This window comes from Streptomyces sp. NPDC088252, from assembly GCF_044740965.1.
Taxonomy (GTDB): domain Bacteria; phylum Actinomycetota; class Actinomycetes; order Streptomycetales; family Streptomycetaceae; genus Streptomyces.
Genome location: NZ_JBIURS010000022.1, coordinates 56,741 through 113,309, shown reverse-complemented (window position 1 = coordinate 113,309; position 56,569 = coordinate 56,741). Strand labels below are relative to the sequence as shown.

Below are 56,569 nucleotides of genomic sequence, written 5' to 3'. Positions count from 1 at the left end.
GAGTACGACTCCAGCGCCGATTCCAGCTGCTCGATCGCGGGCAGATCGAGGTGGTTCGTCGGTTCGTCGAGGACGAGGAGGTTGACGCCCCTGCCCTGGAGCAGGGCGAGTGCCGCCCGGGTGCGTTCGCCCGGGGAGAGCGTGGTCGCGACACGCATCACATGGTCCGCGCGCAGACCGAACTTGGCGAGCAGCGTGCGGACTTCGGCCGGTTCGGTGTCGGGGACGGCGGCACAGAAGGCCTCCAGGAGCGACTCCGAGCCGTGGAACAGCTTGCGCGCCTGGTCGACCTCTCCGACCACCACGCCCGAGCCGAGCGTCGCGTGTCCGGCATCCAGCGGGAGGCGGCCCAGGAGCGCGGCGAGGAGAGTGGACTTGCCCGCTCCGTTGGCGCCGGTGATGGCGACCCGGTCCGCCCAGTCGATCTGCAGGGACGCCGGACCGAAGCTGAAGTCGCCCCGCACCACCCGCGCTTCGCGCAACGTCGCGACGACCGAACCCGAACGGGGTGCGGCGGCGATCTCCATCCGCAGTTCCCATTCCTTGCGCGGCTCGTCGACGACATCGAGGCGTTCGATCATGCGCTGGGTCTGCCGGGCCTTCGCGGCCTGCTTCTCGCTGGCCTCGCTGCGGAGCTTGCGGCCGATCTTGTCGTTGTCGGTCGCCTTGCGGCGGGCGTTCTTGACGCCCTTGTCCATCCAGGAGCGCTGCATGTGTGCGCGCCCTTCGAGGGAGGCGCGCTTGTCGGCGTACTCCTCGTACTCCTCGCGGGCATGCCTGCGAGCCCGCTCGCGCTCCTCCAGGTAGGCCTCGTACCCGCCGCCGTAGAGGTTGATCTGCTGCTGGGCCAGGTCCAGTTCCAGGACCTTGGTCACGGTCCGCATCAGGAATTCCCGGTCGTGGCTGATGACGACCGTGCCGGCGCGCAGCCCGGAGACGTAGCGCTCCAGGCGCTCCAGACCGTCCAGGTCGAGGTCGTTGGTGGGCTCGTCGAGCAGGAAGACGTCGTAGCGGGAGAGCAGGAGGGAGGCCAGGCCGGCGCGGGCCGCCTGGCCGCCGGAGAGCGCGGCCATCGGCAGGTCGAGGCCGACGGTCAGGCCGAGGTCGGCGGCGACCTCCTCGGCACGCTCCTCCAGGTCGGCGCCGCCGAGCGCCAGCCAGCGTTCGAGCGTCTCGGAGTACGCGTCGTCCGCGCCGGGCGCCCCGTCGACGAGGGCCTGCGTCGCGGCGTCCATCGCGGTCTGGGCTTCGGCGACTCCGGTACGGCGGGCCAGGAACTCCCGTACGGTCTCCCCCGGCCGCCGCTCCGGTTCCTGCGGGAGGTGGCCGACGGTGGCGGTGGGCGGGGAGAGCCGGAGCTCGCCCTCCTCCGGCCGGTCGATTCCGGCGAGCAGCCGGAGCAGAGACGATTTACCGGCCCCGTTGACTCCGACGAGACCGATCACATCACCGGGTGCGACGACGAGGTCGAGCCCGGTGAAGAGTGTGCGGTCGCCGTGTCCGGCGGCGAGGTCCTTGGCGACGAGAGTGGCAGTCATCAGGGTGCCGATCCTAATCGGCGGACGGACCGCTCCCGGCCCGACCGGCCCGGCCCACCGGGGACGTGGGCGCAGACCGGGAGGTCCGCCGTCACCGGCGGATCCCCCGGCCATCCGTGCGCCGTCCGTCCCGCGTCGCTCATGACGCCTTTCACGGATGCCGTGATTTCGCTCTCCGTGGTCGGCACCGCACGCCGCGCTCATCCCATGGGATCAACAGGCCGTATCGGCCTGCCCCTCTGTGAGGTGATATGTCGCCCTCTCGTCCAGGAGCAGCGGGATCAGTTTCCGGGCGGACTGCCGCAGCGGTACGTACGCTCCGTCGCCGTCACGCCGGGAGGTGACGCCGTGCAGGGCGAGTTCGTCCTTGACGTCGTCGAACTGGGCCTTCGTGAGCCGGTATCCGCACGGCGGGTTCTGGAGGACCTGTCCGGGCTCGGGTGCCTGGTTGTCGGCGCCGCCGAGATGGATCGGACCGCGGTCCTTGAATCCGGCGGCGCGCGACGCGGACGTGGCGGCCTCGATCCGGCCTCGCCGTGCGTCGGTGAAGGCGAACAGGCCGTCGAGCGCGGTGAGCTGGGAGTCGACACGGCGTCGGCCGTTGAGCGCCGGATCGGCCTGCTCGGCGTCGGAGAGCGCGTCGACCCGGGATTCGATGAGCAGGCCGACGGCGTGCTTGATGCCGGAGGCGTTGCGCAGGATGCGTTCCTGTCCGTCGCCCGCGGTCTGCTTGATCGGATCACCGGTGACCGGGTCGGTCCAGATGCCGTAGAGGCCGCTGCTGTAACCGGCCTCCTCGGCGGTGGGCCGCACATAGCGTTCGGCCAGGGTCTGCGATTCGTCGTGCACCCGGTCGGACGCGTTGAGGTTGCGCGGCCACAGGACGAAGAGGTCCTTGTCGTAGTACGGCGGGGTGGCCCCGTACTCGTGCAGGTCGTAGATCACATCGGGTTCACGGTCGCGGATGACCGCCGCCATGGCACGGGCCTCGGCGGTCCGCAGCGCGATGTGGTCACGGTTGATGTCCACGCCGTCGGAGTTGCCTCGGGTGTCGGCGGCACGCCCGTCGGGGTTGGCGGTGGGCACGACGAGGACGGTGGTACGGGAGAGAAAGGCGCGGGTCGACCGGTCCTGCGCGTAGGCCAGATCGCGGATGGTCGTCAGACATGCCTCGCGGCCGGCCGGCTCGTCGCCGTGCTGACTGCAGATCAGCAGCATCGTGTTCGCGGTGGGACGGTGGTCGCCGATCCGGACGAGCTGGAGCGGGCGGCCCTGTTTCGTCGTGCCGATCCGGTCGACGGAGACCCGGTCGCTGCCCCGGTCGACGGCGGCCAGGAAGGACTGTTCCTCCGGCTGGCCGGTCCATCGGGCCCCGTGGCTGCTCTCGAAGCCGGTACGGGGCGGGGTGTGCGCGGCCTCGGCGGGCACGCTGATCAGGGGCACGGCCAGGACGGCGGCGGCCGCCGTCAGGACCAGGTTGCGGCGGACGGGCCGGCGTGCGGCCGGTGTGCGGGCTGTCATGAGTGGCTGCCTCCCGGGATGCGGCGGGCGGGACGCGGCGACGTCACGCCCTCGGAGTGGACTGCGCGGGGGGTGGCTGTCGCGGTTGCGGAACCCGCGGTGGCGCGTACGAAGGCTCCGGCGCCACCGGTGAGCGGCAGCTTCGCGGACGTACGGGCCAGGTCGAGGGTGAGCGTGGGCGTGGAGTCCGGTGGGTCGATGAGGTCCCGGTCGGTGCCGGCGACGATCAGGGCGAGCCGGTGGCCGGCCGGAACGACGTGGTCGGTGGCCGCCAGGTCGATGGTGATCGTGTAGGCCCTGCCCGGAGTGAGGGGGCGGCCGTGTCCGGCTGAGGCGTAGGTGCCGAGGTCCGCCCAGCCGCGGCTGAGGACGGTCCGGTCGACCGCGGCCGTTCGGGCCCGGGTCTCCTTGAAGCAGGAGCTGTCGCCGGTCGTGGTCGCGCCCCAGCAGGTGCGGTCGGTGAGAGTGGTGATGCCTTCGCCGGACGAGCCGTAGTCGCGGATGGTGTCGGGGCCGATGTCCACGAGGACCGCGGAGAGATGGGCGGTCGATGTGGTCGGGGTGGCGGTGACGGTCACTGTGGACGATCCGGCCAGGCGCAGGTCCCGGGTGAGCGGCGAGGTGCGGAATCCGGCCTTGGCGCCCGTGGTCCGGTCCAGGTCGGCGGCCCACTCCGTCTCGCTCTGTGCCGGATCGTCGGTGAACGTCTCGGTGGTGCCGGGGCGGGCGGGCTTCAGAGCGAGGGTGCCGACGCCGGGTTCCTGGCCGGGGCCGGGGCGCACGGTGGTGCGGTGCGTGGTGCGGGGTGGCCAGACCCTGTCGGTGGACCACTGGTCGGGGTGGCGTTCGATGTCGGCCATCGGCTCACGGTCGATGCCGTTGTCGTAACCGAGGAGGTAGTGGTCGAACCAGCGGTGCAGCGTGTCCACCCACGTGGCGCGCCGGTAGTCGAACGGGTCGACGTGCCCGGTCTGCGAGAGCCAGATCTTGCGCTCCACACCTCGGTCCGCGAGTGCGTCCCACCACTGGCCGAGGTGCTTGGTGCGGACGTTGAGGTCCTGCATGCCGTGTACGGCGAAGACGCTGGCCTTCACCTTGTCGGCGTTCTTCACGTAGTCGCGCTCGCTCCACAGCTTCGTCCAGTCACCGGTGCGCGGCGCCTGGTCGACGAGCCGGCGCTGGACCGTGGCACAGCGCCCGCGCGCCTCGGGACTCTCCACGTAGCCGGAGAGCCAGTCGGGGCCGCTGTCGTAGAGCGGCGCGCCCTGGGCGAAGTAGTAGTCGTACCAGGAGGAGATGGCGCCGATCGGCACTATGGTCCGCAGTCCGTCCACTCCGGTGGCCGCGACACCGTTGGCGACGGTGCCGTCGTAGCTCTTGCCGATCATTCCCGTGCGGCCGTCGGACCAGCCGGCTGTGGCGCGTTCGCCGCCGGTTCGGGTGGTGTAGCCGCGGGCGCGGCCGTTCAGCCAGTCGACGACCGCCTTGGCGGACTGCACGTCGGAGCGCCCTCCGACGTCGACACAGCCGTCAGAGCGATTGGTTCCGGCCAGATCGACGGCGACGAAGGCGTAGCCGCGCGGCACGAAGTAGTTGTCGTAGTAGAGGGGGAACTGGACGGGTCGGCCATGGGTGTCGTACGTCTTCAGCTGGCTTTCGTTGCCCCGGCCGCAGCAGGAGTAGTAGGGGCTGGCGTCCATGATCACAGGGATCTTGCGGCCCTGTCGGGCGGGTTCGCCCGGCCGGACGATGTCGACCGCGACCCGGTCGCTCTTCCCATCGCCGTCGCCGTCCAGTCCGGTGTCCACCCAGACGGATTCGCGGACGGCGTTCTCGTACGAGTAGACGGGCCTGCTCTCCGGGGGGCCGCTCTCGCGAGGACCGGCACCCTGCGCGCCCGCCGGCGAGAGCAGGACGGCCATCAGGGCGGCCACGGCAGCCACCACCAGCGATCTGTACGTCAAGCGGGTGTCCCGCGCGCGTGTCGGCATGGGCGGAAGGTACCCCGGTCAACTCCCGTGCAACAGAGGGCGATCACCGAGCAATATGGCGTAGCCATGCCATATTCATGGCCGGCGCTGCATGTCGGCCGAATGGCGATCATGTGACAGCTCTGGCCATGGACACGACTGTCGCGGCAGTCGCTGAATAGTGTCGACGTGACGGTTCGAAAGATCATTCGTCCTACGACTTGGAGCACTCGTGCACCGCAGATTCATCGTCCCGAGCGCACTGGCGGCCTCCCTGCTGCTGGCGATCCCGGCCTCGGCCGCCGAAGGCACCGTGGGCGCCCCGGGCATCGGCGACCCCTACTACCCGGCCAGTGGCAACGGCGGCTACGACGTGTCCCACTACGACCTGCGGCTGACGTATCAGCCCGCGACCGACCTGCTGGAGGGCACGGCGACGATCCTCGCCACGACCACCCAGCAACTCTCCCGCTTCAACCTCGACTTCGGGCTGGACGTCTCCGAGGTGCGGGTGAACGGCAAGAAGGCCGGCCATGTCAGGACCGGCGACCAGGAACTGGAGATCACCCCGGCGGCGGCGCTACCGAAGGGCAAGGCCGTCTCCGTGGTCGTGCGGTACGCCGGAAAGCCGTCCGAGGTCGAGATCAACGGCTGGACCTCCTGGGTCCGCACCCCGGACGGCGCGGTGGCCGCGCAGGAGCCGGAGTCGGCCGCCTGGTGGTTCCCCAGCAATGACCACCCGCTGGACAAGGCCACCTACGACATCTCCGTATCGGTACCGGACGGCACCCAGGCGATCAGCAACGGCGTTCTCCAGTCGCAGAGTTCGAAGCTCGGCTGGACCCGCTTCAACTGGCGTTCGAGCAAGCCCCAGGCCACGTATCTGACGACGCTGGCGATCGGGAAGTTCGACATCACGACGGACACCACGTCGGACGGGCTGCCGGTCGTCAACGCCTACAGCAAGGACCTCGGCGCCAACGGCGGCGCGGCACGCGCCAGCATCGAGCGGAGCACCGAGGTCGCCGAGTGGCTGACGGAGGTCTTCGGGCCGTATCCCTTCGACGCGCTCGGCGGATACTCCCCCAATGTGAAGAGCGGGTTCGCGCTGGAGACGCAGACCAGGCCGTTCTACAGCCCGAAGCAGTTCGCGAACGGCGCGAACGTCTCGGTCGTCGTCCATGAGCTGGCGCACCAGTGGTACGGCGACAGCGTGTCCCTCAAGGGGTGGAAGGACATCTGGATCAACGAGGGTTTCGCGCGCTACAGCCAGTGGCTGTGGTCGGAGAAGGAGGGCGAGGGAACCGCGCAGGAACTGGCGGACTACACCTACGCCCAGCATCCGGCCGACGACGCCTTCTGGACGGTGAAGCCCGGCGACCCCGGACCCGACAACCAGTTCGACGCGGCCGTCTACGACCGGGGCGCGCTGGCGATCCAGGCGCTGCGCGAGAAGCTGGGCGACGAGACGTTCTTCGAGTTGCTGAAGGGCTGGCCGACCGAGCACGCGTACGGCAACGCGAGCGTGGCGGACTTCGTGACGTACGCGGAGCGGGTCTCGGGCAAGCCGCTCGCCGGCTTCTTCGACACCTGGCTGTACCGGCCGACGCGGCCCGAGGCCCCCGCGGCGGCCGGGGCACGCGCGCTGCGCGCACCCGCCGAGCCCGCGTCGTGGAAGCAGATCGCGGCGACGAACACGATTCACGACCACCACTGACGCGTCCGCGGACCCGTTCGTGGCCCCGTCGCCCCCACTCCTCGGTGGGGCGACGGGGCCCGGCGGACGGCCGGTGGCGCCGGATAGGCTGAGGGCGTCGGTGCTGTCCGACCGGCCCGCCGATTCCGGCCGATCCCGCGCGTACGAGGAGCGTCCCTTGTCCGGTCCGACCCCCGACTCCCCACGCGATGCCCGGCCCACGCTGGAAGCGGTGGCGGCTCTCGCCGGGGTCTCACGGGCGACGGCCTCCCGGGTGGTGAACGGCGGGGCGGGTGTGCGGCAGCCGCTCGTGGAGCAGGTACGCAGAGCGATCGAGGAACTCGGCTACGTTCCGAACCACGCCGCGCGGACCCTGGTCACCCGGCGCAACGGTGCGGTCGCCGTGATCATCGACGAGCCGGAGTTCCGGATCTTCTCCGACCCGTTCTTCTCCCAGCAGATCCGCGGCATCAGCCGCGAACTGAACGCGTACGACTCCCAGTTGGTACTCCTTCTGGTGGAGGGCAGCGGAGATTTCGACCGCGTCGCCCGCTATCTCGCCGGTGGCCATGTGGACGGCGCGCTGGCGTTCTCGCTGCACACGGACGACGAACTTCCCGCGATCATCCGCCGGTTCCAGGTGCCCACGGTCTACGGCGGACGCCCCGGTCGGCCGGGCGCGGCGTCCGAACTGGCCGTCCCGTACGTCGACTGCGACAACCGGGGTGGCGCGGCCGAGGCCGTACGCCATCTCGTCTCCCTCGGCCGGCGGCGGATCGCGCACATCGCCGGACCGCGCGACCAGACCTCGGCACTCGACCGGGTCGACGGCTACCGCGATGTGCTGCCCGGCTCGGATCCGGCACTGCTCGTGGAGGGCGACTTCACGGTCGAAGGCGGCGCACGGGCGATGGCACGGCTCCTTGAACGCCGCCCCGACCTGGATGCGGTATTCGCCGCCAACGACCTGATGGCCTCGGGCGCCCTGCGGGTGCTGCACGAGCACGGCCGCAGGGTGCCTCAGGAGGTGGCGCTGGTCGGCTTCGACGACATGGTGTCGATCGCCGAGTCCACCGAACCCCCGTTGACGACGATCCGTCAGGATGTCGAGGGAATGGGCCGGTTGATGGTACGGATGCTGATGCGGCAGCTGAACGGCGAGGGCAGGGACGACGAGCCCGAGTCGCTGATCACGCCGACCGAATTGGTACGCCGGAACTCCGCCTGAGCCTCCCCCTGCCCCGGACCGCCTTGCGATGCGCGGCACGGGCCCTGCGCGCGTACGGCAGATAGCGCAGCCGCTCCGGGAGCACGGGCACGACACGCCGCACCACCCCGCAGAACCTCCGCAGCCTCCGTTCCTGTGCGTCCGTCCACTCCAGCCCGATCGCCGCCCGTGCCTCCGGCGGCATCAGCCCGATGGTGATGAACCGGCGGAACCTGGCCAGCGGTGGGAACAGCACCGGCCACAACGCCTTCAGCAGCAGCCGCAGCGGCAGCGGTCCCCGGTCCGGCGGCGGCACGGGGCGGTCCACGGCTGTCAGATCCTCGACGACGACGTTCAACCCGACCTTCTCGGCGAGCACCTTTCGGAAGTACGGCCAGAACTCCTCGATCGTCTGCGGCATGTCCCGGTCGTGGATGCCGAGCACTCTGCCGACCTGCAGCCACTCCCGGTACAGCGCCCGCTCCTGCGCCCCGGTGAGCGGCCGGACGAGATAGCGCGTGGCGTGCTGGTAGACGGGAAAGCCCGTTGCATGCACCCACGCGTAGTTCGCGGGCGACAGCGCATGGTAGCGATGCCCGCGGACATCGGTGCCCTGGATGGTGCGGTGCAGTCGGCGGAGCCGGCGCCCCTCCTCGGCGGCCCCCTCGCCCCCGTACACCCAGAGCTGGAGCGAGCGCAGGGACCTCTCGCCGCGCCCCCACGGATCCGTCCGGAAGACGGAGTGCTCGTCCACGCCCGCGCCGACGGCGGGGTGGGCGACCTGGAGAGTGAGGGCGGCGGGCAGCATCAGCAGGGCACGGATGTCGCCGGAGATGCTCCAGAGCACACCGCCGGGCGGCGGCGGGACGGGGGTGTCGCCTCTGTCTGTTTCGGTGCTCATGACGCTCCCGACGGTCGGCGGGACGTGCGGCCAGGGTCTTTCGTTCGGATCGGGCCGGATCCGAACGCCGGGGCACGCGAACCCGGCCCGATCCGAACGAGAGGCCCCAGGTGCCCGTCCCTTGTGTGATCCAGTATGCGATCGCTGCCGGGCCGGTGCGCAGGGGCTCCCGGGAAGCCCGGGAGAGCCCCTGCTGTGGATCACGCCGGGTTCGCGTGCCCGGCACGCGCCGGGCGGGCTGGCCCGGGACTACTCGCAGGTCCCGGCGAACGTCTTGCGGGTCACCACATCGGTGGCCGCGGCGCTCGTGTCGAGCCACGCGACGCGCTGGCCGTCACCGAGGGACGGGGCCAGCTGGGCTCCGGAGGAGCAGGACACCCGGCTGTAGTTGTTGAGACCGGCGAGCACGTCGGCGGTCTTGGAGACCATCGCCTTCATCGGGCCGTTCCAGGTGCCGAGCCCGCCCCAGATGTCGTACGTGGAGTAGGCGAAGTAGTCGTCGTTCACCGAGAACTGGGCGACGTAGGTGCTCGACGGGTAGCGCAGCTTCGCGGCCTTGGACAGGTCGCCGAGCGGCGCCGACATGAACGTCGTGCTCGGGATCAGGAAGCCGCCCGTCTCACGCCAGAAGACGTGGTCCGAGGTGATCTGGATGTCGGAGACCCAGTTGAAGAGGAAGCCGGTGATCCGCTTGGTCTGCGTGGTGCCCTTCGCGATGTCATAGACGTAGACGTACGTGCCGTCGCCGCCGACCCAGGCGATCGTGCCGTTCTTCATCGCGAGATGGGCGGCCTTGGTGCCTGCCTCCGGGGTCACGTTGACCGTCGTACCGTCGGCCTTGCGGAGGAGGACGTCCTGCTCGCCGTCGGCGGTGGTGCTGATGTAGGCGAGGGCGCCGTGGTCGGTGACCGGCTCGGTCTCGTCCACGCCCGGCTCGTCGACCAGCTTCTTGATCCCGCCCTGGCCCTTGTTGCCGGACTGGTAGATGCCGATGCCGTCGGCGGCGATCCGAGTGAAGACGATCCGGTCGTCGTCCAGGGACGGGTCGAGCAGGTAGGCGTCCTTCTGGGCCAGTTCGTGCGTCGGCTTCTTGTCGAAGCGGCCGACGGTGATTCCGAAGGCGGCGCCGCCCTGGTCCCAGGCGATGGCGTCGCCGTGGCTGATCGCGTAGACGTCGCCGTTGATCTGGGCGGCCTGCTCGTCGACCCCGCCGTAGACCTCGTACGCGGGCAGGATGTCGGCGCCGATGGTGGTGCCGTCGTGCGTGCCGCCCTTCTGCTCCCAGCCGGTCTCGATGCCGTGGTCGTCGAAGGCCTTGGCGATGACGGCGAGATCCGCCTTCGAGACGTTCAGGGACTTGGCCGCGAGGGTGACCGCGTCACGCATGCCGGTGAAGCCGGACAGCGGTGTGAGGTAGTTCTGCGCGGACCGGTAGATGATCCGGTCGGCGAGCTTGCTGTCGAGGTTCTTGCGCATGTCCCACAGTGCGCCGCCGACAATGGTGGAGTTGTAGTGCACCCCGCCGTTGTCGATGTCGAGCGTGATGGGCTCGTAGTCCTTCTGCGCGTTGCGTCCGTCGTTCAGGTCGCGCAGGGCGCACTCCTCCAGCGGCTTCGTGCCGTTGCAGAGGTACTCCCCGATGAGGCCGGACGTGGGGTCGCTCATCGCGATGCCCTTGTCGGCGGTCTCCATGGCGTTGCCGAAGTAATCGGATATCGCCTCGTTGAGCGCACCCGACTGATTGAGGTAGACGAGCCCGGCGGAGTGCTCGGTGACACCGTGCGTCATCTCGTGGCCGACGACGTCCAGGCCCACGGACAGCGGCACGCCGTCCATGTGGCCGTAGACCATCTTGGAACCGTCCCAGAAGGCGTTGGCGTAGTCCTTGCCGTTCGCGGAGACGTTGACGACGGAGTGGATCGTGCCGCCCTTGCCGTCGACACCGTCGCGGCCGATCTGGTTCTTGTAGTACTCGTAGACCTTCGCCGCGTTCAGGTGCGCGTCGACGGCGCCCGACGAGGTGTTCGCGCCGTCGAAGCGGTCGCTCGCCGATGTGCCCAGCGGGATGTCGTCGGTGACCGGGCCGCCCGCGACGAGCTTGTAGTCCTTGCGCTGGGCGTCGTACGTGCGGATCTGTCCGCCGGTCTGCGCGTACATGGAGCGGGTGGAGTCGACGAGCGTGTACGAGCCGTCCGCCTCCTTGTTGACGTCCAGCTTCGCCTCGCCGCCGTCGACGCGTACGCCCGTCCCCTGCGCGGGCGACGCGTCGGCCGCGTCGATGTTGTTGTACGAGAGCGCGATGCCGCCCACGCGCGCGTCGACGTACACCTCCTGGCGCACCGGGCCGCCGTCCGCCTTGCCGCCGGTGACGGTGAAGTGCCAGGCCAGCCTGCCGCCGTGGGCGTCGGGCAGCACGGACAGGCCGTGCGCCTCGGTCTTCGCGCCCTGCACGCCGCGCAGGCCGCGGTCGAGCGTGAACATCCGCTGCTTCGCGGTGGCTTCTGCGACCTTCGGTGTGGTGGAGACCGTGAGGTCCGTGTAGAGCGTGCCGGTCGCGGAGGTGACCTGCTGGCCGCCGTCGGCCGCCTCCGTCTGCACCGCGTACTCGGCGCCGAAGACCGGGACGCCGTCGTGCTTCTGCTGGAAGCGGACCGAGGACTGCTTGCCGTCCTTGGTCGTCCGCACCGTCTTCAGGTCGGAGACGGGCACCTTGTACGTGTCCTTGTGGGCCTTCAGATGGGCCCGGGCGGCCTCGGCGGGCGTGCCCGCGCGGGCGGACTTGTCCAGCCCCTGGGTCATCGCGGGAGCGACCGGCACCGGGCTCGTCGCCGTGGTGGCCGCGGCGGTGGTGTCGTCCGCCCAGGCCGGCGCGGTCAGCAGTGCCGATCCGGTGGCGGCGACGACCACACCGGTCGCCAGCATCCGCCGCATCCTCGTTCTCTTCACAGAACCCTCCCCATCGCACACCTCTCCGGAGGGACGCGCACGCCCTGTCCGGTTGACGGGGTCGATGTTTCGGTACGTGCGGTTCCGCTAACAAGAGGTGAGCATGGCGCGAACATGCCGTGGCGTAAATACGCCTCAAGGAACCTGCGAGGGAACCGAGTTGCCGGTTTCGTCGTCCAGCCAGCCCGCGCGGGCCGCGTACCAGCCGAGTTGGAAGCGGGTCGCGGCGCCGACCTCGTCCATCAGGGCGTGCAGGCGTCGCTGAACGGTGCGATGGCCCATGCCCGGTTGACTAGCGATTGCGGCATCGGTCAGCCCGACGTGGAGGAGAGCGACGATCTCCCGGTCGACCGCCGCGACCGGGGACTCGTCCTTGTCCGCGACGCCGGAAACGCTCAGCCGCCATCCCTTCTCGAAGTGCTCGTCGAAGAGCGAACCGAGAGCGGTGAGCAGGCCGGTTCGGTGCACCACGACTACCACAGGCTCGCTCTCGCGCTCCGGGTCCAGGGGCAGCAGTGCGATACGGCGGTCCACGATGACGAGCTTGATCGGCAGCCAGTCCGTGACGGAGATGTGCTGGCCCTGGGCGACACAGGAGGCCAGCAGGGTCGCGGTCTCCGGTTGTTCCAGCCATGTGCGTTCGACGACACTGCGCACGGTCACACCGCGGCGCATCAGTCGGAGTCCGCCTCCTCGTGGTTGTCCGCGAAGGTGAGCACCGCGGGCGCGTGCCTGGCCGGCACCAGGGTGCACACCTCGCTCCTGGCCTGACGCTGCATGGTCAGCAGGCGTCGCCGGATCGCCGCCGGACCGGACAGCACCTCCACGGGTGCTCCCGACGCGTGCGCCTGCGCGGAGCGGTGCCGCTCGGTGAGGTCCCCCACGAGCGACTCGACCCGGTGCAGCGCGGACCGGCGGGCTTCGAGGAGCGGCCCGAGTGCGAGGACGGGCGAGGCGGCACGGTACCGGAAGGGGCCGTCGACGTCCGGCCGGTCGGCGCTGGCGAGCCCGCGTTCGACGAGCGCATCGAGGGCGCTCGCCACCGCGTGGTCGCTCAATGGGCCCGCGAACGCGGCCGGTTCGCTGTCGGGACGGTCCACGAGCAGCCGGTAGACCGCGTCCTCGTCCGGTCCGAGACCGAGCAGGGTGAGCAGGGACGCGTCCATCGGGTCGTGCGGCCGGTCGTCGGGGCGCAGGGTTCAGGCCCTGTTCGGGCGGGGTGCGAACGCGTCGGACGACGCGGGCCGGTCGTCGCCGGAGTCCCGGGCACCGTTGACCGCCGCGGTCACCGCCGTGCAGCCGTCACCGTCCGCGCCGTAACGTTCGCACACCTCGCGCGCTGCCTGGACACCCGCCACCGGGCCCACCCCTTCCTGGTGCATCGTTGGCGGGAGTCAGATTATCCGGCCAATTCCGTCCGGAGGCGCGGCAACCGCGTTCCGGGGCGCCCTGACGGTGGCGCAGACGAGGCCGCCCGCCCGGCAGCTCCCGCGGCCGGCGGCCGATCTCACGGAGCAGTCCCATGAACGCACGCTCCGTCGGGAACAGCACGCGGTCGCGCCGCCGCACCAGGCTGATGGGGCGCGCCCCGGGCCTCGGCGTTGCGTCACCGGAAGCACGGCGAGCGATCCGGCACGCACATCGTCCACCACGGCGTGAGAGCAGACCCCATCGGCTCCGCCACGACTCCTTCCTCCGCCTCGCGATGCACGGCACCGGGCCCCGCTCCCTGATCGGGCCTGATCGCGTTCTTCCAGGCCGAGCCGGAAGGCGGCGGTGTCACCATAGCCGCCGTCGGCGATGACCTGGGGCACCTCGATGCCCCAGGACCGCGTCTCGTCGATCATGTCGAGGGCCGGCTGCCACTTCTCGACATGGCCCACCTGGGCGGGGATGGCGCACTTGCCACGGCGAGCCGCTTTGACCGGATCGGCCTTCGGCGAGGCGGGATCCCAGCTCCCGGGCAGGAACAGACGCCGGTTCACCGCCGCGGAGGCGCCGTTGGACGCCAGGTGCAGCGAGACCCCGGCCTGGCAGTTGGTGACCTTGCCCGCGGTGCCGGTGTACTGCCGGGTCACACACGCCGACGCATCCCCGTCCTTGAGGAACCCGGTGTCATCGATGACCAGCGCGGTGGGCTTGATGACCGGCTGCATGCGCCAGGCCAGACGCAAGAAGACACGCCATCGCAGACCGCACATGACCAAGCACTACTAGTCGTAGTCGTACACCGTCACCGCTATACCCCGGCTCAGCAGCCGCTTCTCTATCAGCGGCTCGATCCGCGACCATGTGCCGCCCGCCAGCCCGCAGCCGATCCGGGGCATGTGGACCGAGGCCCCCAGCTCGACGGCCCGGTCGGCCACGGCTCCCAGAGCCGTGTCGATCGCCTCGTAGCGCACGGGTACACCCTTGCTGCCCGTGCGTATCCCCCGCTGGCCCACCATGTTCGCCACCCAGAGGTACGGACCCACCTGGACGAACTGAGCCGCGCCGAGGCCGAAGTCGTTGCTCGCGCGCTCCCGGTGCCAGTGACGGTAGGCCTTCTCCGGTTCGGGCCAGCGACGCGAGACGGCCAGGACGAAGCCCTTGCCCCAGCCGCCCAGATCGTTGCAGACATGGGCGATCAGCTTGACACCCTTGCCCTGTGGGGTGGTCGCGTCGCCCCGTACGTACGTGATCTCCGACATGACACCAGCGTAGGAGCCACCACTGACAGCGGGACCGGGCCGGGTGCCATCGGGCGCTTTCACAACAACGGTGAGACAGCAATACTGTTGAACCTGGTTGATGCAGACGCAGCAGTTCACCGCTGGGTCGGAACGCGAGGAGCAGACATGGCGACCGGGACCGAGGACCCGACGCTCACCGTCGACGAGCTGGCGGCACGCGCCGGTGTCACCGTACGCACCGTGCGTTTCTACAGCACCAGGGGTCTGCTGCCGCCGCCCGTGATCGGGCCGCGACGCGTCGGGCGCTACGGCCATGAACACCTGTCCCGGCTCGCGCTCATCGAGGAGCTCCAGCACCAAGGCATGACGCTCGCCGCGATCGAACGCTATCTGGAGCAGTTGCCGCCGGACCTGAGCGCGCACGATCTGGCGATCCACCGGGCTCTGGTGGCCGCCTGGGCACCCGACTCGCCGGAGGACGCGACGCGGGCGGAGCTGGAGCGCCGCGCCGGCCGGGCGTTGACCGGACAGGACATGGCGCGGCTGGCCGCGATGGGCGTGCTGGAACACGCCGAGCCGACCGACGGCAGCTATCGGGTGGACCCGGGACTGCTCCGGCTCGGCGTCGAACTGCTCGACGTACCGATCGCGCACGAGACGATTCTGGCCGCCCGCACGGTTCTGCTGGAGCACTCCCGGTCCGCCGCGCAGGAGCTGACCCGGCTGTTCCGGGACGAGGTCTGGGGTCCCTACCGGGAGCGGGAGTCGGACCCGGAGCACCTGGCGGCGATGAAGTCGCTGTCGGCCCACATGCAGCCGATGGTGCTCCAGGCGCTGGTGACCGCGTTCCAGCGGTCGTTGAAGGAAGAACTGCGGGCCGCGTTCACAGCGGAGTGAACGCGGCCCGGGGAGTCACGGTCAGTCGTGGAAGGTCTCGCCCTTCTCGGCCTTCTCCACCAGCAGCGCGGGCGGCAGGAAGCGATCGCCGTACTTCTCGGCGAGTTCCCGGGCACGGGCCACGAAGCCGGGCAGGCCGCCCTCGTACCCGTTGATGTACTGGAGGACGCCGCCGGTCCACGGCGGGAAGCCGATGCCCATGATGGAGCCGATGTTGGCGTCGGCGACGGAGACGAGAACGTTCTCCTCCAGGCAGCGGACGCTGTCCAGCGCCTCGGAGAACAGCATCCGCTCCTTCATGTCGACGAAGGGGATGTCGGTGCCCGGCTTCGTGCCGTGCCCGCCCGGGGGACGGCCCCCGGAACCCCCGAAATGCTCGCGCAGGCCGGGCCAGAGACGGGTGCGCTTGCCGGTCTCGTCGTAGTCGTAGAAGCCGGCGCCGCCGCTGCGTCCCGGGCGGCCGAACTCGTCGACCATCCGGTCGATGACCGCGTCCGCCGGGTGTCCGGCCCAGCTGCCGCCGGCCTCCTCGACGGCCCGCCTGGTCTCGTTGCGGATCTTGCGGGGGAGGGTGAGGGTGAGCTCGTCCATCAGGGAGAGCACCTTGGCCGGGTAGCCGGACTGCGCCGCGGCCTGCTCGACCGACGCGGGCTCGACGCCCTCGCCGACCATGGCGACGCCCTCGTTGATGAACTGGCCGATGACGCGCGAGGTGAAGAAGCCGCGGGAGTCGTTGACGACGATCGGCGTCTTCTTGATCCGGCGGACCAGGTCGAAGGCGCGGGCCAGTGCCTCGTCGCCGGTCTTCTCGCCCTTGATGATCTCGACCAACGGCATCTTGTCCACGGGCGAGAAGAAGTGCAGCCCGACGAAGTCGGCGGGGCGCGGGACGCCCTCGGCGAGGACGGTGATGGGCAGGGTCGAGGTGTTGGAGCAGAGCAGGGCGTCCGGCTCGATGATGTCCTGGATCTCCTGGAACACCTTGTGCTTGAGCGCGGTGTCCTCGAAGACGGCCTCGATGACGGCGTCGCAGCCCGCCAGGTCGGCCGGGTCACCGGTCGGGGTGATGCGGGCCAGCAGCGCGTCGCGCTCGGCCTCGGTGGTACGGCCCCGGGAGAGAGCCTTGTCCAGGAGCTTCTCGCTGTACGCCTTGCCCTTGGCGGCTGCCTCCGTGGAGATGTCCTTCAGGACGACGTCGATGCCCGCACGGGCGCAGGAGTAGGCGATGCCCGCGCCCATCATCCCGGCGCCGAGGACGGCGACCTTGCCGACCTGGCGCTCCTCGATGCCCTTGGGGCGGCCGGCGCCGGAGTTGACGGCCTGGAGGTCGAAGAAGAACGCCTGGATCATGTTCTTCGCGACCTGGCCGGTGACCAGTTCGGTGAAGTAGCGGGCCTCGATGGTCAGCGCGGTCTCGAAGTCGACCTGCGAGCCCTCGACGGCGGCGGCCAGGATGTTGCGCGGCGCGGGCATCGGGGCGCCCGCGATCTGCTTCTTCAGATTGGCCGGGAAGGCGGGCAGATTGGCGGCGAACTTCGGGTGGGAGGGGGTGCCGCCGGGGATCTTGTATCCCTTGACGTCCCAGGGCTGTTGGGACTCGGGGTGCGCGTCGATGAAGGCGTGGGCTTTTTCGAGCATCTCCTCCCGGGTGGCGGCGACCTCGTGCACGAGGCCGTTCTCCTGGGCGCGCCGCGGGGTGTACTGGGTGCCCTGGAGGAGGACCTTCAGCAGGGCGTCGGCGATGCCCATGAGGCGTACCGTGCGGGTGACGCCGCCGCCCGCGGGCAGCAGGCCGAGGGTGACCTCGGGCAGACCGATCCGGGAGCCGGGGGCGTCGAGGGCGATGCGGTGGTGGGAGGCGAGCGCGATCTCGTAGCCGCCGCCGAGCGCGGCGCCGTTGATGGCGGCGACGACGGGCTTGCCGAGGGTTTCGATGCGGCGCAGCGAGTTCTTGATTGCGGTACCGGTGTCGAAGGCCTGCTGGGCGTTCTCGGGACCGACCTTGATCATGTCCTTGAGGTCGCCGCCCGCGAAGAAGGTCTTCTTGGCGGAGGTGTAGATGATGCCGCGGATGGAGTCCTTCTCGGCCTCGGCGCGGTCGGCGATGGCCGCGATGGAGTCCTTGAAGGCCTGGTTCATCGTGTTGGCGGACTGGTCGGGGTCGTCGAGTACGAGGGTGACGACGCCGGTCTCGTCCTGTTCCCAGCGGATGGTCGTGCTCTCGGTCATTGCTGTTCTTCTCCGTAAGTGAGGGGCCGGCCCCTCCCGGGTGGCCGGGGGACGGTCAGAGACGCTCGACGACGGTGGCGACGCCCATGCCGCCGCCGACGCAGAGGGTGACGAGGCCGTAGCGCCGGTCGCGCCGTTCCAGTTCGTCGATGAGGGTGCCGAGGATCATCGCGCCGGTGGCGCCGAGCGGGTGGCCGAGCGCGATGGCGCCGCCATTGACGTTGATCTTGTCGAGGGGGAGTCCCATGTCCCTGGCGAAGCGGAGCACGACTCCGGCGAACGCCTCGTTGATCTCGACGAGATCGATGTCGTCGATGGTGAGTCCGGCCTTGGCGAGGGCCTTGCGGGTGGCGGGCGCGGGGCCGGTGAGCATGATGGTGGGCTCGGAGCCGGAGACGGCGGCGGAGACGATCCGGGCGCGCGGCGTGAGTCCGTACCGCTCGCCGATCTCCTGGTTGCCGATCGCGACGAGCGCGGCGCCGTCGACGATGCCGGAGGAGTTGCCCGCGTGGTGGACGTGGTCGATCTCCTCGACCCAGTGGTACTTCTGCAGGGCCACCGCGTCGAAGCCGCCCATCTCACCGATCGCCGCGAAGGAGGGCTTGAGCGCGGCGAGCGAGTCGGCGGTCGTGCCGGGCCGCATGTGCTCGTCGTGGTCGAGGACGACGAGGCCGTTGCGGTCCTTGACGGGGACGACGGAGCGCGCGAATCGGCCGTCCTTCCATGCCTCGGCGGCGCGTTCCTGGGAGAGCGCGGCGAACTCGTCCACGTCGCGGCGGGTGAAGCCCTCGATGGTGGCGATGAGGTCGGCGCCGACACCCTGCGGCGCGAAGCCGGTGTCGAAGTTGGTCATCGGGTCCATCGCCCAGGCGCCGCCGTCGGATCCCATCGGGACACGGGACATCGACTCGACACCTCCCGCGAGGACGAGGTCCTCCCAGCCCGAACGGACCTTGGCCGCCGCCAGGTTGACGGCCTCCAGGCCCGAGGCACAGAAGCGGTTCTCCTGGACGCCCGCGACGGTGTCCGGGAGGCCCGCCGCGATGGCGGCGATCCGGGCGATGTCGGAGCCCTGGTCACCGAGCGGACTGACCACGCCGAGCACGATGTCGTCGATGGCCGCCGGGTCCAGGCCGGGGAAGCGGTCGCGGATCTCGTGGATGAGGCCGACGACGAGGTCGATCGGCTTGGTGCCGTGCAGGGCGCCATTGGCCTTGCCACGGCCGCGCGGGGTGCGGATCGCGTCGTAGACAAACGCTTCGGTACTCAAGTCAGCAGCCTTTCGAGGGTGGTTGTGCGAAAGAGGTCAGGCGAGCAGCGAGCGTCCGATGATCTCCTTCATGATCTCGGTCGTGCCGCCGTAGATGGTCTGGATACGGCCGTCGGTGAATGCCTTCGCGACCGGATACTCCGTCATGTATCCGTACCCTCCGTGGAGTTGGAGACAGCGGTCGGCGACGCGCTTTTGCAGTTCGGTGGCCCACCACTTGGCCATCGAGGCATGGACGGCGTCGAGCCCGCCGTCGGAGTGCTCGACGATGCAGCGGTCGATGAAGGTGCGGGTGACCGTGCACTCGGTGGCCATCTCGGCGATCTCGAACCGGATGTGCTGAAGCCTGGACAGCGGCCGTCCGAAGGCCTCGCGCTCCTTCACGTACCGCGTGGTGATCTCCAGCAGGTGTTCGGCGGCGGCGATGCCGGCGACGGCTATGCCCATCCGTTCCTGCGCCAGATTGGTCATCAGATGGATGAAGGCACCGTCCCGCTCTCCGAGCAGATTCTCCTTGGGGACGCGGACGTCATGGAAGAACAGTTCGGCGGTGTCCTGGGACTTCTGGCCGATCTTGTCGAGGTTGCGGCCCCGCTCGAAACCCTCCGCGCCGCGTTCGACGACGATCAGCGACAGGCCCTTCGCGCCGCCCTCGGGGGTGGTCCTGGCGACCACGACCACCAGGTCGGCGAGGATGCCGTTGGAGATGAACGTCTTGGAGCCGTTGAGCAGCCAGTGATCGCCCTTGTCCTCGGCGGTGGTGCGGATGGCCTGGAGGTCGGAGCCCGCGCCGGGCTCGGTCATGGCGACGGCGGTGATGGTCTCGCCGCTGCAGAAGCCGGGCAGCCAGCGCCGCTTCTGCTCTTCGGTGCCGAGGCCGGTGAGGTAGGGGCCGATGATGTCGTTGTGCAGCCCGAGTGCGAGTCCGGGGGCACCGGCCCGGGTGAACTCCTCCGCGAGGACGGCGCTGTAGCGGTAGTCGGGGTTGCCGCCGCCCCCGTGCTCCTCGGGGACGGCGAGGCCGAGCAGTCCCTGCCGGCCGGCCGCGAGCCACGCCTCGCGCGAGACGATGCCGTCCTTCTCCCACTGCTCGTAGTGCGGGAGGACCTCCTTGGTGAGGAAGGCGCGGACGGCCCCGCGGAACGCTTCGTGCTCTTCGGTGAAGATCTGCCGCTGCACTGCGGGCCTCCTGGAGTCAGTTCCTGACGTCGGGTCCCGCGCCGGTCCGGGCGACGAGGGCGGGGGTGCGGGAGCATGGGGCGCGGACGGCCGCACCGGTCGCGCCCCGGTCACAGGCTTCGCGCGGGCCGCCCGTGGGGTTCGGCGGCGAGGTGGTCGCCATCAGCCGGTGGTGTCCTTCCGGGGCTCGGCGAGGCCGGGTACGTCCCAGTCGGCGGCGACGGTCCCGGTGTCCGCGCCGGGCCGCGCGGGCCCGCTGCGTACGGAGACGGGGGTGGCGGAGAAACGGGGCGCGGGGGCGGGCTGGGTGAGCCCGTCGTGCTCGACGAAGGTGGCACGGGCCGCGACATGCGGATGACCGGGCGCTTCACGGAGCGAGAGGACGGGGGCGACGCAGGCATCCGTGCCCTCGAACACCTCGGTCCACTCGGCGCGCGTACGGGTCCTGAAGCGGTCGGCGACGAGCGTGCGCAGTTCGTCCCAGCGGGCGACGTCCCCCCGGTCCGGGGCCTCGCCCTCGATCCCGAGGAGCCTGCTGAACTCCTCGTAGAACCGCTGCTCCAGCGGGCCGACCGCCATGTACTGCCCGTCGGCGGTCTCGTACGTGCCGTAGAACGGGCAACCGCCGTCCAGGAGATTGGAGCCGCGCCGGTCCTGCCAGCCCCCGGCCGCCAGCATCCCGTGGATCATCGTGGCGAGATGGGCGGCGCCGTCGACGATCGCCGCGTCCACGACCTGACCCCGGCCGCCCGGCGTGCGGGCGTGCTGGAGGGCGGCCAGGACACCGACGACGAGATAGAGCGAACCGCCGGCGTAGTCGCCGACCAGATTGGCCGGGACCGTGGGCGGCTCCCCGGGCCTGCCGATCATGGAGAGGGTGCCGGTGAGGGCGATGTAGGCGATGTCGTGCCCGGCCCGTTCGGCGAGCGGTCCGTCCTGGCCCCAGCCGGTCATCCGTCCGTAGACGAGCTGTGGATTGCGGGCCAGTGCGGCGTCCGGCCCGACACCGAGGCGCTCGGCGACGCCCGGCCGGTAACCCTCGATCAGGATGTCGGCGCGCTCGACCAGATCGAGCACTTTGGCCGGGCCGTCCCCGGCCTTGAGGTCGACGAGCACGGAGCGTTTGTTGCGGTTGGTGAGGTCGTACGCGGGGTCGATGCCGAGCCCTGGGCCGCCGGGTCGGTCGACCCTGACGACATCGGCGCCGAGGTCGGCCAGGAGCATCGCGGCGAACGGGCCGGGCCCGATGCCTGCCAGCTCGACCACGCGCACGCCTGCCAGCGGGCCGTGCTCCGTCGTTGCCATCTAGCCCCCAGCGGTATGACACAACCGATGTAACAGCGATGATGCTAAGAACGCGTCACGCTCCGCACAACCCCTTTGGCCGAGCAAGCGCTTAGACCGACCGGCGGACGGGGTGGGAGAGGGAGCGGGACCGGCACTCGTGGTTGCAGGGCACAGCGGGAAGGCACCGCGGAGCCCCGCCGGCCGACGACAGGGCCCGAAGGGCCGGCGGCCCCTGGCCCTTCAGGCCTGGGGGAGAGTGTGTGATCGGCTCCACGACACCGCCTCCCTGTGCCGGTCGGTCCTGGTTCCTTCTCCGGGATCCTCCCCCACGATCGCCGCCCGGCGGCACACCGCCACGAACGCCTCCGCCAGCCTCTGCCTGCCACACCGGCGCCGAGCCCTGCGGAGGCCCTCATGAACAGGCAGAACGGGGCACGACGCCCCTATGACGTTGTCCTCTTCGGTGCCACCGGCTTCGTGGGTGCCCTCACCGCCGGATGTCTCGCCGCCCACGCGCCCGCCGGCTGCCGGCTGCCGCTGGGCCGTGGCCGGTCGCGACCGGGCCAAGCTGGAACGGCAGCGCGAACGCCTCACCGCCGTCGACCCGCGTTGCGCGGACCTCCCGCTGCTGCATGCCGACGCGGACGACGCGCGCTCACTGCGCGAACCGGCCGAATCCACGCATGTGGTGGCCACGACCGTGGGCCCCTACGTCTGGTACGGCGAGCAGCTGGTCGCGGCCCGCGCCGAGGCCGGGACGGACTACGCGGACCTCACCGGCGAGGCGGAGTTCGTGGACCGGATGTATCGGCGGCACGACGCGCGGGCCCGCGAGACCGGGGCCCGGATCGTGCACGCCTGCGGATTCGACTCGGTACCGCACGACCTCGGGATGTACTTCACCGTCCGGCAACTGCCGCGGGACGTTCCGCTGACGATCGACGGATTCGTCCGCAGCAACGCCGTCTTCTCCGGCGGCACGTTCGCCTCCGCGCTCACGGCGATGGGCCGCGGCCCCCGGATGCTGCGCGCCGCGCGGGAGCGCGGATTGCACGAACCCCGCCTGGTGGCCCGCCGCGCCCGCGCCCCGCTCGGCACCCCGCACTTCAGTCCGGAGACGGGCACATGGGCGCTGCCGCTGCCGACACTGGACCCACAGGTCGTCAGGCGTTCGGCGCGGCTGCTCGCCCATTACGGCCCCGATTTCCGCTGCCGCCACTTCGCCTCCGTGAAGCATCTGCCGGTGGCGCCGGGCGGTACGGCCGCGCTCGCCGCTCTCCTGGGGGCGGCGCAGATTCCGGCGGCACGGTCCTGGCTGATGGACCGCTATGCGCCGGGGCGGGGGCCGGACGCGGAGCGCAGGCGGCGCAGTTGGTTCACCGTGCGCTTCGTCGGCGAAGGCGGCGGGCACCGGGTGTTCACCGAGGTGTCGGGCGGCGACCCCGGTTACGACGAGACGGCGAAGATGCTTGCACAGTCCGCGCTCTGCCTCGCCCTGGACGAGCTCCCGTCGACATCTGGGCAGGTCACGACAGCCGTCGCGAGGGGTGACGCGCTGCTGGGACGGCTGCGCGCGGCCGGACTGCGTTTCCGGGTCGCGGCGGCCCGCTGAGCGGGACGGGGTGGTCCGGGCGGCCGGAGGGCGCCGGCGCCCAGGGACGGGTCAGAGCGCCCAGGCCACCAGCGTGCAGATCATCGACACGGCCCAGACCGCTCCCGCGAGCATGCCGAGAGTCATCCCGACCGCCACCCGGCGCTGGGCGAGGTAGACGGTGCCTGGTCGTGTGGATGTTCGATGTTCGGTCATGTGTACCAGTCTGCCCGTCATGATCGACGGGTGTTATCCGTACACATACTCAGATACTCAGGCGGTCGCTTCCTCAAGGGCCCGGCGGCAGAGCGCGTCGGCCCTCCGGGTGGTCTCCGGCTGGCGGAAGTCGCGGGCCAGGCGCAGGGTGTGGGCGCAGGCGTTGTCGAGGCCGGTCCGGTGTCCGACGGACACGAAGACCGGCTTGACGCCGTCCTGGGTGCGCAGGGCCCGGCCCACCACCTCCTCGCCGTCGAGCAGCGGCGACCAGTCGCCCCGGCGGCTGCCCGGCTGCTCGTAGGAGAAGGTGAACGGGTTCTTGGCGACGCCGATCACCGGGAGTCCGGTGAGCACCCCGAGATGGCTGGCGAGTCCGAGACGGCGCGGGTGCGCCTGCCCGTAGCCGTCGCAGACCACGAGTCCGGGGTCGGCGGGAAGCGATTCCAACGCGTCCAGCACGGTAGGGATCTCGCGGAAGGCGAGGAGCCCGGGGACGTACGGGAAGGTGACCCGGCCGACCACGGTGGCCTCGGCCACCACGTCGAGCGTCGCCGCGTCGAGCACGACCGCTGCCGCAACGACGACATCGCGCTCGTCGTCATAGGCGACATCGACCCCGGTGACCCTGCCGGTACCGGGCGGCGGGCCCGTCTCGTCGAGCACCACCCGCGGGCGCAGGGAGTCCTGGATCGCGCGGGCTTCGACCTCGTCGGCGGGCGTCTGGAGGGTTGCCATAGTGCTGTCGAGTCTAAGGGCTGCCCCGTAGCCCCTGACGGGCGCGGTTCCGGATGTACGCGGACGTCCCTCCGCCTCGCGATGCACCGCATCCGACGCCGCGCGCCGATCCACCAGGGACTGCGGGACAGTCCTTGGGCGGCCGACACGGTGGTCCGGCCTCGTTCCGAGCGTCGGGCGGATCACGGCCGGACCGGCGGTTCGGTGACGGGCCCGTCGGGAGCACGGCCGGGCCGGCCTCGCGCTCGTGCCGTAGCCTGACGATCATGTTCGTACTGGAGCTGACCTACACCGCACCCGTCGAGCGCGTCGACGCGCTGCTGCCGGACCATGTCGCCTGGCTGGACGCACAGTACGCGGAGGGGGTGTTCATCGCGTCGGGCCGAAAGAACCCGCGCGACGGCGGGGTGATCCTGGCGGTCGGGGGTGATCGCGCGCGGATCGAGCGGATCGTGGCGGAGGACCCGTTCACCGCGCAGGGCGTGTGCGCCTACCGGATCACGGAGTTCATCGCGACGAAGACCTCGGACGAACTCGCCCCGTACCGCGAGCAGTTGCCCGGGTAACGGATACCCGGGCCCCGCCCTCCCCGATCAACGAACAGGTCGCTGCCGAGACCCGACCGGCCCTTTCAGCCGTCGGCGCCCCGGATCCCCCCGAGCGCCACTCGTCCCTTCTCGCCTGCGGCCCAGCAGGCGCCGTCCGGTGTGCAGTCGACCGTGTCGTACGACCCCGTGTCGACCGTGCGCCAGGTGCGGCCACCGTCCGCGGTGAGGTCCGTGCCGGTCGGACCGACCGCCAGCGCACCCGACCTGCTGTGCGGCAGCCAGGCGACGCCCGAGCGATAGGCGGCCGGCGGGTCGGCGGACGGCTGCCAGCTGCGACCGCCGTCGACCGTCACCGCCGAGGCGTGCGGAGACGGCAGGTCGGCCCCGTAGTCGCCACCGACCGCGATGCCGTGGCGGCGGTCGCGGAAGGCCAGTCCGAAGACACCGCGTGCCGGGTCGGCGGCGGGGATCGTCGATTCGGTCGCGGTCCAGGTCAACCCGCGGTCGGCGGAGTGCAGCACCCGGGCGGTGGCGGCGCCCCCGGTCGCCAGCCAGACGTCCTTGGGCCCCGATGCGACCAGGCACTGACCACTGGCGGCGAACGACGCCTCACCGGCCTGGGCGTCCGGCATGCCCGCGCTGGGCAGCACCCGCCAGCTCCGGCCGCCGTCCTCGGTCGACAGGATGCGGTACTTGCCGTCCACGGGATCGCTCATCGCGAGTCCGTGCCTGCTGTCGAAGAAGGTGAGGCAGTCGTAGAAGGCGCGTGCGTCGGTGTTACGGAACGACTCCGTCCAGGTCGCTCCCCCGTCGTCCGTGCGGAACAGCCTGGAGGCCTCGCCCTCCCCGATGGCCAGCGCCACCGCGCGACGGGCGTCGAACGCCTCGATGTCGCGGAACTCCAGCGCCTCCCGGGACGCGCCGGGCGGTGACACATCGCGCCAGTGGTGGCCGCCGTCGGTGGTGCGCAGCACCGTCCCCTTCGAGCCGGCGACCCAGGCGGTACGACGGCTGACAGCGGCGAGTCCGCGGAAGCGGGCGTCGGTCCCGGTCACGGTGAGTTTCCAGGCCGTCGGCCCGCCCGGCCGGTGCCACTCCCCCGGTGTCGCCGCGGCTGCCGGCGTGGCCAGCGCGGTGGCCAGCGCCACCGCACTGAGCCCCCATGACATCAGTCGTCTCGTCTTTCCCTTGGCCCTCATGGCGCTGGAAGCTAGCCCACGAGCCGCACGCCGTCCAGCGTGCGTCGGCCGGATTCGGGCATGCGACCGGTGCGACGGCATGCGGTGATGCAACTCACGCCGCCCTCCGGTGCACGGATGAGGCGATTGCGTCGTCTTCATCAGTGCCGTGAGCCGTTCGTCCGGCCGAGAAAGGGAGCAGGTCTTGTCCACCGTCATCGAGCAGTCCGTGCAGGCCCGCATGGTCGCATCCGCACCGCGGATGGAGACCCTTCCCGCCACTCTGCAGTACGACCGGAGGGATCCGTTCGCCGTGCGCATGGCGTTCCCCGCGACGGCGACCCTGGAAGGCACCGAGGTGTCGTGGGAGTTCTCCCGCGAACTGCTCGCGGCCGGAATGGACGCGGCCGCCGGTGTCGGGGACGTGCGCATCAGGCCGTTCGGATACGACCGCACCGTCCTGGAGTTCCATGCCGACGAGGGAATCGCGATGGTCCACGTCCGCACCGCGGAGCTGCGTCGTTTCCTTGAGCGGGCGCAGGAACTGGTGCCGGCCGGCGACGAGCACCGGTTCCTGGACCTCGACCGGAGTCTGACCCATCTGCTCGGCGGGGCCTGCTGACCGGACGTCGGGCGGGGAGGCGTTGTCACGCGGCGCCGGTGACGTTCTCGCCCGGCGGGAGTTGTGGTGACACCGCGGCCGAAGGGCGGCGGGCGCGCACGGTGGAGAACGGTCGGCGACGGGGTCAGTGGTGGAGTAAGGCCCAGGTCTTGCAGCCCCCGGACGGGGTCAGCGCCGGGGCCAGTCCCCAGTCCCCGCCGTGCGCATCGACCGCGGCCGCCAGCAGCCACATGCTTTCGCTCCGGCGTTCCCGGCAGGTCTCGGACTTCTCGGTCGAGCCGTGGGACGGATGCTGGTCGTAGAGGGTGACGCGCAGCGCGTCGAACTGCCAGTGCACCCGTAGCAGCATCTCCCGGTCGGGGGTGAACCGATAGGCGGCCGCGACCAGTTCGGAAGCGGCGAGGACGGCCGTTTCGCGGAACTCCGCGAGCCCGTGCCGGGTGAGGAGCTCACCCACGGCACTTCGTGCGAGACCGGCGCAGAAGGCGCCGCCCGGCAGTGCGAACGAATAGCTGAGGTTGTCCGCCACCGGAGGATGGGGCCCGGCCGGCGTGAGGGCCGGAAGACAACGCAGTGCGCCCTTCATCAAGATGCTCACATTTCCGGTAATTGTATTAACGATCACACATAGGCATGGTCGCCCCGTGTGAGACTTGCACTACCGACCGTAGCGCACACCGGAGCACAGTGCTACTACTTGTGTCGTTCCGGTCGTTTCGCTCAACCCGCCCCCTCGGAAGGACATTTGCCGTGCCGCCCAGAAGCACCCCGACCGCCCGGCAGCAGCGCCTCGGGCACGAACTGCGCAAGCTGCGCGAGCAGTCGGGAATGTCGGTGCAGCAGGCCGCCGCCCTGCTGGGCGTCGACCGCACCCGCATCCCGAACATCGAATCCGGCCGCTTCGGCATCAGCGCCGAGCGGGTCCGCACCCTCGCCTTCAACTACGGCTGCCCGGACACCGGCCTGGTCGACCTGCTCGCCGAGATCGCCCAGGAGCGGGCCCGGGGATGGTGGGAGGAGCATCGTGGACTGCTGCTGCCCGGACTGCTCGACATCGCCGAACTCGAATATCACGCGGTGGAGTTGACGACATCGACCACCACGCACATCCCCGGCCTGCTGCAGACCGAGGAACACGCCCGAGCGGTGTTCGACACGGCCGATCCACAACTGCCCGGCCCCGACCTGATGGCCCGGCTCTCCCTGCGGCTGCGCCGCAAGGAGGTGCTGAGGCGGGACCGGCCACCGCTGTACGAGTCGATCGTCCACGAGGCGGCGCTGCGCATGCAGTTCGGCGGGCCCAAGGTGGCCAAAGCGCAGCTGGACCACATCGTCGACCAGTCCGAGCGGGACCGGATCACGGTCCGGGTGATCCCGTTCACCGCGGGCGGCTTCCCGGGCGCCGGCCAGTCGTTCACCTATGTGGGCGCGGCGATACCCCAGCTCGACACCGTACAGCTCGACTCCTCGCACGGTTCGATGTTGCTGGACTCGGACATGCAACTGCGGCGGTACCGGGGGCTGTTGGAGCGTCTGCGTACGCTGGCGCTGCCGGTCGAGGAATCGCGCGACTTCATCCGATCCATAGCCCAGGACCTCTGAGGAGAGAGAACATGACCGACATCTGCTGGGACGAGGCCTTCTGCAGCGAAGGCGCCAATTGCTTCCGCTTCGGGCTCGACGAGCAGGGCAGGGCGTACATCGGCAGCACCACGGACGCCGGAGCCTATGTCAGCGACTCCATGGAGGCGCTGCGGGCGCTGATCTCCGCGGTGAAGTCCGGCGCGGCGGACCATCTGCTCTGACCGTCACGCCCCACCGTGCCCCGTCCCCGCGCGTTCGCTCCGAGTACGCCGACAACTCTGAGCGCTCCGCCGGCGGGGCCGGTGCGTCCGGTCCTGGAGAAGATTCCACCTGCCCGGCAAATCCGGACAGAAGCTGTCGGGTATCGCCGTTAGCTTCGGGCGCATGGATCGGAAACAGGACCGGAGCATCGTCATCACCGGAGCACGCGCGAACAATCTGCGCAATGTCTCCCTCACCGTCCCCAAGGAGCGGATCACCGTCTTCACCGGAGTCTCCGGGTCGGGCAAGTCGTCGATCGTCTTCGACACGATCGCCGTGGAGTCGCAGCGCCAACTGAACGAAACCTTCACCTGGTTCATCCGCAACAGGCTGCCGAAGTACGAGCGGCCCCATGCCGATTCCATCGACGGCCTCTCCGTGGCGGTGGTCGTCGACCAGAAGCCGATCGGCGGCAACGCCCGCTCCACCGTCGGCACGACGACCGACATCTGGTCGGTCATCCGGGTGCTGTTCTCGCGGTACGGGACACCGAGTGCGGGCCCTGCGACCGCGTACTCCTTCAACGATCCCGCGGGAATGTGCCCTGAGTGCGACGGCCTGGGGCGCACGGTCCGTCTCGACATCGACCGGGCGATCGACCTCACGAAGTCGCTCAACGGGGGCGCCCTGCTGCTGCCGGGGCTCTCGGTGGGCAGCTGGGAATGGCAGTTGTACGCGGGCTCGGGGCGCTTCGACAACGACAAGCCGCTCGCCGAGTTCACCGAGGAGGAACTCCGGCTCCTGCTCCACGGAGGAGGATTCACCGTACAGCTGCAGCTGAAGTCGAAATCCGCCGACATGCGGTTCGAGGGGATCGCCGAGCGGTTCACCCGGCTCCATCTGAAACGGGACACCGAGGCGCTCTCCGAGCGGCGGCGCGAGGCCGCCCTCCGATTCACCACGGAGTCGGTGTGCGCGTCCTGCGGTGGCGCGCGGTTGAGCGCGGCGGCACTCGCCACCCGTGTCGACGGGCTCACCGTGGCCGACTACGGACGCATGGAGGTGGCCGATCTGGTGGGAGTCCTGGCCCGGATCGACGATCCGGTGGCCGGTCCGATCGCCTCGGCCGCACGCGAACGGCTGGAGCGTCTGGTGGGCATCGGCCTCGGCTATCTCAGCCTGGACCGGGAGACCACCACCCTGTCGGGCGGGGAGGGACAGCGGCTCAAGATGGTCAGGCACCTGGGCAGTTCGCTGACCGGGCTGACGTTCGTCCTCGACGAGCCGAGCGTGGGCCTGCATCCGCGCGACGTCGGCAGGCTGAACGATCTCCTGGTACGGCTGCGCGACCGGGGCAACACGGTCGTCGTCGTCGAGCACGACCCGGACGTGATGGCCGTCGCGGACCACATCGTCGACATGGGGCCGGGAGCGGGCAGCGACGGCGGACACGTCGTGTTCGAAGGCCCGGTGGACCGGTTGCGCGAGGCGGACACCCTCACCGGCCGGTGCCTGCGCCGCCGGATGCCGCTGAAGGAGACCGTCCGCTCCCCCACCGGGTGGCTGCCGGTGACGGGCGCCGCGCTGCACAACCTCAAAGGGGTGGATGTGGCGTTCCCCGAGGGTGTGCTGACAGTCGTGACGGGGGTCGCCGGATCCGGGAAGTCGACGCTGGTCTCCCGGGTGTTCACGGCGGCGTACCCGGACGCGGTGGTGATCGACCAGGGCGCGATCACCGCGTCGTCCCGCTCCACCCCGGCCTCGTACGTCGGCGCGCTGGACTCCATCCGCAAGATCTTCGCCAGGGAGAACGGCGTCGACCCGGGTCTGTTCAGCTTCAACTCCTCCGGGGCGTGCGGGCATTGCGCGGGCCGCGGCATCATCTGCACCGATCTCGCCTTCATGGACCCGGTGACCACCACCTGCCAGGTGTGCGAGGGGCGGCGCTTCCACGACGACGTGCTGAAGCACCGGGTCGGCGGCGCGTCCATCGTCGATGTACTGGAGATGACGGCCGCGCGGGCGGCCGAGCTCTTCGAAGACCCGGCGCTGCTGCGGAAGCTGCGCACGCTCGACGACGTCGGCCTGACCTATCTGACGCTGGGGCAACCGCTCAGCACGCTCTCCGGCGGTGAGCGCCAGCGGATCAAGCTCGCCACCCGGCTCCACCGCACGGGCAGTGTCTACGTCCTGGACGAGCCGACGACCGGACTGCACATGGCGGACACCGGCACGCTCGTCGAACTGCTGGACCGGCTGGTCGACAGCGGCAACAGCGTGATCTGCGTGGAGCACAACCTCGATGTGCTCAAACGCGCGGACTGGGTGATCGACCTCGGCCCGGAGGGCGGCAGGAACGGCGGCGAGCTGGTCTTCGAGGGGACCCCGACGGCGCTGCTCGCCCATCGCACCTCGTTCACGGCCGAACACCTGCGCCGGGACCTGAGGTCGGCCCACCCGGGCGACGGCGGGTGAGAGCGCCTTCGCGGGTCCACCCGCCCCGGCGCGCCCCCTCCATCCGTGCATCCGAGGGAGATCCGGCACGCCCCACAGTCGGGCGGAGTGACAGCCTCCGCCGCTCACGACCTGCGTACATAACGATACGTAATCGGGCATCGCGGGGGCCGGCTTGGCGGTGGCCTTACTGCCGCTTTAACCTACGGTCTCGTAACCTACGTTCCCGTAGGTACTTCTCCCGTCCCCAGGAGTCCCCGTGACGATCACCGCTCCCCACCTCGGCAGTCCCCGGGCGTGGACCGACGCCCAGCTGCTCCACGCCCTGGAAGAGGTGGTGGAGAAGGAGCTCAACCGCCATCTCAAGGTCGCCAAGGACTGGATGCCCCACGAGTACGTGCCGTTCTCCGACGGGCGGAACTTCCCGGGCGTCTTCGAGGACGGTGAGGCCTGGCGGGCCGACCAGTCCAAGGTCACCGACATCGGCAAGGTCGCACTGGTCGTGAATCTGCTGACCGAGGACAACCTCCCCAGTTACCACCACGAGATCGCCTCCCTCTTCGGCCGTGACGGCGCCTGGGGCACCTGGGTGCACCGCTGGACCGCGGAAGAGGGCCGGCACGGCATCGTGATGCGCGACTATCTGCTCACCTCGCGCGCCGTCGACCCGGACAAGCTGGAGCAGTTCCGCATGGCGCACATGGCGGACGGCTTCGAGTCCGACAACCGTCACTCGATGCTGCACTCCGTGGCGTACGTCGCCTTCCAGGAGCTGGCCACCCGCGTCTCGCACCGCAACACCGGCCATCAGTCGGGCGACCCGGTGTGTGACCGCATGCTGGCGCGGATCGCGACCGATGAGAACCTGCACATGGTCTTCTACCGCAACCTCCTCGGCGCGGCCTTCGAACTCGCCCCGGATCTGACCATGCAGGCGGTGCGTGACGTCGTCGTCAACTTCCGGATGCCCGGTCACGGCATGCCGGGCTTCGAGCGGGCCGCGGCACAGATGGCGATCGGCGAGATCTACAACATGCGCATCCATCACGACGACGTGATCCAGCCGGTGCTTCGCTACCTGAAGGTCCTCAGCATCGACGGTCTGGGCCCCGAGGGGCTGCGGGCGCAGGAAGAGCTGGGCCTGTACCTGGGCGGTCTGGACAGCGAGGCGGCGAAGTTCGACGAGAGGCTCGCTGCCCGCAAGGCACGGATGGCCGCGCGCGCCGGGGCCTGACGCCCCGTCCGTCGCTCCCGGGCCGTTGGACGGGCCACAAGGCCATCCAGTCCGACGGCCGGGGCCGGGCGCCCGGCTCACATCGTCGCGTGCAGATCCTGCGCGTAGTGCTCGATGGCGCGTCGGTACTGGCGCACGTGCGGGTCCTCGCTGGTGGCGGCGAGCAGTTCCAGCAGCAGCCGGCTGGATTCGTGATGCTCGCCGGTGTTGAAGAGGGCCATGGCGAGGAAGGTCCGCAACGCCCCGTCGTCGGGGAATTCCTCGACACCGCCGCGCAGCACCTCGACGGCTCTGTGATGGTGGCCGAGCACCCGATGCGTACTCCCGAGGCCGAGCAGCGCGCCCCTGCGGTCCTCCTCCGACAGCCCGGTCCCGTCCAGACAGCGCTCGTAGAACGGCACGGCCTCCGCTTCCAGACCGAGCACATCGTGGGCCCAGGCGGTCTGGTAGGCCACTTCGGCATCCGTGGGGAAGGCGGCGCAGAGGGCGAGCAGTCGCTGTCGGGCTTCTTCGGCACGCCCTTCGGTGCGCAGGCGTACGGCCGTCGCGAGCAGGGCGTTCCTGTCGTGATCGTTCATGCGGACATCCTCCCAGGCCGTCGCCGCCTGTCCGGCTGCGGGGACCGGTGGCCCGCACCCGTGGGTGCGGCCGGTGCCCCGGTCGCGGCGGCCCGTTGCGCGGTCGGGGCGGGTTCAGGCCCGGTCGCGACCCGTTCTGCGCAGCCGCTCCCGCTCCTTCTCGGAGAGGCCGCCCCATACGCCGAAGCGCTCGTCGTTGGCGAGGGCGTACTCCAGGCACGCCTCGCGCCCCTCGCAGGCGTTGCAGAGCTGCTTGGCCTCACGAGTGGAGCTGCCGGGAGCAGGAAAGAAGAACTCGGGCCCCGCCTGCGCGCACAGCGCCGTCTCCTGCCAGGCGAGCGCGGGGTCGGCCGCGGTGTTGATCAGCATGGGACCCACCGTGCCCGGTCGCGATAAACGACTGATCAACGCTGCATCAATGCGGCGCGCCGGTGGCTTCCGGTCAGTCTCCCGGCGTGGGCGCACTCTTGATCAGGGCGAATTCCGCACCGTCCGGATCGGCGACATCGGCGAAAGTGCCCACGCCTTCCATCTCCAGCGGCTCCAGTGTCGGTTTGCCGCCCAGCCGCTCCACGTCCGCGACGGCGGCGTCGCAGTCGTCGACCTCGAAGTACGGCAGCCAGTGCGGTCCGGCGACCGCGCGTGTCGCAACGGCGTCGAGCGGTACCAGGCCGCCGAAACCGGCCGCCTGCCCGCCGGCCCTGGTCCGGATCACCGTATAGGACCCGCCGCCTCCCGGGAACGGTGTCAGTCCGGTCTCCCATCCGAACACGGCGCCGTAGAACGCGGCGGCGGCCGGGACGTCCGGGGTGTACAGCTCGACCCAGCACAAGGAGCCCGCGACCCCCACGGCGCCGAGGCCGGGATTCTCCTTCGGCTGCCAGACACCGAAGAACGCCCCCGTCCGGTCCTTGAAACCGGCCGTCCTGCCGAAGTCCAGAACATCTCTCGGAGCGAACGGAACGCTGCCGCCGGCCCGCTCGACCGCCTGCGCCGTGGCATCGGCGTCCGGTGACCGGAAATACACCGACCAGGACGGCTTCGCCTGCTCCTCGGTGACCTCCCTCGCGCCGCCGACCGTCCTCCCGTCCAGGGTGAACATGCCGTAACCGCCGGTCTCCGGCCCCCCGGCCAGGAACTCCCAGCCGAACAGACCGGTGTAGAACGCGATGGCCCCGGCGAGGTCGGGCGTGCCCAGATCGATCCAGTTGGGCGCTCCGGTGACAAAACGGGTGGTGAGCATGGCGAACTCCTTCGGTGCGGCCCGTTCGCGCGGTGCAGGCGCGTCGCTCCCGATGTCCCGAGTCTCGCACCGGGCACCGACGACCGCAGCCCGCGCCCGGCGGACCTGCCGCGGCGCCTTACGCCGTACGGTGGCCCGCCGGCCACCGTACGGAGCGTCGGCCGCCGTGTCTCAGCTCTTCACCCCCAGTGCCGGAAGCACGGTCTCCGCCACCCGGTGGGCCTCCTCCAGCAGCGGGTTGCCGGAGAGGATGAAGGTGTCGACGCCCAGGTCCTCGAACTCCTTGAGGCGCTCGACCACCTGGGCAGTCGAGCCGACGACCGCGGTGCCGGGGCCGGGACGGAAGAGGCCCATGCCCGGCCACATGTTGGGGTGCGCCTCCAGTTCCCGGGCGCGGGCGGGGACCCTGCCGCCGTGCTGGCGGAACTGGCGCTGCCAGCCCACGCCGTCCTCGCCCACGCGGTCGCCGAGCATGCGCGCGTACGTCGCGTCGCTCGTGACGTCGAGGAGGCGGTCGGCCGCCGCCCAGGCCTCGTCCTCCGTGTCGCGGACGATCAGGTGCAGGCGCAGGCCGATCCTGAGCGTGCGGCCGTACGCGGCGGCGCGCGCCCTGACCTTCTCCAGTTTCTCCTTGAGCAGGTGCGGCGGTTCGCCCCAGGTCAGGAAGACGTCGACATGCTGGGCCGCCATCTCGATACCGGGGTCGGAGGAACCGCCGAACCAGAGCGGGATGTGCGATTCCTGGACCGGCTTCAGCTCTCTGAAGGACGCGCCCGCGTTCTTCAGATCGTAGAAGCGGCCCTTGTGGTCGAAGACCTCGCCGGCGGTCAGCCGCTTCACGATCGACCAGTACTCGGCGCTCAGCTCGTACCGCTCGTCGTGCTCCACGTGGAGGCCGTACTCCTGGAGCGATTTGGTCGAGCCGTTGACGACGTTGAAGCGGAGCCGGCCGCCGAAGAGGGTGTCGAAGCTGAGAGCCATCTTGGCGAGCAGGGTGGGCGAGATCAGGCCGGGGTGGACGGCCAGCAGGGGCTTGAACCTGGTGCTGGTGGAGGCGGCGAGCGCGCTGCCGAGCGGCCAGACGTCGTACAGGTCGGTGGCGAGCAGCGCCCCGCTGTAGCCGAGGCGTTCGGCCGTGCCGGCGAGCTGGGCGAGGTAGCCGAGATCCACCGGCCGCCGCCCTTCGGGCTCCCAGGGGTAGGCGCCTTCGCGCGGGATGATGTACCAGAGGACTTCGGTCGCCATGCCGTCACGCCGCCTTGTCGGCGAGGGCACCGGCGCGGGCGTGGGCGACGGTGACCGGCCGGTCGATGAAGCCGGTGCGGTGGAAGATGTCCGCCGCCTCCTGCTGCTCGGCGATGAAGGCGTCGGTGACGGGCTCGATCCTCCAGGGCAGGGTGCGCAGCGCGGTCTCCCAGTCGTCGGCGGATCCGCCGAGGTCGGCGGCGGCGATCTCGGCGGCCTGTCGGGGATGGGCCGCCGCCCATTCGTCGGCGCGCCGCAGGGCGCGGGTGAGCGCCTCGATGATCTCGGGCCGGCTTTCGGCCAGGTCCCGGCGGGCGAAGAAGACGGAACGGTCGGTGATGACGTCGCCGGTACGGATCAGGGTGCGCAGCCCTCCGGTGCGGCGGGCCGCGGCGAGCTGGGCGCCCTGCGCGACCCAGGCGGCGATGGCACCGGTGCGCAGCAGCTCCTCGCTGTCGTCGCCGCCGCGGACGGCGGTGATGTCGTCGGCGTACGACAGCCCGGCGTCGTCGAGCGCCTTGGCGATCAGATGGGTCTGCCAGGAGCCGATCGCGAGGTGGACGGTGGTGCCCTCGAGGTCGGCGACGGTCCGTACGGGGCTGTCCTCGGGGACGAGGAGCGCGCCGTGTTCGGGGCGCGGGGCGGAGACGGCGGCGTACACGATGTCGTGGCCCGCCGCCTGGGCGGTGACCGGCGGGGTGGAGCCGGTGCCGCCGAAGTCGATGACGCCCTGACTGAGGAGTTCGCCGGTGCGGACGCCGTCGGTGTACGGGTGGAAGACGACGCTCTCGCCGAGCGGGGCCAGTTCCTCCTGGGCCAGGCCCAGCCGGGAGAGGTGGTACAGGTGGTAGAGGGACGGATTGCTGCTGTGCACTCCGATGGTGATGGTCATTCAGATCACTCCGGCTTCGGTGCGTTCGGGGGTGGTCGAGGGATGTGAGGGGCGCGGGGGCGTCTCGACCCCGAGATCGTCGAGGAGTCGTCGGCGCAGGGCCGAGAACGCGGGGTCGCCGGGGTCGCGCGGCCGGTCGACGGTGACGGGCTCGTCGGTGACGAGCCGGCCGTCGCGCAGGACGGCGACCCGGTCGGCGAGCCGTACCGCTTCGTCGACGTCGTGGGTGACGAGGAGGACGGCGGGCCGGTGTCTGCGGCACAGCTCCCCCACCAGGTCCTGCATCCGCAACCGGGTCAGGGCGTCGAGTGCCGCGAACGGCTCGTCCAGCAGGAGCAGTTCGGGTTCACGGACCAGGGCGCGGGCGAGTGCGACCCGCTGGGCCTCGCCGCCGGAGAGGGTGGCGGGCCAGGCGTCGGCGTGCCGTTCCAGACCGACTTCGGCCAGGGCCCGCAGCCCGTGCCCGGAACGGCCGCGCGGCAGCGCCACCGTCACATTGGCGAGGACCTTCTTCGACGGCACGAGCCGGGGCTCCTGGAAGACGACGGTGCGTGCCCGGGGGACGAGGACCTCTCCCTCGTCGGCGCCGTCGAGTGCGCCCAGAATGCGCAGCAGCGTCGTCTTGCCGCTTCCGCTGGCGCCGAGCAGGGCGACGAACTCGCCCCGTGCGATGTCCAGTCCGAGGCCGTCGAGCACGGCACGGTCGCCGAACACGCGGCGCAGTCCGCGTACCCGTACCGCCGGTACAGGGGTCGGGTCGGTCATCGGCGGGCTCCTTGCGGGGTGCGCCAGGGCATCAGCCCACGCTCCAGCAGCCGCACGACGATGTCGGCGGTGAGGCCGAGCAGCCCGTAGACGAGGATGCAGACGGCGAGGATGTCGGTGCGGGCGTAACTCTGTGCCTGGGACATCAGGTAGCCGATGCCGGCCGTCGCGTTGATCTCCTCGGCGGCGATCAACGCGATGACACTGAGCGTCATGGAGAGCCGCAGTCCGGCGAGCAGGGAGGGCAGGGCTCCGGGAAGGACGACTTCGCGCACGAGGGCGAGCCGGCCCATGCCGAAGCTGCGCATGGCTTCGACGAGCTTGGGGTCGGTGTTGCGCACTCCGCTCGATGTCGACACGTACATCGGGAAGGTGGTGGCGACGGCGATGAGCAGGATCTTCGCCGTCTCGTTGATCCCGAACCAGACCATGAACAGGGGAACCAGGGAGAGGAAGGGAATGGTGCGCAGGGTCTGCAGGGAGGAGTCGAGGAGTTCGTCGCCGAGGCGGGTGAATCCGGTGGTGATCCCGAGGGTCAGCCCGGCGGCGAGCCCGATGAGGAGGCCGAGTCCGGAGCGGGTGAGGGAGGTGGTGAGCGCGTCGGGCAGCTGTCCGTTGCCCCACAACTCGCCCACGGCGTGCAGCACTTCGACGGGGGATGCCAGGACGTCGGGGGTGAGGAGCCCGTTGGCTGATGCCGCCCACCAGAGCGCGAGGAGGGCGACCGGACCGAGTGCCCGGACGGTCAGGGAGTAGGTCCGGCTGCGTGCCCGGCGCCGCTGGGGGCGCGGTCGGACGAGGCCCGGATGCAGGGCGGCGTCGCTCATTTCAGCTTCTCGATGTCGAGGAGGTGGGCGGCGATGTCGACCTTGGTCGTGGTGACCTTCTGTTCGGCGTAGAAAGCGGCGACGGCCTCGAAGCGCTTGATGTCCTCGGGGCCGATGGGCCCGACCGTGCCGCTCTTGCGGGTGAAGTCGGTCTGGACCTGCTTCGCCCTGCCGGTGACGGCGGTCGGTCCCACGTCGGTGAAGACATTGAGGTACGCGGCGGGGTCCTGCTTCTCCTTGGCACTGGCGTCGTGGAGGTACTGGTAGAGCGCCTTCACGACCTTCGGGTGCTGCTCCGCGAAGCCCGTGCGTACGGCGTTGAGGCTGTAGTTGTCGGAGCCGATCGCGGCGCCGTCGGCGACGAAGTGCGCCTTGCCGGTGCCGATTTCGGCGACGGCGTAGGTCGCCCAGACGGCCCAGGCGTCGACCTTGCCCGCGTTGAAGACGGCGGCGGTCTGGTCGGGGCGCAGATAGACCCGCTTGACCTTGTCGGCGGGGACACCGGCCTCGGCGAGCGCCTTCAGCAGCAGGTATTCGCCGGTTCCCCCCTGGTTGACGGCGACCTTCCTGCCGACCAGGTCGGCGACCGATTCGATGCCGGAGCCGTTCTTGACGAGGATGCCCTCGCCCGCCGCGTCCGGGTCGACGGCGGTGAAGAACTTGAATCCGGGGCGCTGGGCGAGCGAGGTGATGCCCGAGGTGATGGAGCCGGTGGCGATGTCGAGCTGGTCGGCGTTCATCGCCTGGGCGGCCGGGGCGAAGGGCCCGGCGCTGCCGGTCCACCGCACCTTGGCACCGACCTCGGCGAGCGCCTTGTCGAGGCTGCCGTCCTTCTTGCCGAGGGCGAGCACGCCGGAGTTGCCGGGGTCGGGGATGCGGATGTCCACCGTGCCCCCGGCACCGGATCCTCCGCTGCCGCTGTCGGCACCGGAGGTTCCGCACGCGGTCAGGGCGAGGAGTGCGGTGGTGGCGAGGAGCGCGCGGGCGACGGCCGTACGCAGTGGTCGGGGAAGCTTCATGGCGTTGGGGGTCCTCGTGGCTCAGGGGGCGGGACGTGCGGAGGCGGCGGGGTGACTGCGGGCGAGTGCGGTGGCGCGGCGCAGCGGTTCGGGGTCGGCCCAGTCCGTGACGTCGACGGGTTCGGGCAGGAAGCCGTGGGCGCGCAGCCCGGCCTCCTGTCCGGCGAGCAGGGCGAGGCGTTCCGGGGAGAGATCGGGGTGGAGGGTCAGGTGGGTGCCCGGCCGGTAGGCCCCGGCGACGCCCTCGGCGCCCGCCCCGGTCTCGGCGCCGAGGATCCGGGCGACCTCGCGGGGCTGTCCGGCGGCCCAGTCGGCGGCCCGGAGCAGGACGGCGAGGAAGCGGTCGACGAGATCGGGGTGGTCGTCGAGGAGCTGCTGATGGACGGTGATGGGGCGCGGGGTGCCGTTGTTGATCCGGAACCGGCGGTCGGGCAGTTCGTCGAGCTCGACGGCGATCTCGGCGCCCGCCCGCCGTGCGGCCTCGACGGCCAGTGCACCCTTCACGTACACGGCGTCGACGTCACCGCGTCGCAGCGCCGCCAGCTCGGCCGCCCACTGGCCCTGGTGTTCCGCCGCGGGTACGTCGACGAGCGTGGCGTCGTCCAGCGCGAGTCCGGCGCCGGCGAGCGCGCCCTCGAATCCGCGCAGGGCCATGGCCCGCCAGAAGTCGATGGCGATGTCGTGCGTGGGAACGGCGAGCCGTAGCCCGCGCAGGGCCTCGACGCCCCTGATGCCGGAGCCGGGCCCGACCAGTACGGTCTGCCGTTCCTCGATCCAGGTGAGACCGATCAGCCGTGTCCGCTCGCCACGCGAACGGGCCCACAGGGCGGGAACGTTGCCGCCCTCGCGGAAGAGACCCGGCAGGGCATGGGTGAAGTGGGCGGCCCGGTCGGCGTCGGGTGCGGCGTCCTGGAGGGAGCGCACCGTGATGCCGTCGGGGGCGAACTCCTCGGTGAGCCACTGCCGGTCGGCGGCGATGCCGGTCGCGGTGGGGACGGGACAGCGGGTGAACCAGAGCGTCCTGGGCAGGACGGCATGCGTCATGGAGTCTTCCCGAGAGGTCGGTGAAGGGGATGGAGTCAGAGCGTGCGGCAGGTACGTCGGGGATGTGGGCACCGCGTACGGCGACAGGACCCGGGCCGTGCCGGGGACGCGGCGGGCCGTGGGAGAAGAAGCGCGGGTAAGGGAGGAGGGTCAGCGACAGACGGCGCTGGAGACCCGCGCCAGGTCGATGTGACGGCGCAGTGTGAGGGCGAGCAGGACCGGAGCGGCGGGTGCGGAGGTCGCGGTTCGGCGGCCGGTCATGGCACTGCTCCCTTCTGCTCGTCGGTGGTGACGGGCAGCAGCCTGCCACGGACGCGCGTCGACCCACAACTCGCTTCCCATGATGTGGGATTGGGTATGAACGGAGTGTTTCCTGGCAGCGTTGTCCTGGCTCTCAACTCCCGTAATGTGGCAACTACATGCCCCATCATCCCCCTCACGAGCGGAGAGTGACCCGATATGACCGAGGCCGCGACGGCGCGTGCTCCCGGCGGAGCGCAGGCGGTTCGGCGTGCTCTGGACGTGCTGCACTGCTTCCACGACAACGGCCCCGACCTCAGCGCGTCCGACCTCGCCCGCCGCCTCGAACTCTCGGTCTCCACGGCGCACCGGCTGGCCCGGACACTGGTCGGCGCCGGCTTCCTGGAGCAGGACGCCCGCACGTCCCGCTACCGGCTCGGCCCCGCCGTGACCGAGCTGGGCCGGCTCTCGTACCACCAGCGCGGTCTGCATCTGGCCGCCCCGGAGCTGGCGGATCTCGCCGAACGCACGGGGGCCACCGCGGACCTGGCGCTGCGCAGCGGGCCCCATGCGGTGATCGTCGCGGGTGGTTCGGTCACCCCGAGGACGGGGCTGCGCAGGCCGCTGCACTCCACGGCTCTCGGCAAGGTACTGCTGGCCTGGGCCCGGCCGGGCGAGGGCGGGCCCTCCTCCCTTCCCCCGCTCCCCGCGTTCACCGACCGCACGATCGTCGAACCTGCCGCGCTGGAGGTCGAATTGGCGAAGGTCAGGTCCGACTGCTACGCACTCAACGACGGCGAGTCGGCGTACGGGGTGCGGACCCTGGCGGTCCCGGTGCTGGACGGGTCCGGGTACGCGCGCTTCGCCCTCGCGGTCCGGGCCACGCCGTCCGTGATCACGGACGCGCGCACCGAGTGGTTCCTGTCGCAGGCCCGCTCCTGTGCGCGAGCCCTGGAGATCCTGCTGCTGTCCCCGGCGGAACGCCGTCCTCCGGCGCCCTGACCCGAAGGCGCTGTCGGCACCGCGTGGCACGATATGAATCGCCCGGGGCAGGTGCCGGGCGGGGCGGCAGCCGGGCTGCGCGGACAGAGGAACGTACATGACAGAGGCCGGACCGACGGAGGCCGGGGCACCCACGGGAAGGGCGGCCCGGGAGCTGCTGGCGCAGGCCGAGCGTCTGCTGGACACGGCGCGCGCGGTGCGGGCCGATCACGCCCGCGCCGTCGAAGCGGTGCACACGGCGCTGGCTCCGCTGCTCGACTCCCTCATCCGTCGCGAACTGTCGGCGATCCCCGTCTCCCGGCTCAAGGACGTCACCGAGGGCAGGCTGCGCCTCGGCGCGGTCGAACAGGCCGGCTTCACGAACGTCGGCCAGGTCCACGAGGCCAATCGCTACGAACTACGCCAGATCCCGGGAGTCGGCGCGCAGACCGCCGACCAGGCACTGGCAGCGGCCGGGCAGATCGCCCACGCGGTACGGGACACGGTCGCGGTCCGGATAGACGTGGACACTCCGGACGACTCCACGACCGCACTGGTCACCGCGTTGCACCGGCTGGTCGAGGCCGGCCCCGACGTCCGCCGGGCGGTGGACGCGGCGGTCCGGCTCATCGGGACCCTTGAGCCGCTGCTGACCGCTGCGGGACCGGCTCGGGGACGGCTGCGCATGCTGTTCGCCCGGCGTCCGGCCCGCGCCGAGGCACTGGCGGCCGTCGCCTCGGTACGGACCGTCGTCGCCGAAGCCGTCGCGCGCGAGCTTCTCCTGCTGTTCGGGCAGGTGTCCGTCGATCTGCTGCGGGAGCCGGAGTCGGACGTCGCGGCATGGGTCGACTTCGAACTGCGCTCCGCCGAGTACTACAGCCTGCTCGCCGAGCTGTCGGGCACCGGCCCCGACCGGGCCGCGGCCGAGGGGTTCCTCCCGACCGGGATCGCGGACCGGGTGCGCGGCCTGCGGCTCGACGACGCCCATCTGCGTGTCTCCCTGCGCGGCTACCAGTCGTTCGGCGCACGGTTCGCGCTCGCGCAGAAGCGGGTGATCCTCGGTGACGAGATGGGGCTCGGCAAGACCGTCCAGGCCATTGCCGCGCTCGCGCATCTCTCCGCACGGGGCGAGACCCACTTCCTGGTGGTCTGCCCGGCGAGCGTACTGATCAACTGGGCGCGCGAGGTCCGCGCCCGGTCCACCCTGCGCGCGCTGCCGGTGCACGGCCCCGAGCGGCAGGGCGCGTTCACCGAGTGGCGGGAGTCCGGCGGGGTCGCCCTCACCACGTTCGACGCGCTGCACACCCTGCCGGCCGCCCGGGACTGCGGAATAGCACCCGGCATGCTCGTGGTCGACGAGGCCCACTATGTGAAGAACCCCGCCACCCGCCGGTCCCGGGCGGTGTCCGGCTGGACGCAACGCACCGAACGCGTGCTGTTCCTGACGGGTACGCCGATGGAGAACCGTGTCGAGGAGTTCCGCAGCCTCGTCCGCCACCTCCAGCCCGAATTGGCTCCCTCGATCCACACCACCCATGGAGCCGCGGGTTCGCACGCCTTCCGCAAGGCCGTCGCCCCGGCCTATCTGCGGCGCAACCAGCAGGATGTCCTGACGGAACTCCCGGCGCTGGTGCAGGTGGACGAGTCGGTGGAGTTCAGCGAGGGCGATCTCGACGCCTACCGCGAGGCAGTGGGCGCCGGGCACTTCATGCGGATGCGCCGGGCCGCGTACGCCCGGCCCGCCACGTCCGCCAAGCTGCACCGGCTGCGCGAACTCGTCGCGGAGGCCGCGGACAACGGCCTCAAGGTCGTCGTGTTCTCGTACTTCCGCGAGGTGCTCCTCGCCGTCGAACAGGCCCTGGGAGAGAGCGCGTTCGGGCCTCTCGCGGGGAGTCTCCCGGCCGCGCGGCGCCAGGAGATCATCGACGACTTCGCCGCCGTGGAGGGCCATGCCGTCCTGCTGAGTCAGATCCAGGCCGGCGGTGTCGGGCTGAACATGCAGGCCGCCTCGGTCGTCATCATCTGCGAACCGCAGATCAAGCCGACGATGGAGCACCAGGCGGTGGCCCGCGCCCATCGGATGGGACAGATACGGACCGTGCGGGTGCACCGGCTCCTCGCCGCCGACAGCGTCGACGAACGGATGCTCAACATCCTGGCCCGCAAGGAGCGGCTGTTCGACCTGTACGCACGGCGCAGCGCCGTCGCCGAGACGACGCCGGACGCCGTGGACGTGTCGGACGGGGCTCTCGCCCGACGCATCGTCGAGGAGGAACAGCTGCGCCTGGCCACCCGAGCGGACGGAACGGTCGCGGCGGCACCGGAGAACTGACCGGTCAGAAGCCGATGCCACCGGGTCATGGGCGGCCTCACCCGACGGCGTGGGGTTCGGCTCCTCCGGGGAGGGGCCGAACCGGGCGTTCACCGATCCGGGCGCGCGGGGCCCGCCCGGCTGCCGGGCAGGTGCCGACCCGGCCTGCACGCAGGAGTCATTCTCGGCGCGACGGACGCGGGACGCGCACTGTACGAGGCGCTGGGCTGGAAGAAGCACTCGACGCCGACGGAGTGCGTCTACCGGCCCTGACGCAGGCAATGCGGGCCGCACGAGAGGGCTCGCGGACCGTCGCCCACCTCCCGCGCTCCCCCGGCGGGCGTCCGGAACCGCCTCCCGTGACGCCGGCCGCGGGCGGCAGGAAACGTGGTGGAGCCGAGACGATCACGCTGGTTAGGCTCGTGGGATGAGTATTCACACCTTCCGTATCACCGTCCGCGGTGTCTTCGACGGACTCGGCGCCGATCAGCGCGCAGAACTCCTGGCCCGCGCCGCGGAGCACGACATCCTGCGCGCGGCGTTCACCCCCGAGGGGCACCTCAGCTACGACCTGGCCGCGCGCCCCGCCTTCACCTTCCGCTTCCTGGACTCGGGGGAAGAGGAAGAGGACATCCTGGAAGCGACCGAACGCGCCGAAGACGCGGCGAAGACATGGCTGGCCGAACGCGGCTACGGCTACAAGAACCTCAGGAGCAACGCCGAGGACCTCTCCCAGGCACCACTGGGCAAACGACAGCGCCGCACCGCAGCCCAGCAGAACGGCTGATCCCGTAGCGACACCCCATCCTCCCGTCCGCCTCCCGTCCGCCAGGGATGCCTCTCCGCGCGATCCGTCCCGGACAGGCGCTCGCCTCGCCGGGCATCAGCAGGCCCGACGGCCCGCTGTCACTCCGATCCGCACCTCGGCCGCGAGATCTGAATCGCGGCATCCGGCGCGGAAGTTCTTCGCACTCCCGGAACGAACAAATCCTTGACTGCTCAAGCATAGCGATATGCTTGAGCAGTCAAGGAGGAAGCAATGAGTGATGCGCTGGATGTGTCGCTGCGTCTCGTCCGGGCCCAGACGGCCCTGGTGAAGCGGTTCGACGCGACCCTGTCGGGGCTGCACGGCGTGAGCCTGGCCGACTTCACGATGTTGCTGCGTCTGCAGCAGGCGCCCGGAGACCGGATGCGCCGGGTGGACCTGGCCGAGACCTTGGGGCTGACCGCCTCCGGGGTGACCCGGGGACTGGCCCCGCTGGAGCGGATCGGGCTGGTCACACGGGAGACGGACGCCCGTGACGGGCGGGTGGCCCATGCGGCACTGACCGACACCGGCCGTGAACGCCTGCAGGACATGCTCGCCTCGGCCGAGCAGATCGCCGCCGAGATCTTCGCCGCCCCCTTGTGGAACGAGGAGGACGTCCGCCACCTCTCCACCCTGCTGACCCGCCTCGGCGGCGCCGGGCTTCCGGCCCACGGAACCTCGCCCCCGTAACCCCGTAGGAGTCCCTCATGGAGACCGCCCCCGCCCCGCACCGACCACCCGTCAACCCGTCCGGCACCGCGACAGCCATCCGCGCGGCGGGCCTGCGCAAGGTCTACCAGCGAGGGCAGGACGACCTCGTCGCCCTCGAAGGCCTGGACCTCACCATCAACCAGGGCGAGTTCTTCGGCCTGCTCGGCACCAACGGTGCCGGCAAGTCCACCACGATCGGCATGCTCACCACGCTGGTCGCGCCCACCGCCGGCAGGGCGTGGGTCGCGGGCCACGAGGTCGGCTCCGACCCGGTCGGCGTGAAGTCCCGTATCGGCGTGGTGCCCCAGGCCAACACCTTGGACCGCGCGCTCACCGTGCTGGACAACCTCGCCTTCCGGGGACGCTACTTCGGCATGTCCGCGTCGGCCGCCCGTCGCCGGGCGCTGGAGTTGCTGGAGCAGTTCGCGCTCGCCGACAAGGCCGGCGCCGAGGTCCATCAGCTCTCCGGCGGCCAGGCCCGCCGGGTCATGATCGGCCGGACCCTGATGCATCTGCCGGAGGTGCGACGAGTGCCGCCACCACGCCCCCAGCCTCCAGGCCGCCTTCCTCACCCTGACCGGACGCGACTACCGGCCATGACCGCCTCGCCCCTCACCTCCACCGTCCCCCGCGAGCAGTCGTCCCGCCGGGCGGCCTGGCGCGCCTACCGGGCACTGACCGCCCGCGACCTGCACGTCCTCGGCCACAACCTTCCGGTCCTGCTCCTGCAGGTGGGTCTTCAGCCGCTGCTCTTCACCTTCGCCTTCGCGTACGTGATGCCCAGCATCGGCAGCGGCCCCGGCGGAGCCACCTCGTTCTCGACGATCCTGCTCCCCGGCCTGATGGCCGGCACTCTGACGCTGCAGAGCATCATGTCCGTCACCGGGCCGCTGGCCGCCGAACTCGGTCCCGGCCGCGAGATCACCGACCGTGCCCTGGCCCCGCTGCCCGTCTGGGCTCTGGGCCTCCAGAAGATCACCTCATCGGCGATCTTCGGCCTGGTCTCATCCCTCCTGGTCGTCCCGATCGTGTGGCTCGTGCACGCGCCGGGCGCCGCGCCGCGGGCCCAGGTCGGCAACTGGCCCCTGCTCGTGGCCACCCTGGTCCTCAGCGCGCTGCTCGCGTCCACGCTCGGGCTGCTCCTCGGCACGGCGATCGACGCCTCCGCCTTCGGGGCGCTGCTGGGCCTGCTCCTGGCCGCCGGCACGATGCTGGGCTGCGTCTACTACCCATGGACCGGGCTGGACTCGATCGGCTGGGTCCAGGTCCTCACGCTCGTCAACCCACTCGTCTACATGAGCGAGGGCCTGCGTGCGAACCTGACGCCCGCCACCGGCCACCTGCCGACCTGGGCCTACCTCACGGCCCTCACCTTCGGCACGGCCGCCTTCGGCCACCTCGCCCTGCGCCGCTTCACCCGGCGGGTCCGGACCTGAAGGCAACCTGCCGCAATGGATGCCGGATTCACTGCGCCGGAGCACGTCGAGGACCCGTATCCGGCGACCGGGCACAGCAGGATCACCGCCAGAGCGGGCGCCCGAGCGGTTTCACGGGCAGTCCGGCACCGCCCGGCCGCAGCCCACCGGCCGCCCCGCTCGCCTCGCCCGAGGACATCGAGCCCCTGGCGGGCCGGGGGCTCGATGTCCTGATCAGGCGCCCCCAGCAGCGCTCTTCCCGGAGCCCGTTCCGTCCGAAACGGTCCTGTCCCTGCCGGCCTTGTCCGTATCGGTCATGTCCATGCTCATACCGGCCTTGTCCTTACCGGTCTTGTCCTTACCGGCCTTGTCCTTACCGGTCTTGTCCGGAGCGGTCTTGTCCGGAGCGGTCTTGTCCGGAGCGGTCTTGTCCGGAGCGGTCGTGTGGGTCGTCATGTCGTGCGGGTCGTACCCCGGCACGGTGCCGTCCGGCTTGGCGACCAGCAGCAGTCCGGCCATGCCCATGTCGGAGTGGCTCTGCACATGGCAGTGATACATCCAGGCACCGGCGCCCACGTGTTCGCCCGCGATGACCTGGAAACCGAAGGAGTCCGCCGGGCCCACGATCTTCGTGTCGATGACCCGGCTCGGATCGTCGGGGCCGGTGAGCAGTCCGGTCCGGTTGTCCGCCCAGCGATGGCCGTGGATGTGGAACGTGTGGTAGTACTCGCCGTGGGTGATCATGACCACTTCGAGCCGGTCCCCCACCGTGGCCTCGAAGTTGGGGCTCTCATGGGCCGCCTTGTTGTTGATCGTCATGTCGTTGAAGACGATCGTGATCGTCTTGTCCGGCAGGATGTCTCCCTTGCGCCGGACGATCACCGGACCGTACAGGCCCTTCCGGATGCCGCCGGTGCCGTGGTCCGTGCCGACGACATGGTCGTGGTAGTGCCAGTAGCCCGCGCTGCCCGGCTGCCAGGTGCCGTCCTTGCGCCGGCCCGGCACATGGGTGCGCCAGGTGTAGGTGCGGGTGTCGCCCGGCTCGACGATGCTCTTGTTCATCCGGGTGCCGTCGCTCGCGATGTCGTAGTCGACGCCGTGCGCGTGAAGACTGGCCGGCACGTCCATCGCGTTCTCGAACTCGATGTGCAGGGTGTCGCCCTCGTTGATCTCGATGAGGGGTCCGGGCACCGACGCCTTGCCCTTCTCCAGGCCGTACCCCATCCGGCCGTCCGTCAGCTTCTCCGCGTACAGCTTGAGATGGCGGACGACGCCGCCCGCCGGGGCGGTCTTCGGTGGAGGCTCTGCCGAACTGGCCTCGATCGCACCGAGCGACAACGATGTCACGCCGGTCGCGGCCGCCACTCCACCGCCCACCAGCAATCGCCGATTGAAGCTCCTTCTGTCCATGTCGAACTCCCCACTGCACTAAGGAATTTACGGGGTCTTTACGAACGCGCCCGGCTCTCGGGGACTGCGGAGATACGGAGGTTACGGGGATCGCGGCGGCTTCAGCGGGCACCGGGATGGGCGGGGCGCGGGCGCCCCCCGGACGGCCCACACCGTAGCCGGGGGATCTTCGTTTATCCACACCCAGGACAAAGTTCGTGCCATTACTGCCATAGCTATTGGCGAGTCACGAAAAGAGGTCTAGCTTCATCCGCTGTTGCAGTGACCAAAGAGGGGTGGGTGACCACATGCAGCGCACACCACATCACAGGTCCAGATCGCGACGCGGACTTGCGGCGGCCCTGGCGGCCGGCGCATTGACCGCCTCCTTGCTCGGCGCCAACACCGCCACGGCCAGGCCCTATCCGGAGCCGCCGCAGAACATGGCGACAACGTTGTCCCTCCCGTCGCCGCCGGGCGGCGCCAATGTCAAGGTGCTGGTGTTCCACGCCTCCGCCACCGAGGAGTCCCCGACCGTCGACGCCGGAATCGCGGCGATCGAGAAGATCGGGCTCACCGGGCCCGAGGCTGGCCGGTTCCGCACCGTCGCCACCGACGACCCGGCCGTCTTCACCAACGGCAAGCAGCTCGGCAAGTACAACGCCGTGGTCTTCCTCACGGGTGGCGGCGATGTGCTCGACCCGGAGCAGGAGGCCGGTCTGGAGGCGTACATGGAGGCCGGCGGCGGCTTCCTCGGCATCCATGACGCGGCACGCACCGAGCCGTACTCGGACTGGTTCACCGGTCTGATCGGAGCCCGTCCGGCAGCAGGCAGCCCAACCGGCGTACAGCGTGCGACGGTTGAGATCGGAGACCGGCAGCATCCGGCGACCAAGAACCTGCCGCTGGAGTGGAAGCGCCCGGACAAGTGGCTGAACTGGACGAAGAACCCGTCCGGCGACGTGCACACCGTGGCCCGCGTCCGGGAGATCACGTACAAGCCCGGCGCGAGCGCCAACGGCTGGGACCACCCGGTCTCCTGGTGCCGGGACTACGACGGCGGCAGGTCCTTCTACACGGCGATGGGCGGTACGGTCGACAGCTTCGCGGAGACCGACTTCCGCGACCATCTGCGCGGCGCGCTGAACTGGACGACGCGGATCTCGCAGGCCGACTGCAGGGCGACGATCACCTCCAACTACAAAGCGGAGCGCGTCACCCAGCCCAATCAGCCGGGCCAGAACGACCAGATCGGCGAACCGCACGGCCTGGTCGTCGCCCCCGACGGGCGGGTGCTGTACATCGGTCGCGGCGGCGCCGACAGCAGCAAGCCCGTCGTCACCGACTGGAACAACCCCGACATCGGCAAGGGTCTCGGACAGATTCATGTCTACGACCCGAAGACCAAGAAGGTCACCCTCGCCGGCGCGCTGACGATCTTCGGCAACAAGGGCGGCGGCGACGAGCTGATCAAGGTCGAGGAGGGCTTGCTCGGGATCGAGCTGGACCCGGACTTCGAGAAGAACGGCTGGGTGTATCTGCACTACACACCCCATTCGGAGATCGACCGCGACAAGCAGATGGCGGTGCGTCAGGTCTCCCGCTTCACCCTGGACCTGACCACCAACAAGCTCGATCTGTCCTCCGAGAAGGTGCTGTTGCACTGGCCGGTCCAGATCCACAGCTGCTGCCACGCCGGCGGCGGGATGGCCTGGGACTCCAAGGGCAACCTGTACATCGCCACCGGTGACAACAACTCCTCGGGCTTCAGCGACGGTTACTCCGGCAACAACCCGGCACCCAACTACAAGGGCGTCTCGTTCGCCGATGCCCGACGCACCGCGGGCAACACCAACAACCTCAACGGCAAGATCCTGCGGATCCACCCCGAGGACGACGGTACGTACACGCTCCCCGAGGGCAATCTGTTCACCGGCAAGGAGCCGGACGAGGGCGGCGGCAGGACCCGCGGCGAGATCTATGTGATGGGGGTCCGCAACCCGGCCCGCATCTCCGTCGACAAGGCGACCGACACGCTGTACGCGGGCTGGGTCGGCCCCGACGCGGGCTCGCCGTCCACCACCTGGGGTCCGGCCAAGTACGACACGTTCGCCGCGATCACCAAAGCGGGGAATCACGGCTGGCCGTACTGCATGGGCAACAAGCAGCCCTACCGGGACCGCAATCTGCCCGACCCGAGCAAGCCGCTCGGCTGGTACGACTGCGACCACCCCAAGAACGAGTCCCCGAACAACGACGGCCTGGTGAATCTGCCGCCGATCACCTCCAACACCATCTGGTACTCGCCTCAGGGCGGTGGCGTGGACTACCCGCGCGACGCGAACGGCGTCCCGAGCTACAAGGCGGAGGAGCAGAAGCTGCTGCTGCCGTGGCTCAAGGGCGGCGGTCAGGCCACGATGAACGGTCCGGTCTACCGGTACGACGCGGCGAGCACCAGCGCCGACAAGTGGCCCTCCTACTGGGACGGCAAGTGGTTCGTCGGTGACTTCTACGACGACACCCAGCCGCGGCACGCCGTGCTCACCGACCCGAAGACGGCCGGCAAGGGCGGTCTTCCCACGCACGCAGAATCCCTGAAGAAGATCATCCCGGTCGGGGCCGACGGCATCCGCAATCTGATGGACTGGAAGTTCGCCCCGGACGGTTCCCTGTACGTCCTGGACTACGGGCGAGGCTTCTTCACCTCCGACTCCAAGTCCGCGCTGTGGCGTGTGACGTACAAGGGCGGCGGTCCGACCCCGGCCGCCGCGGACCTGGCCAGGAAGGCGGCAGTGGGATGAGACACCGTTCGGTCTTCTCGCGACGGCGCCACGGGCCCGTCCGGTTGTGGCTCGCTCTGCTCGGTTCGCTCCTGATGGTCCTGGGGCTGACCTCGACGGCGGCGTACGGCCGCACCGCGGCTCCCGACACCGCCGCAGCCGACCAGGTCCTCACCTGGACGGCGGGCGACCCCATCGACCACTATCTGTCCGCTCCGAGGACCGCGGTGGCCGGCAAGGCGACCATCGTCTTCGAGAACAGCGCGGCGACCGGGAACACCACGGGGATGCCGCACACCCTCACCTTCAGCGTCTCGGACCCCGAGTTCAACAACGACGTCCCGCTGAACATCCTCGCCAACCCCGCCGACGACCAGGGCGGCAAGCACACCGCCGAGGTCACGCTCTCCCCCGGCCGGTACTTCTACCACTGCACCATGCCGGGGCACGAGGCGATGCAGGGCATCCTCATCGTGACGGACGGCGGCGGTGCGGACACCACCGCGCCCGAGACCTCGGCGAAGGTCGACGGCGACAAGAACGCCGACGGCGCCTACGTCGGTCAGGCGACGGTCACCGTCTCGGCGACCGACGACAGCTCGGGTGTGGACACCGTCGAGTACGCGGTCGGGGAGGACGGCGCCTGGCAGCCGTACACCACACCGATCGTGGTGAGCGAGGTCGGAACGCACACCGTCCGGTACCGCGCCACCGACAAGGCGGGCAACACGGCCGCCGAGAAGTCCGTCGACTTCGCGGTCGCCGCACCGCCGACGGACGACAGGACGCCGCCGGAGACCTCGGCGACCGTCTCCGGGGAGCAGGACGACCAGGGGCGGTACCTCGGGATGGCGACGGTCACCGTGACCGCCTCCGACACCGGGTCCGGTGTCAACACCATCGAGTACGCGATCGGGGCGGACGGTGCCTGGAAGCCGTACACCGCGCCGGTGATGGTGCACGAGACCGGCACGCACCAGGTCCGCTACCGGGCCACCGACAGGGCCGGCAACACCGCCGCCGAGAAGTCCGTCGACTTCACCGTCGTCGCGCCGCCGACGCAGGACAAGACGCCGCCGGAGACCTCGGCCGCGGTCGCGGGCGACAAGAACTCCGACAACGCCTACATCACCAGCGCCAAGGTGACCATCACCGCGACCGACACCGAATCGGGCGTCGACAGGATCGAGTACTCGCTCGACGGCGGTCCGTACCTCGCGTACACGGGCACCGTCATCGTCGACCGCGTCGGTTACCACACGGTCGCCCACCGGGCGACGGACAAGGCCGGCAACACCTCCGTCGCGAAGCAGGTGTCGTTCACCGTCGCGCAGAGCGGGGGCGTACCGGCGCCGAACTGCCCGGAGTTCGACGAGCGCCTCACCGTCATCGTCGGCACGGTGGACACCGGGGTTCCCAACCGGATCACCGGCAATCGCTGCACGATCAACGAACTGATCGAGGACGAGAAGGACTGGTCGTCGCACGCACTGTTCCTCAAGCACGTCGACACCGTCCTGGACAAGCTGCTCACGGCCGGTGTGATCGACGCCCGCGAGCACAAGAAGATCTACCGGGCGGCCAAGCAGTCCGGGATCGGCAGGCCGGGCCAGGACGAGGGCTACAAGAAGCTCTTCGACGGCACGGCGGCGTCCTTCGCCAAGTGGCAGCAGGTCGGTGGCGGCAGGTTCGGGCTCAACGCCGACGGCACGATCACCAGCTCCACCACGGTGGACGGCATGGGCATGCTCTGGTTCCCGGGCCGGCAGTACGGCGACTTCTCGCTCAAGCTCCAGTGGCGGGACGACGCCCCCGGCACCGGCAACGCCAACAGCGGTGTGTTCGTCCGCTTCCCGAACGTCCATGACAACCCGGAGGAGTCACGCCCGGAGTGGGTCGCCATCAAGTACGGCCACGAGGTGCAGATCCTCGACCGTCCGGACGGCGACATGTACAAGACCGGCTCGATCTACGGCTTCGACCGGATCGGTCTGGCCGGCGCCGGGGTCACCCCCAAGGGCACCTGGAACGATTACGAGATCCGGGTGGTCGACCAGCACTACTCGGTCTATCGCAACGGTGTCCTGCTGAACGAGTTCGACAACAACGGCGGTCAGGTCTTCGAGCCGCCGCGGGGTGACGACCCGGGAACCGACGGCCGGCGGTACGCCTCCGGTTACATCGGACTCCAGGTCCACAGCGCCACGGACGTGGTCTCGTACCGCGACATCCGGATCAAGGAGCTGTAGCCCGAACGGGTCTCAAGTGGCCGTGACCGCGTGCCGGGGCATGTGGTCACGGCCTCCCGGGTGCCGGTGCCGCCACACCCAGAACACCGTGCAGGAGACCAGCAGCCATCCGGCGAGCACCAGGTACGGGAAGGCCCGCTGATGGCCCTGGTAGTAGACGGCGGCGTGCTGGGCGTTGACCGAGGCACCCGGAGGGAGCCAGCGGCCGATGAAGCCGAGCACCGACGGCAGCAGCGGCCAGGACACCGCGCCGCCGGACGACGGGTTGCCGAGCATCACCATGAGTCCCCAGGTGGGGAGCATCGCCCAGCGCCCGATCAGGGTGTTGAACATGGTGAAGACCATGCCCGTGGTGAGCATGGTGAAGGCGAGGATCAACCACGACTGGACGAACGGCAGATCGACGGAGCCGAGCAGCCAGTCCACCACGGCGGCGATGGCGAACCCGCCGAGCAGAGCGTAGGCGATGGTGAACCCGATCCGCTCCAGGGGCCGCAGCGCCTTGGCGTGCACGCTCAGCTGGATCGCGCCGACGAACCCGACGATCACCGCGGCGAGCGAGATGTAGAAGAGAGCGAGGCCGCGCGGGTCGCCCCGCTGCAGGGGCTTGACGTCCGTGACCTTCACCGGCACATGGACCGCTTGCCCCACCTTCAGCGCGGACTCGGTGAGCAACTGGGCGACCGAGGCCCCGGATGCGCTCGCCACGTCCAGGCCGACCCCGCCGTTCGCGGACCGCAGGACGGCGAAGACCTTCTGCTCCTCCAGCGCGGTGCGGGCCTCGCCACCGTTCGCGTACTCGTGCAGCACCAGCGAGGTGTTCAGCGCGCCCTCCAGCCGGTCGAGGAAGACCTTGTCGCGCGCGGTGTCGAGCCGGCCGACCGCGGCGACCGGGATGTTGCGCGGGGTCGGGTTGGCCATCGCGTACGTGTAGGAGCCCGCGAAGAGGCCGGCCGCGGCCGCGATGATGAACAGGAGCACGACGGCGGGCAGATACGGGGACGTCTTGAACGCCGCCCACCGGTCACCCCGGGCCAGGGGCCGGCCATGTGCTCCGTGCGGGGCGGAGGGCTCCAGGTCGGGTGCGCTCATGCATCGCCGTCCTCGTCGCGCCGGGCCCGGCTCGGCTGAACCCGCTTCGGTTCGCCCGGCATCTTCGGGTACTCCGGCGGGTAGGGCAGGTCACCGAGCCCGCGCTCCCGTTCGTCCCGGTCGGCCAGCTCCAGCAGCCCGTCGAGCCGGAAGGCGTGCTCGTCCATGTCCGCGTGGACGTCGCCCGAGTCCGCGTACCGCTTCGGCAGGGTCCGGATGTCGAAGTCGCGCGGTTCGGCGTCGTCGATCTCCGACCAGCGCAGCGGGGCGGAGACCGGGGCGTGCGGAAAGGGGCGTACGGAGTAGGCGGAGGCGATCGTGCGGTCCCGGGCGGTCTGGTTGAAGTCGACGAAGATCCGCTCGCCGCGCTCCTCCTTCCACCACGCGGTGGTGACCCGGTCCGGCATCCGGCGCTCCAGTTCGCGCCCGGCAGCGATGGCGGCGCGCCGGACCTCGGTGAAGGTCCACCGCGGCTCGATGGGGACGAAGACGTGGATGCCCCGGCCGCCGGAGGTCTTGGGCCAGCCGCGCAGCCCGTGGTCGTCGAGGACGGACCGCAGCTCATGGGCGGCCCGCACCGCGTCCGCGTACTCCGTTCCGGGCTGCGGGTCGAGGTCGATGCGCAGCTCGTCCGGATGGTCGGTGTCGGCGCTCCGGACCGGCCAGGGGTGGAAGGTGAGCGTGCCGAGATTGGCGGCCCAGATGACGGCGGCGAGTTCGGTGGGGCAGATCTCGTCGGCGGGACGGCCGCTGGGGAACGCGATCCGGGCGGTCGGGATCCAGTCCGGAAGGTTCTTCGGGGCCCGCTTCTGGTAGAAGAACTCGCCGTCGACGCCGTCCACGAAGCGCTGGAGGGTGGTCGGCCGGTCGTGCAGGGCACGGGTGATGCCGGGGCCCACGGCCAGGAAGTACTCGGCCACGTCCCTCTTGGTGTAGCCCTTTTCGGGGAAATAGACCTTGTCCGGACTGGACAGACGTACGATCCGCCCGTCGGCTTCCAGCTCCACCGCTTTTCCCGCTGCACCCATGACGGTCACGGTAGGCCGGGCTCACATATGCCGCATATCGGGAGACGTAAGGGCACCCATGGACAAGAATCGAAGCCATGGATCTGCCGGTGATGCCGCCTGTGAAGCCGATGCTCGCCAAGTCCGTCTCGAAGATCCCGCCCGGTATGCAGTACGAGGCCAAGTGGGACGGCTTCCGTGCGATCGTGCACCGGGACGGCGAGGAGGTGATGATCGGCAGTCGCACCGGGAGGCCGCTCACCCGCTACTTCCCCGAGCTGGTCACCGCTGTCCGGGAGAATCTGCCGCCGCGCTGTGTGATCGACGGCGAGATCGTGATCGTGTACGACGGACGGCTGGACTTCGACCGGCTCAGCGAGCGCATCCACCCGGCCGATTCCCGGGTCCGGCTGCTCGCCGAGCAGACCCCGGCCAGTCTGGTCGCCTTCGACATCCTGGCGATGGGCGACGATTCACTGCTCTCCACCCGGCAGTCCGACCGCCGTGCCGTGTTGGAGGAGGCCCTGTCCGGTGCGTCGGCCCCGGTGCATCTCGCACCTGCGACCACGGACCCGGCGGTCGCCCGGGAATGGTTCGAACGGTACGAGGGCGCGGGGCTGGACGGTGTGGTCGCCAAACCACTCGATCTGCCGTACCGCCCCGACACCCGGGTGATGTACAAGATCAAGCACGAGCGGACCGCGGACTGCGTGGTGGCGGGCTACCGCTTCCACAAGAGCGGTCCGGTCGTGGGCTCGCTGCTGCTCGGCCTGTTCGACTCCGAGGGCGTCCTGCAGCATGTCGGGGTCTGTGCGGCCTTTCCGATGAAGCGCCGCGCGGAACTGGCCGCCGAGCTGGAACCGCTGCGCGTCGACTTCGCCGGCCATCCGTGGGCGGCCTGGGCGGATGCCGAGGCGCACGAGCGCGCCCGGCTGCCCGGCGCGCCGAGCCGCTGGTCCGGGAAGAAGGACCAGTCGTGGGTGGCACTGCGCCCGGAGCGGGTCTGCGAGGTGGCGTACGACCACATGGAGGGCGACCGTTTCCGGCACACCGCCCGGTTCCGCCGGTGGCGGCCGGACCGCACCCCTGCCGGCTGCACCTACGCGCAGCTGGAGGAGGTGGTGCGGTACGACCTGGCCGCGGTGCTGTCAGCCGGCGGAGGCTGAACCCGACGGCGTGGCACACGGGTCCTCGCTCGTACTCGGGTCGGGCGACGGGGACTCGGTGGCTCCGGTCGAGTCGCTCGGGTCGGGTGACGCGGAGTCCGTCGGGCAACCGGGGCTCGTGCCGGGTTCGGGGGCCGAGGTGCTGGGGTCGGGACTCGTCCCGGGGTCCGGGGTGGCCGACCCGCTGTCGGTCGGATCCGGGGAACCGCTGCCCGGATCGGTGGGGTGCGGGGAGCCGCTCGGGGGCGGCGAACCGGTGGGTGAGCCGGAGGGCTTCGGCGACGTCGACGGCGAGGGGCCGGGCGTACCGCCGGGCTGCGGGCCGATGACGATGCCGCCGCCCGGGGCGCCGGGACCGCCCACCGGACGCGTCGGCCTGTTCGGTCCGCCCGCGCCGGGGCTCTTCGGCACGGTGCCCTTGCCGTCGGCCACCGGGTGGATGCCCTTGCGGTAGAACTCCAGCCAGGACAGCACGGTGCGCAGATAGGTGTCGGAGTGGTTGTAGCTGAGAATCGCCCGGTCCAGATCGCCCTTCACGGCCAGATCGCGCGCGCCGGCACAGAGGTAGTACCCGGCGGCCAGGGCCGCGTCGTAGACGTTGTTCGGATCGCGGCGGCCGTCGCCGTTCCCGTCCCTGCCCCAATGCGCCCAGGTGGACGGGATGAACTGCATCGGGCCGACCGCCCGGTCGTAGGTGGTGTCGCCGTCGTACACGCCGTTGTCGGTGTCCGGGATGTCGGCGAAGCCCGCGCCGTCGAGCACCGGCCCGAGGATCGGGCTGAGCGCCGTGCCGTGGGCGTCGACCCGTCCCCCGCCGGCCTGGCCGGACTCGACCTTGCCGATCGCCGCGAGCAACTGCCACGGCAGGTGGCATCCGGGGTCGGTGCGCCCCAGCACGCCCTCCGCCTTGCGGTAGGCGGCGAGCACCGTGGCGGGGATTCCCGCCTCGGCCCACGAGCGGGCGGCGGCCGGACTCTGTTCCACACCGCGCTCCGGCGGTTCGGGCGAGACCAGCGGTGGCAGTTCGGTGTGGTACGAGTCGTCGTTGGGCACGTGTGTCCAGATGACCTCGTCGGCCTCCTGGCGTTCCTTCGCGGTCTGTTCGTGGCGGACGTGTCCGGGCGCCTGGGA

The 56,569-nt window shown here is 70.5% G+C and carries 48 protein-coding genes and 2 pseudogenes (2 of these 50 cut by a window edge); 18 read left to right on the top strand and 32 right to left on the bottom strand.

All coding sequences use genetic code 11. The features are described from left to right. The 3 genes from ACIOHC_RS33665 to ACIOHC_RS33655 all read right to left on the bottom strand — a co-directional run. Positions 1-1,538 carry the 5' portion of an ABC-F family ATP-binding cassette domain-containing protein gene (locus ACIOHC_RS33665; protein ID WP_365689780.1) on the bottom strand. 100 nt of this gene lie to the left of the window's left edge, so 1,538 of the gene's 1,638 nt are visible here — the first part of the coding sequence; its start codon is at positions 1,536-1,538; its stop codon lies beyond the left edge, outside the window. Positions 1,539-1,751: 213 nt separating this feature from the next. Beyond that, positions 1,752-3,059, bottom strand: coding sequence for a M14 family metallocarboxypeptidase (locus ACIOHC_RS33660; protein WP_351084555.1), 1,308 nt, complete (start codon positions 3,057-3,059; stop codon positions 1,752-1,754). Then, on the bottom strand, positions 3,056-5,050 hold the full coding sequence (locus ACIOHC_RS33655) for a Xaa-Pro dipeptidyl-peptidase (RefSeq protein ID WP_351084553.1): 1,995 nt from the start codon (positions 5,048-5,050) through the stop codon (positions 3,056-3,058). Before ACIOHC_RS33655 ends, ACIOHC_RS33660 begins: the two co-directional genes overlap by 4 nt. 211 nt (positions 5,051-5,261) lie before the next feature. On the opposite strand from ACIOHC_RS33655, the gene ACIOHC_RS33650 reads away from it, so the two are divergent. Continuing rightward, the gene (locus tag ACIOHC_RS33650) at positions 5,262-6,746 is read left to right on the top strand and encodes a M1 family metallopeptidase (RefSeq protein WP_401845269.1); all 1,485 of its coding nucleotides are present in this window, start codon (positions 5,262-5,264) and stop codon (positions 6,744-6,746) included. Positions 6,747-6,903: 157 nt separating this feature from the next. Beyond that, entirely contained in the window at positions 6,904-7,953 is a 1,050-nt protein-coding gene (locus ACIOHC_RS33645; RefSeq protein ID WP_401845267.1) for a LacI family DNA-binding transcriptional regulator, read from the top strand. Here the strand turns inward: ACIOHC_RS33645 and ACIOHC_RS33640 are convergent. From ACIOHC_RS33640 to ACIOHC_RS33610, 7 genes and pseudogenes are all read right to left on the bottom strand, one after another. Next, positions 7,916-8,833 (bottom strand): oxygenase MpaB family protein, encoded by a 918-nt coding sequence (locus tag ACIOHC_RS33640; protein ID WP_351084547.1) that lies wholly within the window; start codon positions 8,831-8,833, stop codon positions 7,916-7,918. The genes ACIOHC_RS33645 and ACIOHC_RS33640 overlap by 38 nt on opposite strands. Before the next feature lie 249 nt (positions 8,834-9,082). Continuing rightward, positions 9,083-11,779: a M4 family metallopeptidase gene (locus ACIOHC_RS33635; protein ID WP_365689785.1), complete on the bottom strand. Its 2,697-nt coding sequence runs from the start codon at positions 11,777-11,779 to the stop codon at positions 9,083-9,085. Positions 11,780-11,914: 135 nt separating this feature from the next. Then, a complete protein-coding gene (locus tag ACIOHC_RS33630) occupies positions 11,915-12,454 on the bottom strand; it encodes a hypothetical protein (protein WP_351072681.1) in 540 nt (179 codons plus the stop codon). Beyond that, complete coding sequence (locus ACIOHC_RS33625; protein ID WP_401845264.1) at positions 12,454-12,945, bottom strand: hypothetical protein; 492 nt, start codon at positions 12,943-12,945, stop codon at positions 12,454-12,456. Before ACIOHC_RS33625 ends, ACIOHC_RS33630 begins: the two co-directional genes overlap by 1 nt. Positions 12,946-12,978: 33 nt before the next feature. Then, complete coding sequence (locus ACIOHC_RS33620; protein ID WP_365689787.1) at positions 12,979-13,161, bottom strand: hypothetical protein; 183 nt, start codon at positions 13,159-13,161, stop codon at positions 12,979-12,981. A 363-nt stretch (positions 13,162-13,524) separates the two neighbouring features. Next, positions 13,525-13,950 (bottom strand): annotated as a pseudogene (locus ACIOHC_RS33615) (transposase); the annotation flags it as partial. Between the two features lie 42 nt (positions 13,951-13,992). Beyond that, complete coding sequence (locus tag ACIOHC_RS33610) at positions 13,993-14,469, bottom strand: macro domain-containing protein (protein ID WP_351072687.1); 477 nt, start codon at positions 14,467-14,469, stop codon at positions 13,993-13,995. Between the two features lie 147 nt (positions 14,470-14,616). Here ACIOHC_RS33610 and ACIOHC_RS33605 point away from each other — a divergent pair, with 147 nt between their 5' ends. After that, the gene (locus tag ACIOHC_RS33605; protein WP_351072689.1) at positions 14,617-15,348 is read left to right on the top strand and encodes a MerR family transcriptional regulator; all 732 of its coding nucleotides are present in this window, start codon (positions 14,617-14,619) and stop codon (positions 15,346-15,348) included. A 21-nt stretch (positions 15,349-15,369) separates the two neighbouring features. Here ACIOHC_RS33605 and ACIOHC_RS33600 read toward each other — a convergent pair whose 3' ends face one another. The 4 genes from ACIOHC_RS33600 to ACIOHC_RS33585 form a co-directional block, all read right to left on the bottom strand. After that, positions 15,370-17,577 (bottom strand): 3-hydroxyacyl-CoA dehydrogenase NAD-binding domain-containing protein, encoded by a 2,208-nt coding sequence (locus ACIOHC_RS33600; protein ID WP_401845261.1) that lies wholly within the window; start codon positions 17,575-17,577, stop codon positions 15,370-15,372. Positions 17,578-17,632: 55 nt separating this feature from the next. Further along, complete coding sequence (locus ACIOHC_RS33595) at positions 17,633-18,847, bottom strand: acetyl-CoA C-acetyltransferase (protein ID WP_365689791.1); 1,215 nt, start codon at positions 18,845-18,847, stop codon at positions 17,633-17,635. A gap of 36 nt (positions 18,848-18,883) precedes the next feature. Continuing rightward, positions 18,884-20,026 carry an acyl-CoA dehydrogenase family protein gene (locus tag ACIOHC_RS33590; protein ID WP_351072695.1) on the bottom strand — a complete coding sequence of 381 codons (1,143 nt, stop codon included), beginning with the start codon at positions 20,024-20,026 and terminating at the stop codon, positions 18,884-18,886. 162 nt (positions 20,027-20,188) lie between these two features. Next, positions 20,189-21,331 (bottom strand): CaiB/BaiF CoA transferase family protein, encoded by a 1,143-nt coding sequence (locus ACIOHC_RS33585; RefSeq protein ID WP_401845258.1) that lies wholly within the window; start codon positions 21,329-21,331, stop codon positions 20,189-20,191. Positions 21,332-21,727: 396 nt separating this feature from the next. Between ACIOHC_RS33585 and ACIOHC_RS33580 the strand changes: the two are divergent. Next, a pseudogene (locus ACIOHC_RS33580) lies at positions 21,728-22,925 on the top strand (saccharopine dehydrogenase family protein). Between the two features lie 51 nt (positions 22,926-22,976). Here the strand turns inward: ACIOHC_RS33580 and mmpA are convergent. Together mmpA and ACIOHC_RS33570 are read right to left on the bottom strand one after the other, a co-directional pair. Further along, complete coding sequence (mmpA, locus tag ACIOHC_RS33575) at positions 22,977-23,120, bottom strand: morphogenic membrane protein MmpA (protein WP_351072703.1); 144 nt, start codon at positions 23,118-23,120, stop codon at positions 22,977-22,979. A 57-nt stretch (positions 23,121-23,177) separates the two neighbouring features. Continuing rightward, entirely contained in the window at positions 23,178-23,855 is a 678-nt protein-coding gene (locus ACIOHC_RS33570) for an endonuclease V (RefSeq protein ID WP_351072705.1), read from the bottom strand. Between the two features lie 266 nt (positions 23,856-24,121). Here ACIOHC_RS33570 and ACIOHC_RS33565 point away from each other — a divergent pair, with 266 nt between their 5' ends. Beyond that, positions 24,122-24,421: a YciI family protein gene (locus ACIOHC_RS33565; protein ID WP_351072707.1), complete on the top strand. Its 300-nt coding sequence runs from the start codon at positions 24,122-24,124 to the stop codon at positions 24,419-24,421. Between the two features lie 65 nt (positions 24,422-24,486). Here the strand turns inward: ACIOHC_RS33565 and ACIOHC_RS33560 are convergent, their stop codons facing one another. Continuing rightward, a complete protein-coding gene (locus tag ACIOHC_RS33560) occupies positions 24,487-25,602 on the bottom strand; it encodes an oxidoreductase (protein ID WP_351072708.1) in 1,116 nt (371 codons plus the stop codon). A 184-nt stretch (positions 25,603-25,786) separates the two neighbouring features. On the opposite strand from ACIOHC_RS33560, the gene ACIOHC_RS33555 reads away from it, so the two are divergent. Then, positions 25,787-26,203, top strand: coding sequence for an SsgA family sporulation/cell division regulator (locus ACIOHC_RS33555; RefSeq protein ID WP_351072710.1), 417 nt, complete (start codon positions 25,787-25,789; stop codon positions 26,201-26,203). 124 nt (positions 26,204-26,327) lie between these two features. On the opposite strand, the gene ACIOHC_RS33550 is transcribed toward ACIOHC_RS33555, so the two are convergent. Next, a complete protein-coding gene (locus tag ACIOHC_RS33550; protein ID WP_401845254.1) occupies positions 26,328-26,801 on the bottom strand; it encodes an ATP-binding protein in 474 nt (157 codons plus the stop codon). A 152-nt stretch (positions 26,802-26,953) separates the two neighbouring features. Between ACIOHC_RS33550 and ACIOHC_RS33545 the strand changes: the two genes are divergently transcribed. The 4 genes from ACIOHC_RS33545 (at position 26,954) to ACIOHC_RS33530 (ending at position 31,676) form a co-directional block, all read left to right on the top strand. Continuing rightward, the gene (locus ACIOHC_RS33545; RefSeq protein WP_351072713.1) at positions 26,954-27,805 is read left to right on the top strand and encodes a helix-turn-helix transcriptional regulator; all 852 of its coding nucleotides are present in this window, start codon (positions 26,954-26,956) and stop codon (positions 27,803-27,805) included. Positions 27,806-27,816: 11 nt separating this feature from the next. Beyond that, complete coding sequence (locus tag ACIOHC_RS33540) at positions 27,817-28,008, top strand: hypothetical protein (protein ID WP_351072715.1); 192 nt, start codon at positions 27,817-27,819, stop codon at positions 28,006-28,008. 163 nt (positions 28,009-28,171) lie between these two features. Beyond that, on the top strand, positions 28,172-30,463 hold the full coding sequence (locus ACIOHC_RS33535) for an excinuclease ABC subunit UvrA (protein ID WP_365689800.1): 2,292 nt from the start codon (positions 28,172-28,174) through the stop codon (positions 30,461-30,463). A 238-nt stretch (positions 30,464-30,701) separates the two neighbouring features. Next, positions 30,702-31,676: an acyl-ACP desaturase gene (locus tag ACIOHC_RS33530; RefSeq protein WP_351072719.1), complete on the top strand. Its 975-nt coding sequence runs from the start codon at positions 30,702-30,704 to the stop codon at positions 31,674-31,676. A 77-nt stretch (positions 31,677-31,753) separates the two neighbouring features. Here ACIOHC_RS33530 and ACIOHC_RS33525 read toward each other — a convergent pair whose 3' ends face one another. From ACIOHC_RS33525 to ACIOHC_RS33480, 10 genes are all read right to left on the bottom strand, one after another. After that, positions 31,754-32,254, bottom strand: a complete 501-nt coding sequence (locus tag ACIOHC_RS33525) for a tetratricopeptide repeat protein (RefSeq protein ID WP_351072721.1) — start codon at positions 32,252-32,254, stop codon at positions 31,754-31,756. 114 nt (positions 32,255-32,368) lie between these two features. Then, positions 32,369-32,623, bottom strand: coding sequence for a WhiB family transcriptional regulator (locus tag ACIOHC_RS33520; RefSeq protein WP_351072723.1), 255 nt, complete (start codon positions 32,621-32,623; stop codon positions 32,369-32,371). A gap of 73 nt (positions 32,624-32,696) precedes the next feature. Beyond that, on the bottom strand, positions 32,697-33,497 hold the full coding sequence (locus ACIOHC_RS33515) for a VOC family protein (RefSeq protein WP_401845249.1): 801 nt from the start codon (positions 33,495-33,497) through the stop codon (positions 32,697-32,699). Between the two features lie 171 nt (positions 33,498-33,668). After that, a complete protein-coding gene (locus ACIOHC_RS33510) occupies positions 33,669-34,742 on the bottom strand; it encodes an LLM class flavin-dependent oxidoreductase (RefSeq protein ID WP_351072727.1) in 1,074 nt (357 codons plus the stop codon). 4 nt (positions 34,743-34,746) lie between these two features. Beyond that, positions 34,747-35,634: an ABC transporter substrate-binding protein gene (locus ACIOHC_RS33505; RefSeq protein WP_351072729.1), complete on the bottom strand. Its 888-nt coding sequence runs from the start codon at positions 35,632-35,634 to the stop codon at positions 34,747-34,749. Further along, on the bottom strand, positions 35,635-36,399 hold the full coding sequence (locus ACIOHC_RS33500) for an ABC transporter ATP-binding protein (protein WP_351072731.1): 765 nt from the start codon (positions 36,397-36,399) through the stop codon (positions 35,635-35,637). Further along, entirely contained in the window at positions 36,396-37,226 is an 831-nt protein-coding gene (locus ACIOHC_RS33495) for an ABC transporter permease (protein WP_351072733.1), read from the bottom strand. Before ACIOHC_RS33495 ends, ACIOHC_RS33500 begins: the two co-directional genes overlap by 4 nt. Next, positions 37,223-38,245, bottom strand: a complete 1,023-nt coding sequence (locus ACIOHC_RS33490; protein ID WP_401845244.1) for an ABC transporter substrate-binding protein — start codon at positions 38,243-38,245, stop codon at positions 37,223-37,225. The genes ACIOHC_RS33495 and ACIOHC_RS33490 overlap by 4 nt, the downstream gene beginning before the upstream one ends. A gap of 21 nt (positions 38,246-38,266) precedes the next feature. Next, positions 38,267-39,289: an ABC transporter substrate-binding protein gene (locus ACIOHC_RS33485; protein WP_351072736.1), complete on the bottom strand. Its 1,023-nt coding sequence runs from the start codon at positions 39,287-39,289 to the stop codon at positions 38,267-38,269. Between the two features lie 150 nt (positions 39,290-39,439). Further along, positions 39,440-39,550 (bottom strand): putative leader peptide, encoded by a 111-nt coding sequence (locus ACIOHC_RS33480; RefSeq protein WP_351072738.1) that lies wholly within the window; start codon positions 39,548-39,550, stop codon positions 39,440-39,442. A 198-nt stretch (positions 39,551-39,748) separates the two neighbouring features. On the opposite strand from ACIOHC_RS33480, the gene ACIOHC_RS33475 reads away from it, so the two are divergent. From ACIOHC_RS33475 to ACIOHC_RS33455, 5 genes are all read left to right on the top strand, one after another. Further along, a complete protein-coding gene (locus ACIOHC_RS33475; protein ID WP_351072740.1) occupies positions 39,749-40,531 on the top strand; it encodes an IclR family transcriptional regulator in 783 nt (260 codons plus the stop codon). Between the two features lie 97 nt (positions 40,532-40,628). After that, positions 40,629-42,842 (top strand): DEAD/DEAH box helicase, encoded by a 2,214-nt coding sequence (locus ACIOHC_RS33470; protein WP_401845240.1) that lies wholly within the window; start codon positions 40,629-40,631, stop codon positions 42,840-42,842. A gap of 406 nt (positions 42,843-43,248) precedes the next feature. Further along, the gene (locus ACIOHC_RS33465; RefSeq protein WP_351072744.1) at positions 43,249-43,608 is read left to right on the top strand and encodes a DUF6204 family protein; all 360 of its coding nucleotides are present in this window, start codon (positions 43,249-43,251) and stop codon (positions 43,606-43,608) included. Between the two features lie 252 nt (positions 43,609-43,860). Next, a complete protein-coding gene (locus ACIOHC_RS33460; RefSeq protein ID WP_351072746.1) occupies positions 43,861-44,319 on the top strand; it encodes a MarR family winged helix-turn-helix transcriptional regulator in 459 nt (152 codons plus the stop codon). A gap of 17 nt (positions 44,320-44,336) precedes the next feature. Next, positions 44,337-45,776: an ABC transporter ATP-binding protein/permease gene (locus ACIOHC_RS33455; protein ID WP_365689808.1), complete on the top strand. Its 1,440-nt coding sequence runs from the start codon at positions 44,337-44,339 to the stop codon at positions 45,774-45,776. Positions 45,777-45,989: 213 nt separating this feature from the next. On the opposite strand, the gene ACIOHC_RS33450 is transcribed toward ACIOHC_RS33455, so the two are convergent. After that, a complete protein-coding gene (locus tag ACIOHC_RS33450; protein ID WP_365689810.1) occupies positions 45,990-47,165 on the bottom strand; it encodes a multicopper oxidase domain-containing protein in 1,176 nt (391 codons plus the stop codon). Positions 47,166-47,452: 287 nt separating this feature from the next. Between ACIOHC_RS33450 and ACIOHC_RS33445 the strand changes: the two genes are divergently transcribed. Next, complete coding sequence (locus ACIOHC_RS33445) at positions 47,453-49,945, top strand: ThuA domain-containing protein (protein ID WP_401845235.1); 2,493 nt, start codon at positions 47,453-47,455, stop codon at positions 49,943-49,945. Beyond that, a complete protein-coding gene (locus ACIOHC_RS33440) occupies positions 49,942-52,173 on the top strand; it encodes an OmpL47-type beta-barrel domain-containing protein (RefSeq protein WP_365689812.1) in 2,232 nt (743 codons plus the stop codon). The genes ACIOHC_RS33445 and ACIOHC_RS33440 overlap by 4 nt, the downstream gene beginning before the upstream one ends. Positions 52,174-52,185: 12 nt before the next feature. Here ACIOHC_RS33440 and ACIOHC_RS33435 read toward each other — a convergent pair whose 3' ends face one another. Beyond that, positions 52,186-53,265 (bottom strand): ABC transporter permease, encoded by a 1,080-nt coding sequence (locus ACIOHC_RS33435; protein WP_365689814.1) that lies wholly within the window; start codon positions 53,263-53,265, stop codon positions 52,186-52,188. Next, positions 53,262-54,272, bottom strand: coding sequence for a non-homologous end-joining DNA ligase (ligD, locus tag ACIOHC_RS33430; protein ID WP_365689879.1), 1,011 nt, complete (start codon positions 54,270-54,272; stop codon positions 53,262-53,264). The genes ACIOHC_RS33435 and ligD overlap by 4 nt, the downstream gene beginning before the upstream one ends. Positions 54,273-54,370: 98 nt before the next feature. Between ligD and ACIOHC_RS33425 the strand changes: the two genes are divergently transcribed. Then, a complete protein-coding gene (locus ACIOHC_RS33425) occupies positions 54,371-55,438 on the top strand; it encodes an ATP-dependent DNA ligase (protein WP_351072752.1) in 1,068 nt (355 codons plus the stop codon). Here ACIOHC_RS33425 and ACIOHC_RS33420 read toward each other — a convergent pair. Beyond that, a protein-coding gene (locus ACIOHC_RS33420) for a lytic murein transglycosylase (RefSeq protein WP_351072754.1) crosses the window boundary here: on the bottom strand, positions 55,421-56,569 show its 3' portion. It continues 78 nt past the right edge of the window; only the last 1,149 of its 1,227 coding nucleotides appear in the window; its start codon lies off the right edge, out of view; the stop codon is at positions 55,421-55,423. The two genes, ACIOHC_RS33425 and ACIOHC_RS33420, sit on opposite strands and share 18 nt — an antisense overlap.

Excerpts from the sequence above, each read along its gene's own strand:
- ACIOHC_RS33640 (WP_351084547.1), bottom strand. The coding sequence starts at position 8,833 with ATGAGCACCGAAACAGACAGAGGCGACACCCCCGTCCCGCCGCCGCCC.
- ACIOHC_RS33570 (WP_351072705.1), bottom strand. The coding sequence starts at position 23,855 with ATGGCAACCCTCCAGACGCCCGCCGACGAGGTCGAAGCCCGCGCGATC.
- ACIOHC_RS33525 (WP_351072721.1), bottom strand. The coding sequence starts at position 32,254 with ATGAACGATCACGACAGGAACGCCCTGCTCGCGACGGCCGTACGCCTG.
- ACIOHC_RS33440 (WP_365689812.1), top strand. The coding sequence starts at position 49,942 with ATGAGACACCGTTCGGTCTTCTCGCGACGGCGCCACGGGCCCGTCCGG.
- ACIOHC_RS33625 (WP_401845264.1), bottom strand. The coding sequence starts at position 12,945 with ATGGACGCGTCCCTGCTCACCCTGCTCGGTCTCGGACCGGACGAGGAC.
- ACIOHC_RS33435 (WP_365689814.1), bottom strand. The coding sequence starts at position 53,265 with ATGAGCGCACCCGACCTGGAGCCCTCCGCCCCGCACGGAGCACATGGC.
- ACIOHC_RS33520 (WP_351072723.1), bottom strand. The coding sequence starts at position 32,623 with ATGCTGATCAACACCGCGGCCGACCCCGCGCTCGCCTGGCAGGAGACG.
- ACIOHC_RS33620 (WP_365689787.1), bottom strand. The coding sequence starts at position 13,161 with ATGCACCAGGAAGGGGTGGGCCCGGTGGCGGGTGTCCAGGCAGCGCGC.
- ACIOHC_RS33470 (WP_401845240.1), top strand. The coding sequence starts at position 40,629 with ATGACAGAGGCCGGACCGACGGAGGCCGGGGCACCCACGGGAAGGGCG.
- ACIOHC_RS33445 (WP_401845235.1), top strand. The coding sequence starts at position 47,453 with ATGCAGCGCACACCACATCACAGGTCCAGATCGCGACGCGGACTTGCG.
- ACIOHC_RS33425 (WP_351072752.1), top strand. The coding sequence starts at position 54,371 with ATGGATCTGCCGGTGATGCCGCCTGTGAAGCCGATGCTCGCCAAGTCC.
- mmpA (WP_351072703.1), bottom strand. The coding sequence starts at position 23,120 with ATGACCGAACATCGAACATCCACACGACCAGGCACCGTCTACCTCGCC.
- ACIOHC_RS33660 (WP_351084555.1), bottom strand. The coding sequence starts at position 3,059 with ATGACAGCCCGCACACCGGCCGCACGCCGGCCCGTCCGCCGCAACCTG.
- ACIOHC_RS33495 (WP_351072733.1), bottom strand. The coding sequence starts at position 37,226 with ATGAGCGACGCCGCCCTGCATCCGGGCCTCGTCCGACCGCGCCCCCAG.
- ACIOHC_RS33610 (WP_351072687.1), bottom strand. The coding sequence starts at position 14,469 with ATGTCGGAGATCACGTACGTACGGGGCGACGCGACCACCCCACAGGGC.
- ACIOHC_RS33465 (WP_351072744.1), top strand. The coding sequence starts at position 43,249 with ATGAGTATTCACACCTTCCGTATCACCGTCCGCGGTGTCTTCGACGGA.
- ACIOHC_RS33510 (WP_351072727.1), bottom strand. The coding sequence starts at position 34,742 with ATGGCGACCGAAGTCCTCTGGTACATCATCCCGCGCGAAGGCGCCTAC.
- ACIOHC_RS33630 (WP_351072681.1), bottom strand. The coding sequence starts at position 12,454 with ATGCGCCGCGGTGTGACCGTGCGCAGTGTCGTCGAACGCACATGGCTG.
- ACIOHC_RS33450 (WP_365689810.1), bottom strand. The coding sequence starts at position 47,165 with ATGGACAGAAGGAGCTTCAATCGGCGATTGCTGGTGGGCGGTGGAGTG.
- ACIOHC_RS33480 (WP_351072738.1), bottom strand. The coding sequence starts at position 39,550 with ATGACCGGCCGCCGAACCGCGACCTCCGCACCCGCCGCTCCGGTCCTG.
- ACIOHC_RS33600 (WP_401845261.1), bottom strand. The coding sequence starts at position 17,577 with ATGACCGAGAGCACGACCATCCGCTGGGAACAGGACGAGACCGGCGTC.
- ACIOHC_RS33585 (WP_401845258.1), bottom strand. The coding sequence starts at position 21,331 with ATGGCAACGACGGAGCACGGCCCGCTGGCAGGCGTGCGCGTGGTCGAG.
- ACIOHC_RS33655 (WP_351084553.1), bottom strand. The coding sequence starts at position 5,050 with ATGCCGACACGCGCGCGGGACACCCGCTTGACGTACAGATCGCTGGTG.
- ACIOHC_RS33515 (WP_401845249.1), bottom strand. The coding sequence starts at position 33,497 with ATGCTCACCACCCGTTTTGTCACCGGAGCGCCCAACTGGATCGATCTG.
- ACIOHC_RS33490 (WP_401845244.1), bottom strand. The coding sequence starts at position 38,245 with ATGAAGCTTCCCCGACCACTGCGTACGGCCGTCGCCCGCGCGCTCCTC.
- ACIOHC_RS33505 (WP_351072729.1), bottom strand. The coding sequence starts at position 35,634 with ATGACCATCACCATCGGAGTGCACAGCAGCAATCCGTCCCTCTACCAC.
- ACIOHC_RS33605 (WP_351072689.1), top strand. The coding sequence starts at position 14,617 with ATGGCGACCGGGACCGAGGACCCGACGCTCACCGTCGACGAGCTGGCG.
- ACIOHC_RS33455 (WP_365689808.1), top strand. The coding sequence starts at position 44,337 with ATGGAGACCGCCCCCGCCCCGCACCGACCACCCGTCAACCCGTCCGGC.
- ACIOHC_RS33535 (WP_365689800.1), top strand. The coding sequence starts at position 28,172 with ATGGATCGGAAACAGGACCGGAGCATCGTCATCACCGGAGCACGCGCG.
- ACIOHC_RS33560 (WP_351072708.1), bottom strand. The coding sequence starts at position 25,602 with ATGAGGGCCAAGGGAAAGACGAGACGACTGATGTCATGGGGGCTCAGT.
- ACIOHC_RS33460 (WP_351072746.1), top strand. The coding sequence starts at position 43,861 with ATGAGTGATGCGCTGGATGTGTCGCTGCGTCTCGTCCGGGCCCAGACG.
- ACIOHC_RS33475 (WP_351072740.1), top strand. The coding sequence starts at position 39,749 with ATGACCGAGGCCGCGACGGCGCGTGCTCCCGGCGGAGCGCAGGCGGTT.
- ACIOHC_RS33500 (WP_351072731.1), bottom strand. The coding sequence starts at position 36,399 with ATGACCGACCCGACCCCTGTACCGGCGGTACGGGTACGCGGACTGCGC.
- ACIOHC_RS33540 (WP_351072715.1), top strand. The coding sequence starts at position 27,817 with ATGACCGACATCTGCTGGGACGAGGCCTTCTGCAGCGAAGGCGCCAAT.
- ACIOHC_RS33565 (WP_351072707.1), top strand. The coding sequence starts at position 24,122 with ATGTTCGTACTGGAGCTGACCTACACCGCACCCGTCGAGCGCGTCGAC.
- ACIOHC_RS33485 (WP_351072736.1), bottom strand. The coding sequence starts at position 39,289 with ATGACGCATGCCGTCCTGCCCAGGACGCTCTGGTTCACCCGCTGTCCC.